80 protein-coding genes and 1 pseudogene (1 of these 81 cut by a window edge) are annotated in these 54,964 nt (G+C 31.1%); 8 read left to right on the top strand and 73 right to left on the bottom strand.

Going from position 1 to position 54,964, the window contains the following annotated elements; all coding sequences use genetic code 11:
* The 12 genes from LQK79_RS03925 to LQK79_RS03870 form a co-directional block, all read right to left on the bottom strand.
* A protein-coding gene (locus LQK79_RS03925) for a hypothetical protein (protein ID WP_231015629.1) crosses the window boundary here: on the bottom strand, window positions 1-118 show its 5' portion. 464 nt of this gene lie to the left of the window's left edge; the window shows 118 of its 582 coding nt (coding positions 1-118); it begins with the start codon at window positions 116-118; the stop codon falls past the left edge of the window.
* Window positions 119-166: 48 nt separating this feature from the next.
* A complete protein-coding gene (locus tag LQK79_RS03920) occupies window positions 167-1,147 on the bottom strand; it encodes a GH25 family lysozyme (RefSeq protein WP_231015628.1) in 981 nt (326 codons plus the stop codon).
* 7 nt (window positions 1,148-1,154) lie between these two features.
* A complete protein-coding gene (locus LQK79_RS03915) occupies window positions 1,155-1,436 on the bottom strand; it encodes a hypothetical protein (protein WP_231015627.1) in 282 nt (93 codons plus the stop codon).
* A gap of 10 nt (window positions 1,437-1,446) precedes the next feature.
* Entirely contained in the window at window positions 1,447-3,306 is a 1,860-nt protein-coding gene (locus LQK79_RS03910) for a phage tail protein (protein WP_231015626.1), read from the bottom strand.
* A gap of 93 nt (window positions 3,307-3,399) precedes the next feature.
* The gene (locus tag LQK79_RS03905; RefSeq protein WP_231015625.1) at window positions 3,400-5,328 is read right to left on the bottom strand and encodes a hypothetical protein; all 1,929 of its coding nucleotides are present in this window, start codon (window positions 5,326-5,328) and stop codon (window positions 3,400-3,402) included.
* A complete protein-coding gene (locus LQK79_RS03900) occupies window positions 5,329-6,033 on the bottom strand; it encodes a phage tail domain-containing protein (RefSeq protein ID WP_231015624.1) in 705 nt (234 codons plus the stop codon).
* Entirely contained in the window at window positions 6,033-8,204 is a 2,172-nt protein-coding gene (locus LQK79_RS03895) for a phage tail protein (RefSeq protein ID WP_231015623.1), read from the bottom strand. The genes LQK79_RS03900 and LQK79_RS03895 overlap by 1 nt, the downstream gene beginning before the upstream one ends.
* Window positions 8,201-8,491, bottom strand: a complete 291-nt coding sequence (locus LQK79_RS03890) for a hypothetical protein (protein WP_231015622.1) — start codon at window positions 8,489-8,491, stop codon at window positions 8,201-8,203. Before LQK79_RS03890 ends, LQK79_RS03895 begins: the two co-directional genes overlap by 4 nt.
* Window positions 8,492-8,514: 23 nt before the next feature.
* Complete coding sequence (locus LQK79_RS03885; RefSeq protein WP_231015621.1) at window positions 8,515-8,874, bottom strand: hypothetical protein; 360 nt, start codon at window positions 8,872-8,874, stop codon at window positions 8,515-8,517.
* A 45-nt stretch (window positions 8,875-8,919) separates the two neighbouring features.
* Window positions 8,920-9,798, bottom strand: coding sequence for a SwmB domain-containing protein (locus tag LQK79_RS03880; RefSeq protein WP_231015620.1), 879 nt, complete (start codon window positions 9,796-9,798; stop codon window positions 8,920-8,922).
* A 5-nt stretch (window positions 9,799-9,803) separates the two neighbouring features.
* Window positions 9,804-10,097, bottom strand: coding sequence for a hypothetical protein (locus LQK79_RS03875; protein ID WP_231015619.1), 294 nt, complete (start codon window positions 10,095-10,097; stop codon window positions 9,804-9,806).
* Window positions 10,098-10,204: 107 nt separating this feature from the next.
* Entirely contained in the window at window positions 10,205-10,918 is a 714-nt protein-coding gene (locus tag LQK79_RS03870; protein ID WP_231015618.1) for an NUMOD3 domain-containing DNA-binding protein, read from the bottom strand.
* 105 nt (window positions 10,919-11,023) lie between these two features.
* On the opposite strand from LQK79_RS03870, the gene LQK79_RS03865 reads away from it, so the two are divergent.
* Window positions 11,024-11,170 (top strand): hypothetical protein, encoded by a 147-nt coding sequence (locus LQK79_RS03865; RefSeq protein ID WP_231015617.1) that lies wholly within the window; start codon window positions 11,024-11,026, stop codon window positions 11,168-11,170.
* A gap of 2 nt (window positions 11,171-11,172) precedes the next feature.
* Here the strand turns inward: LQK79_RS03865 and LQK79_RS03860 are convergent, their stop codons facing one another.
* The 10 genes from LQK79_RS03860 to LQK79_RS03820 all read right to left on the bottom strand — a co-directional run bounded on the left by LQK79_RS03860 (window position 11,173) and on the right by LQK79_RS03820 (window position 17,045).
* Complete coding sequence (locus tag LQK79_RS03860; RefSeq protein ID WP_231015616.1) at window positions 11,173-11,550, bottom strand: HK97-gp10 family putative phage morphogenesis protein; 378 nt, start codon at window positions 11,548-11,550, stop codon at window positions 11,173-11,175.
* Window positions 11,540-11,860: a hypothetical protein gene (locus LQK79_RS03855; protein ID WP_231015615.1), complete on the bottom strand. Its 321-nt coding sequence runs from the start codon at window positions 11,858-11,860 to the stop codon at window positions 11,540-11,542. The genes LQK79_RS03860 and LQK79_RS03855 overlap by 11 nt, the downstream gene beginning before the upstream one ends.
* The gene (locus LQK79_RS03850) at window positions 11,860-12,171 is read right to left on the bottom strand and encodes a phage head-tail connector protein (protein ID WP_231015614.1); all 312 of its coding nucleotides are present in this window, start codon (window positions 12,169-12,171) and stop codon (window positions 11,860-11,862) included. The genes LQK79_RS03855 and LQK79_RS03850 overlap by 1 nt, the downstream gene beginning before the upstream one ends.
* Window positions 12,171-12,362, bottom strand: coding sequence for a Rho termination factor N-terminal domain-containing protein (locus tag LQK79_RS03845; RefSeq protein ID WP_231015613.1), 192 nt, complete (start codon window positions 12,360-12,362; stop codon window positions 12,171-12,173). Before LQK79_RS03845 ends, LQK79_RS03850 begins: the two co-directional genes overlap by 1 nt.
* A 39-nt stretch (window positions 12,363-12,401) precedes the next feature.
* Window positions 12,402-13,364, bottom strand: coding sequence for a major capsid protein (locus tag LQK79_RS03840; RefSeq protein ID WP_231015612.1), 963 nt, complete (start codon window positions 13,362-13,364; stop codon window positions 12,402-12,404).
* Between the two features lie 16 nt (window positions 13,365-13,380).
* Complete coding sequence (locus LQK79_RS03835) at window positions 13,381-14,040, bottom strand: DUF4355 domain-containing protein (protein WP_231015611.1); 660 nt, start codon at window positions 14,038-14,040, stop codon at window positions 13,381-13,383.
* 140 nt (window positions 14,041-14,180) lie between these two features.
* On the bottom strand, window positions 14,181-14,312 hold the full coding sequence (locus LQK79_RS20820; protein ID WP_269144047.1) for a hypothetical protein: 132 nt from the start codon (window positions 14,310-14,312) through the stop codon (window positions 14,181-14,183).
* Between the two features lie 10 nt (window positions 14,313-14,322).
* Entirely contained in the window at window positions 14,323-15,435 is a 1,113-nt protein-coding gene (locus tag LQK79_RS03830; RefSeq protein ID WP_231015610.1) for a minor capsid protein, read from the bottom strand.
* Window positions 15,428-15,784 (bottom strand): hypothetical protein, encoded by a 357-nt coding sequence (locus LQK79_RS03825; protein WP_231015609.1) that lies wholly within the window; start codon window positions 15,782-15,784, stop codon window positions 15,428-15,430. Before LQK79_RS03825 ends, LQK79_RS03830 begins: the two co-directional genes overlap by 8 nt.
* Window positions 15,768-17,045: a phage portal protein gene (locus LQK79_RS03820; RefSeq protein WP_231015681.1), complete on the bottom strand. Its 1,278-nt coding sequence runs from the start codon at window positions 17,043-17,045 to the stop codon at window positions 15,768-15,770. Before LQK79_RS03820 ends, LQK79_RS03825 begins: the two co-directional genes overlap by 17 nt.
* 92 nt (window positions 17,046-17,137) lie before the next feature.
* Here LQK79_RS03820 and LQK79_RS03815 point away from each other — a divergent pair, with 92 nt between their 5' ends.
* Window positions 17,138-17,350 (top strand): hypothetical protein, encoded by a 213-nt coding sequence (locus LQK79_RS03815; protein ID WP_231015608.1) that lies wholly within the window; start codon window positions 17,138-17,140, stop codon window positions 17,348-17,350.
* Here LQK79_RS03815 and LQK79_RS03810 read toward each other — a convergent pair.
* From LQK79_RS03810 to LQK79_RS03630, 37 genes are all read right to left on the bottom strand, one after another.
* Window positions 17,347-17,490, bottom strand: coding sequence for a hypothetical protein (locus tag LQK79_RS03810; RefSeq protein ID WP_231015607.1), 144 nt, complete (start codon window positions 17,488-17,490; stop codon window positions 17,347-17,349). The genes LQK79_RS03815 and LQK79_RS03810 overlap by 4 nt on opposite strands.
* A gap of 13 nt (window positions 17,491-17,503) precedes the next feature.
* Window positions 17,504-19,228, bottom strand: a complete 1,725-nt coding sequence (locus tag LQK79_RS03805; protein WP_231015606.1) for a hypothetical protein — start codon at window positions 19,226-19,228, stop codon at window positions 17,504-17,506.
* Entirely contained in the window at window positions 19,212-19,430 is a 219-nt protein-coding gene (locus LQK79_RS03800) for a hypothetical protein (RefSeq protein WP_231015605.1), read from the bottom strand. The genes LQK79_RS03805 and LQK79_RS03800 overlap by 17 nt, the downstream gene beginning before the upstream one ends.
* A gap of 43 nt (window positions 19,431-19,473) precedes the next feature.
* Window positions 19,474-20,097 (bottom strand): hypothetical protein, encoded by a 624-nt coding sequence (locus tag LQK79_RS03795; protein ID WP_231015604.1) that lies wholly within the window; start codon window positions 20,095-20,097, stop codon window positions 19,474-19,476.
* Window positions 20,098-20,105: 8 nt separating this feature from the next.
* A complete protein-coding gene (locus LQK79_RS03790; RefSeq protein ID WP_231015603.1) occupies window positions 20,106-20,243 on the bottom strand; it encodes a hypothetical protein in 138 nt (45 codons plus the stop codon).
* A gap of 90 nt (window positions 20,244-20,333) precedes the next feature.
* Complete coding sequence (locus LQK79_RS03785; protein ID WP_231015602.1) at window positions 20,334-20,777, bottom strand: hypothetical protein; 444 nt, start codon at window positions 20,775-20,777, stop codon at window positions 20,334-20,336.
* A gap of 321 nt (window positions 20,778-21,098) precedes the next feature.
* Entirely contained in the window at window positions 21,099-21,512 is a 414-nt protein-coding gene (locus tag LQK79_RS03780; protein WP_231015601.1) for a helix-turn-helix domain-containing protein, read from the bottom strand.
* Between the two features lie 170 nt (window positions 21,513-21,682).
* A complete protein-coding gene (locus tag LQK79_RS03775; protein WP_231015600.1) occupies window positions 21,683-22,123 on the bottom strand; it encodes a hypothetical protein in 441 nt (146 codons plus the stop codon).
* A 14-nt stretch (window positions 22,124-22,137) separates the two neighbouring features.
* Entirely contained in the window at window positions 22,138-22,299 is a 162-nt protein-coding gene (locus tag LQK79_RS03770; protein ID WP_231015599.1) for a hypothetical protein, read from the bottom strand.
* Window positions 22,300-22,684: 385 nt separating this feature from the next.
* On the bottom strand, window positions 22,685-22,882 hold the full coding sequence (locus tag LQK79_RS03765; RefSeq protein ID WP_231015598.1) for a helix-turn-helix domain-containing protein: 198 nt from the start codon (window positions 22,880-22,882) through the stop codon (window positions 22,685-22,687).
* A gap of 25 nt (window positions 22,883-22,907) precedes the next feature.
* Entirely contained in the window at window positions 22,908-23,396 is a 489-nt protein-coding gene (locus tag LQK79_RS03760) for a hypothetical protein (protein WP_231015597.1), read from the bottom strand.
* 22 nt (window positions 23,397-23,418) lie between these two features.
* Window positions 23,419-25,980, bottom strand: a complete 2,562-nt coding sequence (locus tag LQK79_RS03755; protein ID WP_231015596.1) for a CHC2 zinc finger domain-containing protein — start codon at window positions 25,978-25,980, stop codon at window positions 23,419-23,421.
* Window positions 25,981-26,024: 44 nt separating this feature from the next.
* On the bottom strand, window positions 26,025-26,339 hold the full coding sequence (locus tag LQK79_RS03750; protein ID WP_231015595.1) for a hypothetical protein: 315 nt from the start codon (window positions 26,337-26,339) through the stop codon (window positions 26,025-26,027).
* Window positions 26,340-26,374: 35 nt separating this feature from the next.
* Complete coding sequence (locus LQK79_RS03745; protein ID WP_231015594.1) at window positions 26,375-26,956, bottom strand: ERCC4 domain-containing protein; 582 nt, start codon at window positions 26,954-26,956, stop codon at window positions 26,375-26,377.
* Window positions 26,946-27,512 (bottom strand): NUMOD4 domain-containing protein, encoded by a 567-nt coding sequence (locus LQK79_RS03740; RefSeq protein WP_231015593.1) that lies wholly within the window; start codon window positions 27,510-27,512, stop codon window positions 26,946-26,948. Before LQK79_RS03740 ends, LQK79_RS03745 begins: the two co-directional genes overlap by 11 nt.
* Window positions 27,502-27,687 carry a hypothetical protein gene (locus LQK79_RS03735; RefSeq protein ID WP_231015592.1) on the bottom strand — a complete coding sequence of 62 codons (186 nt, stop codon included), beginning with the start codon at window positions 27,685-27,687 and terminating at the stop codon, window positions 27,502-27,504. Before LQK79_RS03735 ends, LQK79_RS03740 begins: the two co-directional genes overlap by 11 nt.
* Before the next feature lie 30 nt (window positions 27,688-27,717).
* Window positions 27,718-27,912 (bottom strand): hypothetical protein, encoded by a 195-nt coding sequence (locus LQK79_RS03730; protein WP_231015591.1) that lies wholly within the window; start codon window positions 27,910-27,912, stop codon window positions 27,718-27,720.
* Window positions 27,913-27,963: 51 nt separating this feature from the next.
* Entirely contained in the window at window positions 27,964-28,119 is a 156-nt protein-coding gene (locus LQK79_RS03725; protein WP_231015590.1) for a hypothetical protein, read from the bottom strand.
* A gap of 39 nt (window positions 28,120-28,158) precedes the next feature.
* Complete coding sequence (locus LQK79_RS03720; RefSeq protein ID WP_231015589.1) at window positions 28,159-28,587, bottom strand: single-stranded DNA-binding protein; 429 nt, start codon at window positions 28,585-28,587, stop codon at window positions 28,159-28,161.
* Complete coding sequence (locus LQK79_RS03715; RefSeq protein ID WP_231015588.1) at window positions 28,584-29,015, bottom strand: hypothetical protein; 432 nt, start codon at window positions 29,013-29,015, stop codon at window positions 28,584-28,586. The genes LQK79_RS03720 and LQK79_RS03715 overlap by 4 nt, the downstream gene beginning before the upstream one ends.
* 10 nt (window positions 29,016-29,025) lie before the next feature.
* Complete coding sequence (locus LQK79_RS03710) at window positions 29,026-29,634, bottom strand: HD domain-containing protein (RefSeq protein WP_231015587.1); 609 nt, start codon at window positions 29,632-29,634, stop codon at window positions 29,026-29,028.
* A complete protein-coding gene (locus tag LQK79_RS03705; protein WP_231015586.1) occupies window positions 29,631-29,777 on the bottom strand; it encodes a hypothetical protein in 147 nt (48 codons plus the stop codon). Before LQK79_RS03705 ends, LQK79_RS03710 begins: the two co-directional genes overlap by 4 nt.
* Window positions 29,777-30,685 carry a DUF1351 domain-containing protein gene (locus LQK79_RS03700; RefSeq protein WP_231015585.1) on the bottom strand — a complete coding sequence of 303 codons (909 nt, stop codon included), beginning with the start codon at window positions 30,683-30,685 and terminating at the stop codon, window positions 29,777-29,779. Before LQK79_RS03700 ends, LQK79_RS03705 begins: the two co-directional genes overlap by 1 nt.
* A gap of 11 nt (window positions 30,686-30,696) precedes the next feature.
* On the bottom strand, window positions 30,697-31,326 hold the full coding sequence (locus tag LQK79_RS03695; protein ID WP_231015584.1) for an ERF family protein: 630 nt from the start codon (window positions 31,324-31,326) through the stop codon (window positions 30,697-30,699).
* A complete protein-coding gene (locus LQK79_RS03690; RefSeq protein WP_231015583.1) occupies window positions 31,319-31,561 on the bottom strand; it encodes a hypothetical protein in 243 nt (80 codons plus the stop codon). The genes LQK79_RS03695 and LQK79_RS03690 overlap by 8 nt, the downstream gene beginning before the upstream one ends.
* 92 nt (window positions 31,562-31,653) lie before the next feature.
* The gene (locus tag LQK79_RS03685; protein ID WP_231015582.1) at window positions 31,654-31,902 is read right to left on the bottom strand and encodes a hypothetical protein; all 249 of its coding nucleotides are present in this window, start codon (window positions 31,900-31,902) and stop codon (window positions 31,654-31,656) included.
* Window positions 31,903-31,904: 2 nt separating this feature from the next.
* Window positions 31,905-32,090: a hypothetical protein gene (locus LQK79_RS03680; protein ID WP_231015581.1), complete on the bottom strand. Its 186-nt coding sequence runs from the start codon at window positions 32,088-32,090 to the stop codon at window positions 31,905-31,907.
* 12 nt (window positions 32,091-32,102) lie between these two features.
* On the bottom strand, window positions 32,103-32,273 hold the full coding sequence (locus LQK79_RS03675; protein WP_231015580.1) for a hypothetical protein: 171 nt from the start codon (window positions 32,271-32,273) through the stop codon (window positions 32,103-32,105).
* Window positions 32,254-32,478 (bottom strand): hypothetical protein, encoded by a 225-nt coding sequence (locus LQK79_RS03670; RefSeq protein WP_231015579.1) that lies wholly within the window; start codon window positions 32,476-32,478, stop codon window positions 32,254-32,256. The genes LQK79_RS03675 and LQK79_RS03670 overlap by 20 nt, the downstream gene beginning before the upstream one ends.
* Complete coding sequence (locus LQK79_RS03665; RefSeq protein WP_231015578.1) at window positions 32,475-32,618, bottom strand: hypothetical protein; 144 nt, start codon at window positions 32,616-32,618, stop codon at window positions 32,475-32,477. The genes LQK79_RS03670 and LQK79_RS03665 overlap by 4 nt, the downstream gene beginning before the upstream one ends.
* The gene (locus tag LQK79_RS03660) at window positions 32,615-32,875 is read right to left on the bottom strand and encodes a hypothetical protein (protein ID WP_231015577.1); all 261 of its coding nucleotides are present in this window, start codon (window positions 32,873-32,875) and stop codon (window positions 32,615-32,617) included. Before LQK79_RS03660 ends, LQK79_RS03665 begins: the two co-directional genes overlap by 4 nt.
* Entirely contained in the window at window positions 32,850-33,017 is a 168-nt protein-coding gene (locus LQK79_RS03655) for a hypothetical protein (protein ID WP_231015576.1), read from the bottom strand. Before LQK79_RS03655 ends, LQK79_RS03660 begins: the two co-directional genes overlap by 26 nt.
* Window positions 33,018-33,027: 10 nt before the next feature.
* Window positions 33,028-33,270 (bottom strand): hypothetical protein, encoded by a 243-nt coding sequence (locus tag LQK79_RS03650; RefSeq protein WP_231015575.1) that lies wholly within the window; start codon window positions 33,268-33,270, stop codon window positions 33,028-33,030.
* A gap of 13 nt (window positions 33,271-33,283) precedes the next feature.
* Window positions 33,284-33,523, bottom strand: a complete 240-nt coding sequence (locus tag LQK79_RS03645; protein WP_231015574.1) for a hypothetical protein — start codon at window positions 33,521-33,523, stop codon at window positions 33,284-33,286.
* Window positions 33,524-33,745 carry a helix-turn-helix domain-containing protein gene (locus LQK79_RS03640; RefSeq protein WP_231015573.1) on the bottom strand — a complete coding sequence of 74 codons (222 nt, stop codon included), beginning with the start codon at window positions 33,743-33,745 and terminating at the stop codon, window positions 33,524-33,526.
* Entirely contained in the window at window positions 33,745-34,470 is a 726-nt protein-coding gene (locus LQK79_RS03635; protein ID WP_231015572.1) for a primase-like DNA-binding domain-containing protein, read from the bottom strand. The genes LQK79_RS03640 and LQK79_RS03635 overlap by 1 nt, the downstream gene beginning before the upstream one ends.
* Window positions 34,471-34,689: a helix-turn-helix domain-containing protein gene (locus tag LQK79_RS03630; RefSeq protein ID WP_231015571.1), complete on the bottom strand. Its 219-nt coding sequence runs from the start codon at window positions 34,687-34,689 to the stop codon at window positions 34,471-34,473. It abuts the gene before it with no gap.
* Between the two features lie 205 nt (window positions 34,690-34,894).
* Between LQK79_RS03630 and LQK79_RS03625 the strand changes: the two genes are divergently transcribed.
* The 4 genes and pseudogenes from LQK79_RS03625 to LQK79_RS03610 all read left to right on the top strand — a co-directional run bounded on the left by LQK79_RS03625 (window position 34,895) and on the right by LQK79_RS03610 (window position 37,185).
* Window positions 34,895-35,341, top strand: coding sequence for a helix-turn-helix domain-containing protein (locus LQK79_RS03625; protein ID WP_231015570.1), 447 nt, complete (start codon window positions 34,895-34,897; stop codon window positions 35,339-35,341).
* Between the two features lie 23 nt (window positions 35,342-35,364).
* Window positions 35,365-35,802: an ImmA/IrrE family metallo-endopeptidase gene (locus LQK79_RS03620; protein ID WP_231015569.1), complete on the top strand. Its 438-nt coding sequence runs from the start codon at window positions 35,365-35,367 to the stop codon at window positions 35,800-35,802.
* Between the two features lie 24 nt (window positions 35,803-35,826).
* Window positions 35,827-36,021: a helix-turn-helix domain-containing protein gene (locus tag LQK79_RS03615; RefSeq protein WP_231015568.1), complete on the top strand. Its 195-nt coding sequence runs from the start codon at window positions 35,827-35,829 to the stop codon at window positions 36,019-36,021.
* A gap of 19 nt (window positions 36,022-36,040) precedes the next feature.
* Window positions 36,041-37,185 (top strand): annotated as a pseudogene (locus tag LQK79_RS03610) (site-specific integrase).
* A 69-nt stretch (window positions 37,186-37,254) separates the two neighbouring features.
* Here LQK79_RS03610 and hydE read toward each other — a convergent pair.
* The 10 genes from hydE to LQK79_RS03560 all read right to left on the bottom strand — a co-directional run bounded on the left by hydE (window position 37,255) and on the right by LQK79_RS03560 (window position 49,431).
* Window positions 37,255-38,298 carry a [FeFe] hydrogenase H-cluster radical SAM maturase HydE gene (hydE, locus tag LQK79_RS03605; RefSeq protein ID WP_231015567.1) on the bottom strand — a complete coding sequence of 348 codons (1,044 nt, stop codon included), beginning with the start codon at window positions 38,296-38,298 and terminating at the stop codon, window positions 37,255-37,257.
* 13 nt (window positions 38,299-38,311) lie between these two features.
* The gene (locus LQK79_RS03600) at window positions 38,312-39,523 is read right to left on the bottom strand and encodes a M16 family metallopeptidase (protein WP_053241574.1); all 1,212 of its coding nucleotides are present in this window, start codon (window positions 39,521-39,523) and stop codon (window positions 38,312-38,314) included.
* A 180-nt stretch (window positions 39,524-39,703) separates the two neighbouring features.
* A complete protein-coding gene (locus LQK79_RS03595) occupies window positions 39,704-40,273 on the bottom strand; it encodes a DJ-1 family glyoxalase III (protein ID WP_053241575.1) in 570 nt (189 codons plus the stop codon).
* A 42-nt stretch (window positions 40,274-40,315) separates the two neighbouring features.
* Window positions 40,316-43,171: a DNA topoisomerase IV subunit A gene (locus tag LQK79_RS03590; RefSeq protein WP_053241576.1), complete on the bottom strand. Its 2,856-nt coding sequence runs from the start codon at window positions 43,169-43,171 to the stop codon at window positions 40,316-40,318.
* 79 nt (window positions 43,172-43,250) lie between these two features.
* Window positions 43,251-45,197: a DNA gyrase/topoisomerase IV subunit B gene (locus LQK79_RS03585; RefSeq protein WP_207642166.1), complete on the bottom strand. Its 1,947-nt coding sequence runs from the start codon at window positions 45,195-45,197 to the stop codon at window positions 43,251-43,253.
* Window positions 45,198-45,328: 131 nt separating this feature from the next.
* Window positions 45,329-45,715, bottom strand: a complete 387-nt coding sequence (locus LQK79_RS03580; protein ID WP_053241578.1) for a hypothetical protein — start codon at window positions 45,713-45,715, stop codon at window positions 45,329-45,331.
* Window positions 45,716-45,854: 139 nt separating this feature from the next.
* Window positions 45,855-46,916, bottom strand: a complete 1,062-nt coding sequence (locus LQK79_RS03575) for an iron-containing alcohol dehydrogenase family protein (protein WP_231015566.1) — start codon at window positions 46,914-46,916, stop codon at window positions 45,855-45,857.
* Window positions 46,917-46,921: 5 nt separating this feature from the next.
* Complete coding sequence (locus tag LQK79_RS03570; RefSeq protein ID WP_231015565.1) at window positions 46,922-47,572, bottom strand: MtnX-like HAD-IB family phosphatase; 651 nt, start codon at window positions 47,570-47,572, stop codon at window positions 46,922-46,924.
* Window positions 47,573-47,632: 60 nt separating this feature from the next.
* The gene (locus tag LQK79_RS03565) at window positions 47,633-48,787 is read right to left on the bottom strand and encodes a DUF116 domain-containing protein (RefSeq protein ID WP_231015564.1); all 1,155 of its coding nucleotides are present in this window, start codon (window positions 48,785-48,787) and stop codon (window positions 47,633-47,635) included.
* Between the two features lie 2 nt (window positions 48,788-48,789).
* Window positions 48,790-49,431 (bottom strand): lactate utilization protein, encoded by a 642-nt coding sequence (locus LQK79_RS03560; protein WP_231015563.1) that lies wholly within the window; start codon window positions 49,429-49,431, stop codon window positions 48,790-48,792.
* 185 nt (window positions 49,432-49,616) lie between these two features.
* On the opposite strand from LQK79_RS03560, the gene LQK79_RS03555 reads away from it, so the two are divergent.
* A complete protein-coding gene (locus LQK79_RS03555; RefSeq protein ID WP_053241579.1) occupies window positions 49,617-49,883 on the top strand; it encodes a hypothetical protein in 267 nt (88 codons plus the stop codon).
* Window positions 49,884-50,013: 130 nt separating this feature from the next.
* Here LQK79_RS03555 and LQK79_RS03550 read toward each other — a convergent pair whose 3' ends face one another.
* From LQK79_RS03550 to LQK79_RS03540, 3 genes are all read right to left on the bottom strand, one after another.
* Window positions 50,014-51,378: a hypothetical protein gene (locus tag LQK79_RS03550; RefSeq protein ID WP_053241580.1), complete on the bottom strand. Its 1,365-nt coding sequence runs from the start codon at window positions 51,376-51,378 to the stop codon at window positions 50,014-50,016.
* Window positions 51,356-52,321 carry a glycosyltransferase family 2 protein gene (locus LQK79_RS03545; RefSeq protein ID WP_231015562.1) on the bottom strand — a complete coding sequence of 322 codons (966 nt, stop codon included), beginning with the start codon at window positions 52,319-52,321 and terminating at the stop codon, window positions 51,356-51,358. Before LQK79_RS03545 ends, LQK79_RS03550 begins: the two co-directional genes overlap by 23 nt.
* A 196-nt stretch (window positions 52,322-52,517) precedes the next feature.
* Entirely contained in the window at window positions 52,518-52,718 is a 201-nt protein-coding gene (locus LQK79_RS03540; RefSeq protein ID WP_053241581.1) for an alpha/beta-type small acid-soluble spore protein, read from the bottom strand.
* A gap of 304 nt (window positions 52,719-53,022) precedes the next feature.
* On the opposite strand from LQK79_RS03540, the gene LQK79_RS03535 reads away from it, so the two are divergent.
* A complete protein-coding gene (locus LQK79_RS03535) occupies window positions 53,023-53,991 on the top strand; it encodes a polysaccharide deacetylase family protein (RefSeq protein WP_231015561.1) in 969 nt (322 codons plus the stop codon).
* 162 nt (window positions 53,992-54,153) lie between these two features.
* On the opposite strand, the gene LQK79_RS03530 is transcribed toward LQK79_RS03535, so the two are convergent.
* The gene (locus tag LQK79_RS03530) at window positions 54,154-54,603 is read right to left on the bottom strand and encodes a methylglyoxal synthase (protein WP_231015560.1); all 450 of its coding nucleotides are present in this window, start codon (window positions 54,601-54,603) and stop codon (window positions 54,154-54,156) included.
* Window positions 54,604-54,964 lie beyond the last annotated feature (361 nt).

Raw genomic sequence — 54,964 nt, 5'->3', positions numbered from 1 at the left:
ATTTTTGTACAAATCCCAATATATTCACTCCCTTATATTTTAAGTACCCAGCTAATATAATTATTGCTATTACTCCAACTGAACCACCTATTGTAAGATATAAAGTATTATTTGACATTTTTCATTCCTCCAAAATTTTATTTTTTTATTAAAAAGAGTTATATCCCTATAGCCCCAATAGTGCTCTCCATGTGTTATGTCCGACAATTCCGTCTGCATGCAACCCATGAGCTCTTTGAAATGATTTAATAACTCTTTGAGTTTGATAACCATTTATTCCATCTGCATACATCCCTAACCTCTGTTGAATCCACTTTGTAATATTGCCTCTTGAACCTCTGTGAATAGTTGGACAAGCTGATAATGTTCTTCTTCCTGCAATATTGTCAACCTTAAGATTGCCATAACCTTGACTGTTTAATTCGCTTTGTAAGGTTGAAACAGATGTATCTGCATTTGACTGCGTAGTTGAGTTGCTTGTCTGCTGCGGTGCTTGTCCAGCAAAAACACTATCATTAAAATAGTCTCCATCAACATAACCGACAATTCCACTCATAGTCTCAGTTTCTGCATACTGCCAACTAACACCATTAGGATACTGTTGTGGTCGCCTTCCATAAGAAGCAAGCCATACTGGTATATCATTTGAAATACTTCCATGTAAATATTCATAGAAAAAGCTTAAGCCAGTATAAATCCCTATAGAATAGCCTCTTGACTTCACATAAGAAGTAAACTCATTAGTAAAGTTAATTGCGTCTCCCTTTGTCCAATCACTCTCATTCTCTATATCTAAGAATAGAACAGTATCTGAATGTAATCCTTGGACTCTATTTAAAAAATGCTCCGCTTGTTGTGATGCACTTCCTGTATGATCCGCATAATGATAATATCCTATTTTTAGCCCTGCTTGTAATATCCTTGGATACCTATAATTAAGTAAGCTATCATTATGGGCAATTCCTTGTGTGGCCTTTTGGATTACCACAGAGACACCATTGTTTTTAACAGTATTCCAGTTTTCAATATCATCATACTCATAAATATCTATACCCTTATATGTCTGTGCTCGTGCATTTACAGGCATAAAAAAGGCAGTAGATAAAACTACTGCTGTTAGCAAAGCTATTATTTTATTTTTTAACATTTTATTATTACTTCCCTTCCTCTAAATTATCTATTCTGTGATGTGCTGATTTTATGCTTTCCTCAACTCTAGTAACTCTTTCAACAATAGCATCAATTTTATTTGCTTGAGCCTTTATGTCTAATCTAATATCATCAACCCCTTTACTTATGTAATTTAGTTGTGTTTTTAATTCTGTAGACACCTCAGTATCTTTTTTTGTATCTTGCTTATATAATCTAGTAATAGTGAAAGCACTTACTATTACCCCTAGCACGGAGCATATAACACCTATTGTCACATTATCCATGTTGCACCTCCTAATAGTTGCCACTCTTTATGAGAAGCCCATTTTTGAAATCCATTTTAAAGCCATCACTTAAAGTTATAGTTACATTTTCCCCTTGGTCGCTGTCACTATTGAACAGGTTTCCTTGTACATGTATATCATTATACAAATTTAGCTTTGCAGCGCTCCCTGTATAATCAACTTCAACGAGTGGATTAAATGTATAAGTTCCGTCTGTATTCATTGTCATGGTACCGATATTGAGTAAACATCCGTTTTTAACTCCTACACTTACGCCACTTTTACTAGTAATATTATTATGGGTGCTAGAAATGCTCCCAATAACGTCTCCATCATTTGACCAATCATGAAAGTCTACGCTATTGTTATATAAATCAAGAGCTTTAAGCGTATTATTTAAAAATGTGAAATGCCCACTATCTAAATTAATCTTTAATGAACCATCTTTTGATGACAAAGTCCCACCAGCTATTCTGTCAGCTAGCAAAGTTCCAGCAATAATCAAATCCGCTGTAAATCCTGCACCTGTACCAAATGTTTTCCAATCCCAATCACCATTTTTTATTTCACTTGCAATCATGAATCCTTGCGTTCCTAGTGCCATAGCTCCGTATGTTGGTGAGTTTGGAACTCTATCCTCGAATAATATCGCTTTGGCTTGCTGTTTTTCTGCTGTATCTGCCATAGCTTTCATTTGGCACTTAAGCAAATCCACTACATTGGCAAGGTACAGGCCGTTAATATTATTATCTGAGGTTAACATATCATTTAAAATGTTAGCTGTCCTCTGTAGAGCTATCTGCCTGTCTGTATCTGCACCAAATTTATCGTTTATAGTTAATTTTGCATTTTGAGGGCTTAATAAATCCGTTACCTTTTCAATTATTGTAAAGGATTCATCAAACCCCAATACAGGACACATAATCCTTGTATCTGTCCCACAATAAAAGCTTTGTGCATCCAAACCTATAAGGGAAGTATCTAAAACTGTAGTTGATAATTTATAAGTTGGCCTTGCAATATCATCTAATTTAGCTTTAGCAGAGTTTAAGAGCTCTGTTGTATCTGTGATATCTTTAAATTCTAAAGTCTGCGATATTACTCCATACTGTTGTTGTGCCTCTATGTTATCTATATAATCAATGTCATTATTAACGGAAGTAATATCCAAGCTGTCCTTGCCTATAGGAAAAACCCTTGTCGCTATGTTAGTAACATCCTTGGAAAAAGTTACACCCTTCATATTCTTTGTAATGGCTATGTCGGCACTTGTACCATTTAAGTTTTTAAGATAATCAATATACCTTATTCCGTTTTCCTTCCTGCAACTTATATAACCACCGAAAACGTTAGAACAATTATTTATAAGCGTATTAAGAGAATTTTCTCTATTAGTTTTAACCGTTATAGAGCCAGTTACTTCTATTCTTCCTAATTGAAATTGCTTGTCCCCGAGTGTTCCAACTTGGCTGTTATGGTTATCTATAACTTTCTGAAAGAAGTCAGAAACACTCATGCTTTGGATATCCCACACACCTACTAAGCTGTCATTTAAGTATATAAGTTCACTTTCCGCCTGTACCTCTATATAGACTTGACCATCTTCATTTAAATCTTTAATACTGTTAAATACTCTACCCTCAAAAATCACTTCCTGTGTATCTATTTTAGTTACCTTGACAAGAGTAATTAAATCATAAATTTCATCATAACCTGGATTGCCCCAAGGAATAGTAAATTTAAAGTTTGTAACTTCCCCAGCTTTTTCGTCTAGCTCTGCTTTTAACAAGTGTGGAGCCGTGTTGTTTTGACTTGGTACATGCACTATAATAGGTTCTTCCGTACCGTTTTGAATAGTTACAATATACAAAATTTATCACATCCTTTCTTGAATATTAAAAAAGAGCTTTAGGATTGTCCTAAAACTCTTTTAAGTTAGTTCGTATTATATTTCTATTGTAAATTAAGCATTTAATATAGTTACATTATTACCATATGAAATAGGTTTTAAATGTATATTCCCGCCAAATGGAGTTGTAACTCCTCGCCAATTAATATTATCAGTCAGTCCATTTGCTTCACTAAATATAGCACTATTAATAAATTCAACGTCCATATCTGCTCCAGATATTTGTTGGTCAAAAAGACATAATGCATTTTTAAGTGTTGATTTTATAACACAATTATGAACTATTAAATTTTGATTAACTGCACCACCTGCTGCATCATGAACATATAATGCTCCCAGTCCTCCTGTAGTTGCATATCCTCCACGAGTTGCGGGTTGATTAGATATTACTTCAGTGTCATCTAATATTAAATTGAAATTTTCTCTTAATCCTGACCCAAGGGCTGGAAAGAAATCAGAAATTAATTTACAATGATGGAACTCCAATTCTTTTCCTAGCGAATAATCTGCATCACAATGAAAAGCATAAGCACCTGTTGTATTTGTATCAATTTCATTGCTTACTCCATTTACATATTTAGAATATACAGTTAGATTTTCTAAATAACCACATGCACCATTAATAACAGGATTAGAATATCTTCCATCTGTAGAAAGCAAAATACATTTATTTTTATCCATTCCAATTAATACAATACGTTTTGTTTGACATTGAATAGTTGCAGAGCAATCATATTCACCAGGCATTATGAATATTGGTGTTCCTTCTGATTCAGCGTTTACGGCATCAATTGGATTTACATAATCACCATTACCATTTATATCAACTATTGCATATCCTTTTTTTATACTTATATTAGTATTTTTATATTTATATAGTAATAAATTTGCACTTAGATCAAATGTAGCTGATGCAGTTAATGATGTTAACAATAAACTTGCACTAGAAACATCAGCTATATATAATCCACCTGTTGTTGCAGTATCTAAAAATGCTTTTGTTATTGAACCAACCACTGAAGTTAAACACATTGACATATAAGTTATTTTGTTTGCTCTATATGAAATTTTTGCTTTTAATTTTAACTTTACAGTTGTTCCAGTTGAATCACTACCACTAAAATTGCTACTATATACTTTAGTTAACGTTCCATTATCTAATTCCCATAATTCAATTACTCCAGCAATTGAGCCTGTATTAATTTGGACAGGTATTTCAACATAACCATCTATAATACTTCCACTTGGTATTGTATTTTTTCCAAAATATCTACTTGTAGTAGAAGTTGTTCCTGTTGTACTTGTTGTGTCTGCATTATTATATACCATACTTTTTGCATACAAATCATCAGTTATTAATTGATTTAAATTTTTAGGAGTAATACTATCATCTGCTACCCCTGTTGCTTGATAAACACCACCTGAAATCCATGCTGTTCCATTCCAATAATACCAATTTCCAGAAGTATATCCACTTTCTGAACCAGTATATACATAATTTTTAGTATGGTCTGTCATATTAGCAACTAATGATACCGCTTGAGGTGCTCCACTTGCTAAACTTGCTACTTGTGTTTGTAATGAAGATACCGTTGAGTTTTCTGCTTTATTATTTTGTAAACTTGTTATATTCTCTGTGTTCGTACGAACATTTGCATTAGTTGTATTTAAATCTGCTTGGTTAACCTTTTCTGCCAATTGCGAACCTAATTCTCTAACACGATCTCCTGCCGTAGTTGCTACTGTACCGTCACCACGATTTCTAATATCAACAAGTTCTTCGAGTGATCCATCAGCACCATGTGCTATAATTTCATCTACTCTTTCGTTAACTATATTAACTGTATTATTTGCGTTTTCAGCTGTATTTACTGCATTACTTGCATCATTTTGTGATTGTTCAATTCCATTTGCTATTTCTTCTCTCATTATTGCTGCGTTAGGCTCTGTTCTTATTAAGCTTGCATAATCTGTATCTGCCATCTAAAGCACTTCCTTTCTGAATTGAAATTCTATATTCCCGTTGCCAGTTATTGTTATATTGTTTGCTCCTGGCTTTAATTTAAATAGCCAGTCTGTTGTTTTTGAAGTTGTAAATGTTACTGTGTAGTTATTGAGAGTACAAGATGTATCGTTATTCACAACTACGCTTGGTATAATACTGTGGTTTCCAGGAATATATATAGTAACTGTTTTACTGCTGTTAACTGAAAAAGTTGTTTCTTGTATATAATCCGGAAGAGAAAAATCTATATTATCCCATAACAAATCACCATAATTAGTAATGGAATATTTGTATGGTTGAGCTGTAAATTTTACTTCTAAGTCTCCATTATCTACAAACTCATCCCATGTTGGAGCGTCTTCAATTTCTGCTAGAAAATAATAACCAGGCATAAAATCAAAAATCAATTGGCTCTGCCCAGCTCCTAGCCATTCTAAAACTCTGGTATAAAGATTGTATAAATCCTCCCTATTATCTTTACTTAAAAATAACTTTGCTGTTATGGGTCTTGTATCATATACCTGTTCACCACCGCTTATTACAGTTGAAAAATCCAGGTACCCACTCATACCTGGAATAGTTTCTTTCACTTTTCGTTTACTAGGAGATTGAATTTTAATTTCTTCTGCAATAAGTCCAAAATCACTATAACTATTTTTACCATCAAACGTAAATGTAGCCATTACAGAACACCTCCTTGCCTTCTAGTGGTTAATACAAATTTTTGATTTTTAAGTTCATCCAAATCATCTAAAACAGCTTCAGCAATAACTCTCATATTCTGCAATACGAGTTGAATTACTATAGGTTGCTTTGGTGTATTAGCTTGGGAACTATCAATATTGTTGTTAGATTTACTACCATTAGCATTTGCAGTTATATTGGCAGTTGCGTTAACTTTCATATCTCCAGCTAAAGATTTTATAGAATCAACTACTTTAAACTTATTATCCGCAATACCTCCAGCTATAAGATCCATAAAATCGCTTCCGTAAGTATCTGCATCGGAAAGTGGGCCCTCATCTGGTACACTAAAATGAAGAAAACTTCTAATCTTATCAGCCACTCCACTCACTGCATTCGCAACTCCGCCAATCATGGATTTTATACCATTAATTAAACCATTTATAAAATCCTTACCCCAGCCAATAGCTTTACTTGGCAATGAAGTTATAAAGCTTATTGCACCATTGAAACCACTTCGTACTACTGAGGTTATTGTTCCAAGCACATTAGAAATACCACTTTTCATGGAATTAAACATACTAGAACCTAAACTGTATAAACGTGATGGTAAACTGCCAAACCAACTTAGCAATCCGTTCCATATATTTTTTATGCCATTTCCAATAGAATTTAGGATATTTCCTACAGCACTCCAAAAAGAGTTCCACCCAGCAATCGCCGTTATAGTTATATTGCTCCAAAGATTACTAAAAAAAGTTTTTATCTGCTCCCAATGTTGGGCTATAAGCAACGGAATACCAATAAACGGAGCTATAACTGTTAATATTACAGGACCCCATTGTGCCATAAACGGCTTTAACCAATTCCAAAACTCATTAAATTTTTGTTTAACTCCAGTCCATAGGTTTGTAAAAAATGTTTTTACTTGTGTCCAATGGGTAACAATAAGATATGCACCCGCAGCTAATAAAGCAATTCCAGCAACTATTGCCAAAATCATAGGATTAACTGCAAATATGGCAGTAAAAGCCCCTTTAATTCCGGTTAATATAGTCGGAGCTGTTCTCAATTCCATAAAGGCAGTGCCTAAACGACTTACTATTCCAGTAGCTCCAGAAATTAAATTCATGCCATTACGAAAATCAGTCATAGCTTTATTTATTGTACTTATTGTTTTTAGTGTCGCAAATGCAGTGCCTATGCCAATAATAGCGGCTTTCGTAAGTTCACTGTGTTGCACAATCCAGTCCATTATTCCCTTAAAGCTACCAAATCCAGCACTTACTATTGGAGCCAATGTCTTTATCACGCTTCCAGCTCCACTAATCATATTAGCTATGGCATTTTTAATTTCTGGCATATGACTATTAAACCAGCTTGAAGCGCTCATAAAAGCTGGTAAAAGCATAGTTCCAACACTTCTACCTAAGTCGGCTAAATTCATTTGTGCAACTCTCATTTGGTTAGCAAAAGAAGTACCTAAGGTTCTTCCAAAATCGCCCTGCGCATCTTTTGTAACACTCATAAGGTAGTTATATCTAAGCTGTGTCTGTTCGCCTTGACTCATCTGTGCATATGGCTTTTTAATACCCTCAGCTAATGCATAAGCTTGCAAATTTGCCACAGACATATTAATACCAATTTCCTTTAATGGCTCTGTCTCTCCACTTATTCCACTTCTTATCTTCTCCCACATATCAGATGTACTAACATTATAAAAAGAAGACATATCTCCTGTGAGTTGTACAAGATTTTTAGACATGCTGGCGGATGCACTTTCTGAAACTCCGGAGCTTTTAAGCATAGCACCCATAAAACCGCTCCATTGCATAGAAGCAGTTTGACTTATTCCTGCCGATTTTTCCGTTGTTGTGGTCCATGTTTCAATGCTCTTTGCAGACTTGCCAAATGTTTGTTCAACCACGTTTTGTGCTTCGTTCAAATCGGATGCACTTTCAGCGAGTTTGTAGCTTTGTCCTATAGCTTCTTTAAAGCCAAAGCCAATTCCGACCATAGCACCAACTTTAAGTGCTGCACTTCCTATTTTCCCAAAAGCTCCAGTAAGTCCACTGCTTGTTTTTTCACCAGCACTATTTACATCTTCAAGTGTCTTTTTTGCTCCATTGTCCTTTATAAGTATTTCACCTAGCAATGTAAATATAGTCATTTGCAACCGCCTCCTTTCTTCCAAGCGGCAACAATCTTTTCAGAATCAGCTATTATCTGCTGCTTTGTTTTAGTCGGTTTTTTAGGTTCTTCAACTTTCTTTAAAATATTATTTTTAAAATCATTAAAACTAACAAAGTTGTCTTTATCCATCCAAGGATATTTTACAAGCCACATATCCCATAGAATAGAATCGTTTTGCTTTTCATTAGCCTTTTTAAGCATTTCAAAACCTTCATCTATATCTAAATGCATTATAAAATCAATATTGCTGTATTGGCTTAACAAAAGATCGTAGCACTCAACAGCTCCTATTTCTTCAAGTTGAGCGCTGTAGAAAAAACTTTTTTCATATCCTCATTAGTAAACCAATTTTTAACCATTTCAAAAATTTCCGTTGCCTTCATTTTTTTAACTTCTTCAGTTTTCTTTTCTGTCAAATTACTAAATAAGCTATATACTTCTTTTTCAGCACTTGGAATATTTTCAACAAATAATAATGCCATATCAATTCCCAAGCTCTCAACAAGTTCCTCATGATCTTCTTTGTTTTCATCACCACTAAGTGCTGGTTTAATATCATTGATACATCCTTTGATTTCTTTTCTGATATTCATCTTTTTAATTATCTTTGATATAGTAAATACATCCTCAAAACTTAATTCTTTCATTCAAATTCCTCCTAAAAATAAAAAGCACCCTTTCGAGTGCTTAAATTAATTATTTGCTACTGCTGTAGCTGCAAAAGTATCTAATGCAGTACCGCTTGCCGATTGTACTTGCTTTGACGTGTCGGTAGGTTTATTGTAAGCCAATGTTACAGCTTGACCACTTGTCGGTGCTGTAGTTGGTGTAAGCTCTATTGTCTTTGTGTCAGTTCCTATTGCAATAGATGTAATAACATCAGAGCTACCAGCAACCATAAGGGTAAATCCATCTAACGGAACTGTAGCAGCCACGGTGTCAGACATTGTAAGAATTATTTTTCCACTAGAAACCGCTGCACTAACCAAATTAAATGGCTCTTTAGGATAATAAATAGCATAAGGTAAATCTTGTGGTTTCGTTGGATCCGCGTGAGCCGTAAATGTAACTGGAAGTGTAATATCCTTAGAATCTTCTGTTTTTAGCTGCAATCCATCAAGACTAAGGGCATTATATAGAAATATTATTACAGGTTTTCCACTACCGCTAATAGTCCCCACCCAAGCAATATTATCTATATAGTCACTTTCATCTATTTTGCTTTTACCCTTAATTATGTGGTAATTACTATCACTCGTACTATCTATTGTTGCGACAAGCGCATCCGCAATTATTTCTGGTGTAGCCTCTATAAAATTACATTTCAAAGTAGTTTCCACGCTATCCACACGTTCCATGCCTTTAACATTAGCCGCTTTTATGCCGTCAATTTTAATAGCACTTATTTTCTGTTTTACTTGAAATTCATTGCCTCCGCTAGTTGCACCAATTAAACCCTGTGTTGGTAATGTTAAATTTTTATATAGCGATCCAGCATCCAACAATAGATGCTCCATGGTCTTTTCGTTAAATCCTGTAGTTTGTAAGCCATCTGTATTTATGTCAGACATTCATATCACCCTTTCTCATAAAGTTTTATTAAAAATTTAAGCTCCCGACGTTGGATATTAATATCACTGTCTGGGAGCTTTAATCTAAATGGATTATCTTTATAAATTTGTATCAACATATTTTCTGTTTTAATTATCCTGGTATTTTTACCTTGTAAAATTGCTATCACAAGATTATCTGTAATAGTTTCTATTTCTTCAACCTGTCCGCTCTTATTGCTCCATATATCAATAACAAGTTGATTAAGATCACTGTACTCGTTGTTTTGATTTATGCTAGGGAAAATTAAATTCTGCATAAGGGTATACTTTTGTTTTTTCGGTTGGGTAGTGCTCTGCATAGCTTGGCACTACAGGATTAATCAAACTAAATACCACATCATACAAACTTAACATTGCTCATCACCTACCTATTCTTATATGCACCTTTACAATTTACAATGTAACTAACTGTTGTACCGCCAATGTTGTATTCTTCTGCTAATTTTTTATGATTATATTCACCTGTGGCATATTTTTCTCTAATTTCTGATATCTGGTTTTGATTTAATTTCATGTTTTTCCCTAAGTGTGCCAATTTATCTTTTAATTTAAACTCTTCCGACATACTTTTGCCCTTGTTAGTAGGAATATTGCCTTTTAGAGATTTTGATATTTTATCTCTGATTTCCTTAGGTAGTTTCACTCCATAACGAGGATTGTTTTTTCCACCATATTTGCCTTTCCTTGATTGTGATATTTTGTCTCTTGTTTCTTTTGACCTTTTTCTACCTTTGTTTATTTCTGATACTTTACGGCGAGTTTCTTCTGAAATAGTTTTATTTTTATTTCCACCACCATCTAAATTGTAGCCAAATTTTCTATTATTTGAACTATAATATTTTATCCATTTTATTTCAGCCTCATTTAGATTACCCGTTTCCTCTAATATTGAAAATTTAAAATTAATTTCACCATATTTATTCCATGCACTTTGCAAATAAATATTAGGATGTATGTTTTTATTTAATTCCAATACATGTTGATTCCATCTTTTTCTTATGTTCACACTTTGTTCTATATAAACTTTATTATTTACTAAATTTGTTATTTTGTATATTCCACTTATTCTATGTACCATAAACATCATCCCCTTACCTATAATTATATACGTATATACGTATTAAATCAAGTGTATTTACTTATTTACGTATATACACTATAATGATTTTAGGAGGTGCTATTTATGACACGTAAAAAATTCACAACAACTTTAGATGAAAAAGTTATAAAAGATATTAAAATTAAAGCAATTCAAGAAAATACAGATGTAAGCACAATAATTGAAAAACTATTAATTGAATATTTAAATAAAAATAATTCTCAAAAATAATTTTATTTGTTCATATTTATTGATAATTTCTGGCCTGCTATTTCCTCTAATTTATTTATATTATCTAAACAAGCTGGCTCCAAAAAAGGTTGTGCTGCCATTTTAGAGGTACCTTTTTCAACAAAAACCGCATAAGGTTGACCTTTGCTATTAACAGCCTCTTGAGTAGTGCCTACTTTAACCCCGCTATTATCGGGATTTACTTCATGTGTAATACTTCGTCTCATTAATCCTGGATGAGTATCACCGTCAGCTCTATCTCCTACTGGTGCCCTTAATTTAGCTTCACCCTCAACAAAGGTTCCTATTGTTTCACAAATTTCTTTTTTACTTCTTTCCAATGCATTTAATACTTCCGGAATATTGCTTTTAAACTCCAAGACAAACCACCTCCATATGTCCTTTATTCCAAGGAATAGCTTTAACCTCATAATTTTCAGTTACTCCTTGCTGGTTTATACAACTTAACGTAGTACCAATTTTAATATCATCATCAATGTGGTCTATAAAAATTCTTTTATTAACCTCAATGTTATAGCCATATTGTTTTAATAAGAGCTCCTGAGAATATGGTTGCACATCACAATAAATATCCTTTAGTGGTTCATTAGTACCTGGAACCCAACTTCCGTGAGAATCTTGGTGTCCTTCTGTTTTTTTATATAAAGTTATAACATCATCTTGTTTCATTATCCCATCATCCTTGCATATGGCACTGGTAATAATGCTTTTACATTTTCACTTAACTCACTTCCATAAGTACCACTTTCAGATCCTTGGCTATATTGTTTTATACCTTCATTACCCTTTTTGCTCAGTTGTTCCATTACATAAGCTATACAAGCGTCTTGGTATGTGTTTTCTATATCAGTGGCATTACTATCTAAATTTAAATAGTTTCCTATAAGTGTTGTGGCACGTCTAATATATATATTAATTTCGTTATCCCTATTAGTGTCAGCAATGTTTTTTAATATTTTCACATCATCTAAGACAGCCATCACCTAGCACCTTCAATTTTCCTAAGTTCAGCTATCAGATCATCCTTTTTCATATTAGAATAATTATTAACATTCTTTTCTTTTGCAATTTGCTTCAAATCATTTAAAGTCAAACTATCATAATCAACCTTTGCTTCTTTTTCTTTTTTAGTCTGTTCCCTTCTTCTAAGATTAAAACCAGCCAATCCCATGTAAATTCCTCCTTATAAAAAATAGCCTAAGAAATATTCCTAAGCTATTTTATGTTTAAATTCTACAATTCTTATTGCCTTATTTTCATAAACTCTACTCCAATTTGCAGCTGTAGCAAGTTCTGTATTAGTAGGAGAAGCTCCTGCTACACTTGAATTCGTAAATTTGATACCTCTTGGATGTAATATATAATGTTTTCTATTAATTAAAATATCATTTCCAGCAAGTGTATCTCTGTCTGTTTCTGTAGGTACTGGTGCATTACCATTTCCAAGTCCAACAGCTCCTTGCCCAAATAAGTAAGTTGTATAAATTCCATTGGTAGTATCTACAGGACAGCCATCATCTTCAATAACAGTCTTACCCATATAGGATTTAAGTACGACATTACCCTCGCTATCTCTTATTGTTTCAATTAAATCTTTCTTAGCTAAATATGAAACAGTCATTGAATGCATTCCTACAGCTGTAAGATTTTCTTTTGCATCTCCCAACTTTTGTGTAGCATCAATAAATGTCTCACCAGTAATAAGTGCTGCATCTCCTGTTGCAGCTGAAATATCAAGTACATTCCCTGCCATTGTAGCCGAAGCAAAAACTCCATTTAATATTGAAATCAGAGTTTTTTGCATTTGTCTAGCCCAATATCCAGCAACCAAATTTCCTACTGCTGCCATTGGGTCAGCACCACTTAATGCCTTTGCCAAATCATTTACTGACCATGCCTTACCTCTCATTAAAAGAATGGCTTGATCTTGTCCAGCAGTAATTTTTTGAGGTGTTAATGCTCCACTATCAGAAAGTACTTCATCATCACCAGTTAAATCACTAAAATACGGCATATTTAAAATTTTTCCTCCACTTGAAGCCAGTGCATCAAGTTCAGCGTCGTTTGTTACTATACCGCTATTGTAAAGTGCTGAAAGTTCCATTGTTTTTTGTACTACATAAGGATTAAAAACCTCTGGTACTATAATATCGCTTATTTGTGTTGTTGCCATTTAAAATCATTCCTCTCTATTTCTTGGCTTCTGCCATATATTTTTTTGCAAGTTCTGGATTTTCTCTTAAAAGTTTTCCTTGCATTGTTAAATTATAATGTTCTTTACTCCATGGATTTTGCGTTGTGTCTGCTCCACCCCCTGTTGGTGGAATGTATGTGTTATCTTTAAGTATTTGTGCTTTCAATGTTTCATCATGCTTGCTAAATATAGCTACAAGAGTATCAAGATTTTGTTTTGTTGTTTCTTCATCAGTTCCAATTACAAAATCAATCAAATCTACAGGCAAATTCTTTTCAGTCGCAATTTTTAAAGCTTTATTAGTTAATGTTTCCTTAAGTTTTTCTTTTTTCATTTGTTCAATTTCAGCTTTCATGTTTGCAAGTTCGGTGTCTTTAGGATCAGCTTCAGGATGCTGTTTTTTATATTCTTCCAAGACTAGCTCTTGAAGATGATTTGTTTTCCAAGTTTCAAAAGATTTTTTAGAGTGTTTGTCTTTTTCAGAATCCATGTAAGCCTTAAAATCCTTGTCATTTTCAACTTTACTTTTAAAAGCATCTAAAGTTAAACCACTTGAAGCAAGTGCCTTACCTAAATCACTTTTAGAAACTGCTTCGTCAATATCATCATCATCTTTCAATGTTTCAATTAATTTTATTAATTCACTTTTTTTCATAATATTTTTACCTCCTGTGCCCTCTTAACTCTTGCAAACTAAGAACGCAATTAATTTTTTATAAAATAAAAAAGCCTTATTTCTAAGACTTTAATTTTAGACATAATAAAAGCACCTACTATTTCACTTAGCAAGTGCTCTTATTGATTTTCTTTTTTATTTTTATCATTTTTTAGTTGCCTTTGATATTCTTCCTCTAATTGCTTTTCCAAAAGATCTATATTTTCCTTAGAATTATCATCTAATTTTGGAAGTTTATAATCATTATCCAATATAACCACCTCACTTTATATATTTAACTCCATACTTAGTAATCATCTTTAATATATCATTAACTATTAAATCGTGATTTTCGTTTGTAACTGTCCCACCATATTTATTCTTTATTTCTTTAATTTTAGCATATATACCAGCAAAATTAAAGCTATCTTTTTTATCCAGTACAAAAACTTTGCCTTGATTAGTTACTATAGTAATAAATTTAAGCTGAGGCTTTAAAAATTGTCCTATATCTGTATAAGAAAAAGTACTTCCTCCCGGATGATTATGTATCCATCCAACACTATTTTCTGTAGCAGTTCTCATTAACGCAACAGCCTGAGGGTTGCCCCCTGGATCGACACCATTTTGACTCCCTAATGTCATAGCTTCATTATAAAAATCGGTAGTAAGAACATTTAATACTTCATTACTATCGTTATCACCTTGTGCTATTTTTAATAATTTCTGATGCTTTTGCTGTAATAACTTATTTTGATTATCATCAAATCCTATTATATCTACGATAGGAACTTTATCTATTGCAATATCTGTAATATCTATCTTTGATCCATGATTTTTACTTTCAACATCTCCAATATCACTTAACCAATTATTATAATCTTGATAATCAATAATATCCTTAGTCATATTATCTTTTCTTACAGAAGGTTGCCAACCATCAAACGGTACATTAATCCAGCAACATCTATCTAACGGATGTAATGGCATTTCAGGAGAACTATCATCATCTATATCAAATATTTTACCATCTAACTCAGCACATTCCTCACACGTATGAGTATCTAATGTAGCTGACCACATATGTTTTGTTAATCCTGTATTAGTAGCAATATCTTGACTCGCCTGTGCTTGTACCCTTGTAAGTTCCGTTGTGGCTAATCTCTGACTTTCATAAGCTGATACATTAAAAGTCTGCTGAATATCTTTTCCTACTTTATCAATGGTTGTATTCCCCTGCATTGCATCAAGAATTGAACCTTGAAGCTTATCAATCATGTTAGCCTTGTTCTGCCAAATACGATTACTAAATGTTTGTCCATCCAATTTATTATTTACAGCCGCATCTATATATTCAGGCTTTAATATAGAAAAATCCAAATCAATATCAGCCATTATCATCACCGCCAGAACTTAAGACATATGCTTGCTTATAATAGCAATCCTTATATGCTTCACCTAAAGCGGAAGTTACTGTTTTTATTTCATTTTGTCCAAGCTCCTTAGCCATGGATTCTAATTTTTGACTAACCTGCTGCTTAATATTTCTCTTCTGCGTATCTGTAAGTTGTAATAATCCATCTTTACCGTATTTAATAAAAAGCTTACCTATATAGTTGTGTAAATCATCAAGTGCAGCCTTTTGTTGCTCATAAACCGGCTTCATAGAATTATTCACTATACTTTCACCATCTTTATGAACTTGCTCTATCATTTTTCTATACTGATCATTTACTTTGTTCATCTCCCACACCACCATTATTCAATAAATCGGCTCCAATACTATTAGCCTCCTGGTCCTGCTTTATTTTTTCTATTTCATTTTTGGGATTATCTACAAAACTAAATAAACTTAATGCAGTTTCAAGGCTTAATTTATCCCCAAGTTGACTAACTATTTGTGCACTGTTAAGATCATCTTGTGGAATATTAGGTGTAAATTTAGCTTTTATATCTCTATAATCATAATCAAGATTTTTAAGCCATTTTAAGAATATAAATAACATTTTCAACCTTGTTTTTATACAATCGGTTATGGATTTTTGATTTAACTTGCATTTCTCCTCCAAAGAAATAAGTCTACTCCTAAGCGCTACACCACTCAAATTACTTTGCATCTTCTCATTATGATTAATATGAGAAGTTAGTTGATACATTTTATCTTCTTGAGTGGTCAATGTATTTTGTATAAAACTATCATTTATATTTTTTATAAGCCAAACAGCTTTGCCATCAGCTGCTGGTATTTCAATTATTCCTTTTTCCTTCATAGTGTCAGTATCTTCATCTTTTATCTTGAAACCACTAATAGCTAAATAAGCATTACGAAAATCAGATATTTCATTGCTTATGTCACTTAAATTAGTTTCATAAGCGTCTTGTAGTCCCTTAATATCCTTGTAAATTGTATCATCTTCAAGCTCCTCAGAAACTTTCGCAATTCCAACAGGTACAACTCCGAAAATATGTGGGGTTGGATTACTTATTTGACTAAAATCATTATCATAATGATATATAAATTCGCTGTCATATACATCAACATAAGTATTCAAATCAAATTTCTTAGTAAAAATATGCATAAAAAAAAGAACATTACCAAAATCATCAGTATAGGCATATCCTTTCCTCGGTGATATTATTCTACTTGAAAATTGGTTTTCTTTATCTATATAATAAAGTTCAAAAGCGTACCCATAGATCAGCATCTTTTTAGCTAAATCACTATCATGCTTTTCGCTCCAATGTGCAAGATAATATTTCATGTCATTTATTATATTAGCATCACCAGATTTACTTGTATAAGTTATATCATTGCCAACACTGTACGACACTTCTTCCTTAGTAAACTTCTTAATAAAATTACATGGAGTTTTATTATTGGACCTCTCAGTAACCATCTTATAATTTGCCATTGCATCAGTATCGCCTTTATAATAAGCATACATTTTATCGTAAATAACTTTCTTAGCTGAAAATTCTCCGTAACATTCCTGTACTAAATTCATATCTAAAGCCAATTTTTCAACCTCCTTACAGTTTGTCCTATTTAGTGGTAAAATTTAACTAGATTCTGTGCCATTATTAATGAGGTGATCTTATGTCAAGAAAACGAGTTACAGTAACAAGTGAAACTCCTACAGGAAGAAATACAAATTTTCATGATAACTATACAAATGTTGATATGACTAGACAACAATTTGTAAATGAAATCAATAAAGGAAATTACAATAATTATCACGTAAGCAAAATAAACGGTGTAGATACACCAGTATCAAATCCTGATAAAAGTACAAATAATAATTTAGGCTAACTATTTTTACAAGGTGCAGAATCTAATATAACTTTATAATTTTCATGTTGTATAATTTCAGAATCCGATATTACTGCTATAACCTCATTATCTTTTCCAACAACAATAATCTGCTCAACTTCTTTATCACCAATTTTCAAGTTCTATACCTCCTTAAATTCCTAATTTTCTGCGATCAACGAAACTTGCATACTGCACAACTTTTATATTTTCAATTCTATTTGAGAACTCCGCTGTAATGTCTGGAGCATCATCATGAACACTAAACTTTTGTCCCCTGAAGTCGAGAATCTGATCTGTAAATTCCTTATCTTCCTCACAAAATACAATCTGTCCTTTATTCATGTAAGGAATTATTGTACTGATCTTATCATCTTTATTTTTCCTCTGACTTTCATTAATAATTTCAATACCTCTGAACCTTAAAGCACCATCTTTATTAATTTTAAGCTCCAATTGGTTCGCATCAGCTCCATTGAAGGTATTTTTTTCAATATACACATGAGTTGTTTCTGGATATTTCTTCAAAAGCTCAATCATATGATCCACATATTTATCAAAATCAGTCCTTGCATTTATTTTTGCAAGTTCCGCTTTACGTGCATACTTCAAGTTATTATCCGCTTGAGAACCAACAAGATAGGCAGAATAATCGGATTTAGTTTTTGCAGTTGAAGCAGGATCCACGAGAAGCATTGTTTTTATGAAATTATGTGTTTCAATTTCCTGCCGATTTTCTGTAGCAACTGTTTTGAACCACTTTTCGCCTATAGAATCAACATCACCCTGAACCTCTTGTTTAAAACTACTTGGATTTTCATAATATGAAAGAGCCATGTCGAGACAGTCCCAAAATTCAGCCCACAACAAAGGAAACTGCATTTCCTTCTCGTGACTATAATAAAATTCTTTGGCATCCTCAAGGTGAGTTTCATTCTTAAAATTAAAAAGGATGTCTTTAAATTGTTTCCATAAGCCACTATTGAAATATGTGTCTATATCATCAATCAAAACACCCTTCTCTTTTTTAAATTTCCATGTCGGCTGCTTAAGAAGTCGGCTATAAAAACATTCTTTATGTTGCAAAGTTCCAAGAGCTATAAGTGTGGTACCTTTTTTTATTACTATTCCAGCTCTTTTAACTTCTTTTTGTACCGCATACTTAACATCATCCGAAAACCTCTTCCACTTTTTCTCCCTTGCATCCTCAGTTCGTACATCATCTTCACTCTGATAATCATCAAGGAGTATTAAGTCTGGTCTACAATTCCCATATTTACGGCCACGCATTGGAGAACTGGAGGAAATAGCTTCTATAAATGTCTTATTGGTAAACTCTAGCTGAGTTGAGTTACATACATATCGCTTATCTCTATCATCAAGCAACTTTCCAAAAGCTTTTTCAATATACTTATTCTCCAGAAAAGTGTTCTTGATATCCTTGATAAACTTTTCAGCAGTACTTCCTATGTCTGAACAAATCAAGGTATATTTTTTAATTGCATATGCATGACACCAGCAAGCAGCGGAATACGTTCCGAACACAGACTTTCCTGTACCTCTTGGAAGTATTCTTCCTATTTGATTTGGACCATCACCAATAATACTATGTTCTAAGTCACTCCAAATCTCTCTATGAACATCAGCTATAGGAGCAGCAGTGTTATTTTCTTTGGGTAGAAAAGTGTCCTGAAGAAAATACATACAAAAAAACTCGAGAGAAATTCTCCCGAGCTCGTAAGCAAGTCCGTGATAACCAAAGAGGTTAGAACTACGCTTAAGGATCATACTGGCTGCTGCATCTTCTGAAAAGCCTACTTTCTGCAAGTATTTAAAGAGCAAGTAGTTGTTTTGTTCGTCTTCATTCTGAAAGTCCATGTCCGTCATTCCTTAAATCGAGATAAAAATAATAAAAATAAACTTCATTTTCATTTGAGCCCAAATTCCTTTTAATGATAGTGAATGGTAATTTAAGTATGTCAGCAGCTTCTATACATTCCTGCAATTCCTCAATGCTTTCTTTATGTGTTATTTCTAATTGCTTTGTTTTCTTATTGTCACTAACATTCCAAACAAACATATAGTTCACCTCACTTAATTTTGTATATTAAAAAAGAGCCCTATTATGAGCTCTTTTTATTTTCTTTCGGATAATATTCAATTTCCATTCTACTTATACCATTAGCTTTAATTGCTACCCAATATTTATCATTATCAGTAAAATCCTCTACTGTTTCTAAATTATAGGTACACATTCGATATTTTTTTAGAAATATATAATAATCTTTTTCCTTTTGTTGTTCTTGACACTTTTTTAAAATACCTTGATAATACACCTTTTCATTATCAATATATATAGTTATCCAATAACCATTATATTCTTTATTTATTCTTTCAATATCATCCCATACATCTATGGTGTAAGTCTTTTTAATTGATAATTTTTGTAAAAACCTATCAAACTTATCACATCTAATACCTTTAGAATATATAAATGCAAATAAAATTGACATTAGCAAAGTTACAATAATAAATATTGGGGAATTTATATCAACCCATATAAACAATTTCACTATATTAACTATAACATAACTCATTAACACATACTTAATAATAGCTTCTTTATCATTAATTAATTCTTTTGACAAAATAAAACTACTAACTTTAAAGAATGAATATCCCGGTACAATATATATAAATATATTAGGTATAAATTTAATTAATTCCACTATTTCTTTATTACTCATTTCGGTTTTTAACCTTGTTTTTTAGGACTTTTAGGTTTTGTACCAGCTGGTGGCTCTGAATTAATGTCACGAGTAAAATTTTTCTTTTCATTAGATTTATTATCATTTTGCCTTATCTCTTTATTCTTATTATCCTCATTATTCATAATAACATCTCCTTTTTATAGATTAATCTGTCATAAATAATATAAAATACTTGGCATAAAACTACAATATTAGCATAATAATTTCTATCATCAATCTAAATTAATTTTTTCTTTTTCATTTTTAATACATTTATCTTTGAACTTCAAAGCCTCATACTTAATTTTTATGGCCTTTTCTATATTTTTTATTATATACTCAGCCTTATACGAATCTTCAGACCCCACATACCATAGAAGCAATTCCCCATAATTAAAGTTATCTTCATCATTAAAGTTAAACAACCCAATAGGTATAATTTCTTTTTCTTTAATAACTTCATTATCATTCTCAATGTAATCAATATTTTTTTGCTTTAGAAATTCTTTATCATTTAGATTTTTAATATTAATCCATCTTGTCCCTTTGTCAACTAAATCGTCTGTTTTTCTTAAAAATGGGATACTAGTTTGAGAATTCGTTATAACTCTAATTTTAACACAAAAATAATCAATAAAATCCTTTCTATTATGTGAATACTTCTTTTCGATATACATACTAACATCTCCTTTATTTAACATAATTCTACAAAATAAAGGATTATCCTTCCTGACTTTTAAAAATATCACAGAAAATGTAGAGTCCCTCACCGGGCATCTGAGCCGTCGTCGATTTAGAATGTACCCGGCTCTATGCAATTTAAAAATTCTAATTTCGTCAAATAAAGTTTTATCGAAATAAGGAAATAGCTTATAAATCGCACAGTTAAGCCATTCTTATACATATGTAACTTACAATGTTTAGTTTTATGCATAAAGTTTTTAATATTTATACAATTTAAAAATAATTATACATTGTTTATGCAATAGTTTATACATTTACTTATACTTAACTTTAAACTTCTTTAACTCTGCTTCAAGTTCTAATATATCAGTGCCGTTACTATTATCATCTTGTGTACCATCACCTATAGAGGCAGTAGGCACACCCATAACTCTATTGAGTAAGTACTGATTAGCAGCCAAACAAACTCTTTTATCGCTCTTGTCGTTTGCTAGAACCTTTATATTATCTATATATATAGCCATATCCTTCATTATTAAGCGGTTACCTTGGCGTGATAACTCTTGCTTGCGCTTGTCAAGCTCAGCCTTAACAATATCCTTATTCATCCAACTATATATAGTGTTTCGTGTTACTTTTAATTGCTTTGCTATATCTGTTATATTTAAGCCCTCTATAAGGAGCGACACCAGCGTACTTTCTTTTGTGGTTAATATATCATCTTTCATTTACTACCTCCTTTCTAGCGCTGTACACACTACACATTTTCTAATATAAAAAAGACACCCTAGGGCTAAATTCCTAAGGCATCGTTTTTAAACTTTCTATGATATTATTATATAACACTTCAATACTAAGAAAATGTTAACTTACAGTTTTAAAACAGCTCTTAAACAGTTTAATAACTGTAAATCAACTCTGCTAGTTTATTTATTATCTCACATCTCTTTTTACAACAATAATCTTTGTCCATTTTTATCTCATTTCCTATTGCAACCCATGTTTTTTTAGGTTGAGTAAAATACCTTAATTCTACTAATTTATAAGACTCACTTGTTAAGCACTTCAATGCATTATCTATTTTCCTTTTTAAATTAAGATTATATTCTTTAACTCCTTCAAGTTGCTTTATTAATTTTTCTTTTTTTACAACTTCATTTTCTACAGAGCTATTGAATTTGAATGTAGGACTTGATTTTTCTTCATAGCTTATTGCGGTTATTCCAGTGTAATCATTTTTTAAATTTTCTATATCTATCTCAATATTTTTTATCTTAATCTCTAAATTTTTATAATTATATAGAGCATATTCAGTTTTTTTAAATATATTTTCTTTCATTTTATCACCTTGCTTTAATTTTTATGTTCAATTTCTTCAATTTTATGCTTAAAATCTTCCCTTTTAGCACTTAATCTTGCTAATTCAGTCCACTTTTTGCTCAAAATCGCTTGTTTTTCTTGTTGTTCGATTTTTTGTATCTCTTGCTTGTAAAGCCTTATGTTGTCTATATCCACAGCAATTTTACTCCTTCCAATGTAACGTTTTTTGTAACGTTTGTAACATTGCAATGTTACAGCTACAAGCCTTATATGCCAATGCTTTCAGAGATTTTCTTATGTGTAACGTTTTTTGAAAAATACATAGTATATATACATATATGTTATATTATATTTACTCATGTGTAATATATATATTTATATATTATGTTACATTAATATATTATATATATAATATATACTGTAAAGCCTTGCGTAGTGCGGTTTTTGAGGTGTAACATTTTTGTAACATTACCAGCTTTTTTACGTTACAAATCGCCATTTTATGTTACACTTTTTGTTATTACCACCTTTAAACCCGCTATTTTCAACACTTTACGTACTTTCTGAAAAATGTTACAAACTAAAATCCATAGAAATATTCCAATGATTCATTTAATGCATCTGCAATTTTCTTTAAATTTTCTCTCCCTGGAGTTCTTTCACCACTTTCATATTTGCTTATAGTAATTACTGCAAGTCCAGTCAAATCTGATAACTTTTTTAGTGTCATTCCTTTAGTTGACATTCGTATATCGTGAATTTTCCTTCCAATAAACAAACTTATCTCCTCCTAATTAATAAAATTAAGTAATGTTATCTTCGTCTTTACTTTCTAAGGGAATAGCTCTAAATTCGTCTCTACGACTTGTAATGCTCCCATATAGTTTCTTTTCTTCTTCCTGTTCTGCTGAATATGCTTTATGGTAGACTTCTTTTAATCTTTCATATAGCATGTCAAAATACTTATCAGTTTTCCAGTAAGAACTAATACCTTTCCTGAACTTCCCAATAAATTCAAGATTCATAAGAAATGATCCAAGATTATAGTAATTATAGCTTTCATCAAAAATTGAAATTCTTGTTTCTAATTCACTTCTCAAATAGTTGATTTCATTAATGTATTTATATTTTTCATGTATACTCATTTCACTGTCTGCCATTTTTATATTTCTGTCAGACATGGCTGTTTTTATAACAGTTTCAAGCTTTTCCGTAAAATTTTTACCTTCTTGGTCTGAAACAAATTTGAATAAATTATCATCAATTCGTGCTGCTATTTTTGTAGTAGCCATTTAATCGCCTTCTTTTAATATACTAACAAAATGGAATAACGTTATCCTCATTCGTAACGTCATAAGCATCTGGTGGGGCTATTGCATCAACTTTAAGTTTCCTTAGCTTTTCCATGTTATAGGTATCAAATCTAACAATTTTACCATCAACCCTTATAAGCTTATTGGCTGTCCCTGTTAAGTATCCAGCCTTCATTGCTTGCTTTTTAAAATCCCTGTTTTCTAAAATATGCATATTCAATCCTGTATTTTTCATGTAAACTCTTATTTGATTCAACATTTCAGAGGTTTTTATAAATATCCCATCAGCTCTACGCACAATAACATTCATGCCTTCACATCTTTTATCATCTATCATATCATTGTATATTGTAATCATTTGCTCTACTATGGAGTGAGCTTCTTCGCCGCCCTCAAGTACTTCCAGTTTTATATTTTTAACTATATGGTCCGTATATCCTGTAATTGTCTTAATTTTGTATTTCTTAAGAAGTAAATTAAGAATTTCCATGCCTACGCATATATTAATAGCAGTGTTAAGGGGTCGGTCTTTTAAATCTTGGATGCTTTCTGAAACCTTGTTTCTTATTTGAATATACTTATCAACTGATAAATTTAATATTATTTCAATTAAGCTTTTACCTAATTTATTTAATAAATTTTCATTTTCCATAAGCCATTTTATCTCTTTGCCGCTCTCAGAAGTCCTTTCGTTCTTAGATGTATATATTATGCAACTTCTATCCATAAGGGCCTTTTCATTGTTGTAATATCCTTCTTCTCCAGCTATAATCACCGGACGACCTAAATAAAAGTTTTTAGATTTTAAAGATTTATCACCTCTAGCTACTGTTGAGCCATCATATAGATTTCTTAGCACTTCAGATATTTTTGATATTTTATACCTGTCCCATCTTGAAGGCTTATGCTCCTCATAGATCATGCTGTAGTTGCCATCACTAAGGTCTTTTATTAAACTGAAATTCGTGGCCAAACCTAATGATTTAATTTCATTGGTGGCATAATTCAATATCGGAGCTATTACATTCTCCAGTATGGTACTTTTACCGCTGCCACTCTCACCAATTATTAAAAGGTGATGTAGTTTAATTTTTGCCGCTCTGCATTGTGCTACAGCTAAATTATTTATAATAGTACCTATGATGGAAATTGTTTTTTCTGGGGATGCGAACCTAAAAAGATGCTTTTTAATTTCCTTTAGCTCTGCGGCTGTCAACTTTTCTATTTCCATTACATCAACATTGTTACGTCCATCACTTTTAATATTTGGATAAATTTTATCTTTCCCCACAGCTCCATCATTAGTTATAAAAAGCACTTGGTTGTCCTTCTCCTTGAATTGTATACCGTTGAATAGTTCCTCTGTTTCCAGTGCAAAAAACTTATTTATCCAAGTTTTTAAGTCTGTTAAATCATCTACCCTACCCTTAAAGGCTAAATCCAAGGTACCGAGAAAATTTTTAAAGCTCTTAACATCATCAAATACAGTTGCCGCACCTTGCTTGCTTATTGTTTCTCCTGTAGAAGATTTAAGAATTAACTTAACACCTTCTTGATCCTCGTCAACAAATTTAACCCTAGTTGCTTCAAGCAACCTAAAATCAGTTAAATATTTCTTTTTATAAGTTATTTCATCATCCTTTTCTTTTGGAACCTGCTTATAAATTCCTCTGTTGTCCTGCTGTAACTCAAATTTACTTTTTAAATCTAAGCTTCTATTAAATGCATTAATTAAATCTTTCTTAGTATGTCCGACATCTAACCAGTCAGTAATGTCTTTATTGTCTCCTAAACTTTTTATGCCTGGAAGATTTATAAATTTAAACTCTTGAGAATTTTTATAAAGCTCTTTATAAATATGCCACTTGTATTGCTCCCCGGCTTCTCCAGTATCAGAACATACATAAATTCTTGCACCTTCTAAGACAGAAATATTTTTGCAACCTTTAATGCTTGTCGCAACATAATCGCTATTTTTAAGTTGTGAGTTAAGCGTGTTGGCATCTTTTTCACCTTCACATATAATTATTACTTTTTTATCCTTAATGCCTTCTATGACCTTATACAGATTATATGGAAGTTCATCGCAACCACGTTTATTTATTACTTTGTCATTTTCTATGTGATAGTAAGAGAGTTCTTTTTTACCTTCTGCGTTCTTAAATTTAGCCTTAAAATAAGCAATTTCACCCTTATCGTTCACGAAATTAAATATTCCTAAGAGTTGTTGACCCTTTCTAAACTTGGTTAATTCCCATTCAATATAGCCTTTAACTTTTTCCCTTAATTCCTCCTGGGGACTTTTTTCTACTGAAAGCCCTAAGTATTCTCTTGCCTTTATATAATCAATTCCCTTAAGCTCCATAATAAAGTCGATGGCATCACCTTGTTTATCACAGCCCCAACATCTAAATTTTTCTTTGTTTTTATCCGGGAAAAACTTAACTGACAGGGAAGGTGTTTTTTCGTTATGAAAAGGGCACTTAATGTACCCTTGTTTATTAAAATGTTGTCCTGTTTCTCTTTCTATGAGCGTTTTTAAATCTATGTCTTGAAGTTCCACCTTCTCACCTCTTTTCTAATGTGAAATTTTATTTGAAGGATTAATCAATTATTTACAGTATGGTTTAAAAACCCAACATCTAATTTTTTGTATAGTCCACATTTCCGAGTATCTTCTTTCATTTGCTGATATTTTGCCATACCTATACTTTCATGTTCAAGTACTCTAATAAACGCTTTAAATGGATTCCTATGACAAAATGACATATTTGCAACACTAACAGTAAATCTTAATCCTTCTCTAAAATCGAAGCAAAGTATAACTTTTATATAAGTCTTAACTCTATGTTCTTTCTTATATCCATAAGCAATAGGTGACTCATATTCTTTGCAAAATAAAACCTTCTTTATAGTTTTCATGTTTATCTCCTTTTCTTGCCAATATATTCATACTACTAGCCTTCTGCCTCCGGGCTTATATCAGCATCCAATTCCTTTAAAAAATTCCTAACACTATAGTAGAGCTTTCTATATATCTCAAAACCGGTATTTTTATTTTCAGTAAATATGGTGTCATACAAATACAAATCCTGTATGCTGCTCAATCTTCCTAAAAACGCTTTAGGTCTGTACAAACTTCTATAATTACCTTTCTTTATGTTCTCCATTCCATTTTTGTCCTCGATAATGAGATACATTTTAATACCTTTAGTCTTGGCTCTCTGAAGTTCTCTTATAAGTCTTATATCATCATGTGTGTCGGTTTCTTCTGCTAAGTTTCCGGCAAGTTCATCAACTGAATTTTTCCTTTCAACTGCTACAGGGAAATAAATATCCCTGTATATGCCCCTTTCTGGACACTTTGTAATAATTGCAGTGTAATCGCCTTCGTCAAGCTTTTTTGTTTTATGCAAGATTTTATTTCTATCAAAGTAATCTAAAATATGCTGATTTTGCTGTTCCCGTGTATCAATTATTATTTGAAAGTTTTCCTTTAACAATTTTTTTATTTCGCTTTCACTAAATCTATAAAACATTATCATACCTCCATACATACCCGCCGCAATGTTTTGTCCTGCCGTGTATATTTTCTCCTATCCCTTTAAATCCGTTTCTTTTAGCTTCTCTTACGCTGTTAAAATGAACAGTATCACCATTGCATATATTTATGCCTCTTACAGGTATCTTTTGTTTATCTATGTTATTTTTAATCTTCATTTGCGTTATAGGATTAGCCATATTGCCTTTCCTGTTTGTCCACCTTAAATTACTTGCATTGTTGTTTGTAGTGATGGTATCTATATGATCTATCTCTGCACCATCAAAGTACCCACTTACAAAAGCTCTTGCTACTAAATCATGAACCCGACATACTTTACATTTTCCATTCTTTGATAAATTAACTTGTAGATATCTCTTTTTAGTATCTAGCCCAGGTTTCAAGACTCGCCCTATTTTTCTTCTCTTTGTACCCTTTTTCATTATTGATATCCTGTCCAAACTTTTTACCTTACCATAATTACTAACTTGGTAATACCCTTCATATCCCTTAATATCTTTCCAAATCTCTACTTTTGTAAGATTATGCTCCACTATTTCTCACCTCTTTTGTCCTTCTTTCCATATATAAAAATCCTCTAACACTTTCCATTTGAGATATATCTTCAATATGATATTTACTTTCAAATTGTTTTACTTTTTTAATCTTGTCTTTAAAATTTTTATATGGTAGCATGATTACTTTTATTTGAGACACCACTTTACCCACACTCCCTTCGTACACTTCTTGAATTGCAAACTATTTTACAAATTCAAACAATTTTCCTTCGTAAGATTTAGGAAGTCTTGTACACCAATTTTGCCCTTTAGGACATCCTTCTTGCCTTACATAATAATTGTCTTTATCGGATGTAATACACTCATATGCCTTATCTGCTTTGTAAATTAACTTATTTTTGCAAAATTGGTCTGTTTTAAATTTTACATTATCCATTTTTATATTTTCCTTTCTTTATATTGAAATGCGAATTAATTCCGCTTGTTTTTACATATTTTCCTCGTTTCCAGATAACCATATTTGAGTATCTGAATCTAAAAAGGTACATCTATCATTCTTAAAATAAAAGCATGTATTATCATCACATTCTTCGCATGTTTTAAAATCAACTGGTATTTCACAATTTGCAGTAGGCGTTTTCATCACTCCTTTTGCGACGTAATATATTCAAACTGTGATGTATCAGAAAGGAATATCTCCGTCGTCGATAGGGGTAACAGGCATATCATTATAATTTGAAGCTGGTGGCTTGTCTGTTGCTGGACTGCTTTGATTTGGTGCTGAATTATTTCCTTTGTCCTGCAAAAAGTCAAAATCCTCAACCAATACGTCCGTGCTCCATCTATTATTACCTTCTTTGTCAACATATTTGTTAATTCGCAATCTGCCACAAATTCCAAATCTATGTCCTTTTGCAACATTATTTGCTATTACTTCAGCTCTTTTTCCAAAGCATACACAATTTATAAAATCCGCCTCCTGGGGCTTATTTTTATCAAACCTCGGTCTATTAACTGCTAATGTAAATTTTGTTATTGCCAGTCCGTTTCCCGGAGTAAAACTTAACTCCGGATCTTTTGTTAATCTTCCAACAAGTTCTATTTTGTTCATTCTTTCACCTCACTTTCAGATACATAATTAACTTTAAATCCATCTATCTGCTCCATGAGCTTGTCAACCTTATCAACTACCGCCATAAAATCCTTTAATCCTGTCCCATTGATTTCTCTTTTTACTAATGTCTTTAAGGCCTCTTTTACATTCGGTTCATAAGATATTGGAACCCAAGCAATCTCACCTTCGTTTTTGCCTTTTTCAATAACTTTTCTTTTAAATAAAGTTACGTTCAAAACATCAACGGCTTCTATCTTGTAATCATCATTTATGTTATTATCTGTTTTAACTGCTATAGGTGAACTTTTAAGCGCTTTATTCTCTTTTAACAACTCCAAATAAGCTTGTTTTCTTTCCCTGTCTGGCAAAGCTATATACGCTCTCATTGATTCGTTGAATTCACCATAATCAATTTTTAAAAACATCCACTTCACCTCACTTAATTCTCATTTGGTTTGGATCCTGTCCAGGTTCTATATGTTCCTCTAGTAAGTAGCTTGCTTCCATGTCTGCCGTATGAAGTGCAGCAGCCGCAGGAAATAAATTATATGCATTACTTAAATTCATCATCATTTCTTTCGGTTCAGTGTTGCCCATATGCCACCTAATCATTATTATTTCTTGTTTGGTAAGTCCAATAAGATATTGAAGCATAATAACTGACTTTTCTCCATGACCTATAGGAAAATCATCTTGGACCTTATAACCGTCATAGCTCTCCCATCTGTTAGCATCATTCTTTCGCCAACATTGCTGCTTATTATAAAAATTAATCTTACAGAAGTCATGCAATAATGCTGCTATAATTACGGTTTCTTCAGATAATCCCAGGTTAAATCTCTTATTTTTTTCTGAAAACAAACTATATACATTCAGACTGTGCTCTGCTAGTCCACCATCATAATTTCCATGATATTTAGTGCTGGCGGGAGCGACAAAGAAGTCGCTTTCCTCCATGTATTTTATTACTTTATCAATGCCTTTCCTTCCGGTGCTGTTAAGCAGTTCTATAATTGTCTTTTTAACTTCTTGAATATCCTTCATTCTTTATCATCATCCTTTTCATATCCAGAACATTCAATGACATTATCATTTCCGTATCCATCACCAAACTCTGATTCAACAGGTTCACATTCTGGAAAAATCTTTTTACATGAATCACATAAATGAATTTTAGTATTTTTCATTATTTAACAGCTCCTTTATCTAAAACTTCATATTTAATTTTGTTATCTCTTAAGAATTGTCCAATAGCTGCTGTTTGGTGCACATTACCTGTAATTTTAAAGCTTACAAAATATAAAGGTTCATCTACCTTTACAGGGTTTTGAACTGCTTCTGTATGAAATTGAGCGGGTGGAGCTTGTGGAACTTCCACTGGTTCTGGCACTGCTGTTGGTTGTGGTGCTTCTTTTGGTGGATTTTCCGCAAGTTTAATTTTTTCAGCCATTTGGTTAATTCTGTTTATTATCTCCGGAACTGAATAACCTCTTTCAACAAGATTCTTGAAATCTTCGTATTTGATTGGTGTATTTATTTCCTTATTAACATTTTCTATTGTTGTCTTAACTATTTGTATAATTTCCTGCTCTTTAGCCTGCTCTTGAACTAAAGCATAAACTCTTTGTTCTATATCTTCTTTAACGCTTTTTACGGAGGCTGAGAGATTCATGTACTTATCAAGTACAGTTAACTTACTTGCATACTTTTCGTTAAGCTCATGAGCTTGTACGCTCTCCTGTATAAGTTCTAAGGCTTTTTGTCTTTTCTCTTCTCTCTTTTTATCATCAAAAACCTTTATGCCTTCTTTGATTGGTTTTTCTGCCTTTTCTACTAAAGAAATTAATTCCTTACATTGGCTCTCGAACTGTGTTATAGGCTCTGACATTTCCTTTTTCTTGTCTTTCCTAAAAGTATCTATCTTGTTTCTAAGTCCTGCTAACTGCTTTTGGTCAGCCTTACAAGTGCTTAAACCTTCCTCGGTAACAATTATTCCTTTGTACTGCTCCATCTTCTCTGAAAGAGCTGCTTTCATTTCATCAAAATTTATCGCTATTACTGGAAGTACTTCTCTTTTTATCTCAAAATCTAACATCTAAATTCCTCCTAAATCCCTAAGTCCGGGACTTTATTTTCTTTTTTCATGTCCTCTGATTTTTTCTGCAATGTCTGAATGATTGCTGGGAAATTACCGTTTGTAATATCTTCAACCTTTTTAATTTTAAAGAACTCTAAAAACTTCTTTTCGTTTGAGTTGGTTTTTTCAAGTAGTTCCTTTATAGTTGCAACTTTGGCTATATCTATTTTTTTATGCTTAAGCATTGCTTCCTCGTCCGGTTCTGCTCCATCAAGTGCGTCACCCTCAGCTATTTCAAAAGCCATAACATAAAGATATCTTCTTGCATATGTCTGAGTGGCTCCTATATTCTGTATAGCGTGACATCCCTTAAGCTCTGCTAATGCTATAGGAGTTGAAAAATATATTTCTTCCTCTGTGTTTTCAGTATTTATTATGGTTAGCTTAGCTTCCTCCAATGTAAAGGTAAACAATGCTACAAGACCATACTTGTCCATTAGTTCATTGATTTTGGGTAAGAAGTCACTTAATTCAAAATAGGTGTAATGAGAAAACTTATTTTCTCCTGTCTTTTTTAAGTCTGCCTTTTGGAGCTCTACCCTGCATCTTTGTAATTTTTGGTGGATGTTCATTGTCTTAGTTTCCCTTGCTTCACTCATTAGCATTTTCCTCACTTTCTTCTTGATCCTTTACATTACCATCCACCAAAATAGTTATCCCTTCATTTCCTAAAGGTGTTATTTTCACTTCTAATTTCACAGGCTGTTTTTTATAATCTTCCAAACCTTCTATGTTATGTGCAATTATTTTTCCTAAGTCTCTTCCATCAATTTCAGTGCCATATTCACTTTTTGTTAATAAACAATTTTCTGATTCTATTACTAATGACTTCATTTATTTATACCTCCATTTGATTTTTGTTCCATTCTGTATTAGAATGAAAATATCGAATTTTTATTTTTGGCTCTTTTTCTAAGAGCTCTTTTTTATTTCTGTGGCATTTGAAACACAAATTGTTTTGAATATCTTGTACCATTTACAATTACGTCCTTTGAAGCTCCAGCAATTAGCTTTTGTTGCATTGTATCTAATACTCTTAGAGCTCTTTCATCTGTGTCATATTTCCCTAATAATGTACTATCACCATTCACTGCATAACCATATACTCCATTACATATAATCACTAATTCTTTGTAGTCTCCCAGATAATGTTTGCTTTGGCTTCTAACCCACATATTTATGCCTCCATTCTTTTTAAAATTTGATAATAAATAATTGCAGTTCTAACCAAGTAGTCTTTATTACTTTTTACACCTAACTTAAGCCTGTTCCCCTTGATATCACTAGTAGTTTCCTCCATGACCTCCGAAAACTCATCATCAGTCATTTTGATGCCTTTGCTTTCAAGCTCCTTTCTTATCATAATTTTTCCTCCTTACTGTTCCTCAGTATCAAATTTGATTGTGTCGTCCTCGCTGTCATATCTAACCCTTTGTATAAAAAATTCTGGGTTTTCTGCATCAAAAATTTTATAACCATTTTGACCTAGAACTGAAAGTTGATTGTTTATAAGATCAATAATTGTTTCAAACGCTTTGTTCTTCAAATTTTATCTCCTCCGTTTCATCTAAATTTCCACCATGTAGCCATCTAAGACATTTATTCAAGTCTGTAAATTCTTCTGTCCATGCCTCGCCTGTAGAGTTATCAATTCCAACAAACATATCATCTTCAATTACTAAAAACAGTCCCACAGGCTCACATTTATCGATTATTTCATTAGCTCTTTTTATGCTAACAACTGCTATCATCTGCAAGCCTCCAAATCCAAAATCTTTTCATTAAGGCTGTCATTTTCTGCTTTCAATGCTTCATTCCTATTCTTTAAATCATGATTTTCATTTTGTAATTCATCTATACGCTGGCTTAAAGCCTTAACAAGTTCACTCATTGCTTATTCACCTTCTTTCGAATGTGACATGTAACTTTTGGCATAACTCCTTGTTTTCTAAGCATATTTACCTTTTGTCGGACAACATTTATTGTTCTGCCAAGTGCTAGGCTCATTTCCTCGCCATCAATTTTGTTATACCAATGTAATAGATAATCAATTTCGTCAGAACTCCATGGTTTGTTTTGCCTATCATGAAAGTTTGGATTATATTTCATTAATCCGTGGCAGTCATACTCTATTTTCTCTCCTTCCATAATTCTCACCACCTAGCTCCTTAATTTCTTGGTCAACAGTCTCTTTTCTTTCTTGGTATTGTTTTTCTGAAATCATAGGTTTTATTTGTTCAAGTCCCTGCTGCAAGTATGCTATCTTAGTTCTTTTCTCTTCATCAGTCATAGACAACCCCCTAATACCAAGTATGTGGAGATAGAACTCTAAACCACTCACCATTTTTAGTAGTAGCTTTTATGAATTGTGTTGTATGTTTTCCTCGGCCTTCCTTTGCGATAGCAACTTTTGCAACTTCATGATCCTGTGGGAATTCAAATGCTGCATAAAAGTTTTTAAGAAATCCTGTAAAAATCTTTTGAGCTTCTAAGGGTAATTTGTTAAATCCCTTAATTTTTTCTGCTACTGGTAAACTATTCATTGAAATTCCTCCCTTAAAATTCAACTAAATAAACTATCTTGTCATCCTCTGTACAGTACAGCATTTCGAAACAACTACTTTTGTATTTGAATTGAACTTTGTATAAATTTAGATTGCCAAGTTTCTGACCACTAAGAATAAATGCACGAGATGGAACGTGTCCCTCAATTACAGTGCTTATATCAAAACCATAGTTTGCTAAAATATACTTACACCCTTCCTTTATGCCTTGTCTATCGCTAATATTTTTCATTTAATTCAACTCCTTAACGTTATTTAAATCAGTTAAATCTTTGCCTTGTGACCACTGCAAAAACCTTTCAATTTCAACTTTTCTTATTTTTACTCTGCCAAGCTTTAAAGCTTGTAAAAATCCTTTTGCAATTAAGTTTCTAACTGTCTTTTGTTCTACTTTTAAAATTTTTGAAGCCTCCGGTACTGTGAAAAGTAAGTCATCATAATTTATCTTGTTCATTAACTCACTCCCCTTCCTTTTAACAACTCTATTCCTATCCAAATCCGTCCTATATGTTTTAATTCCTGCTCAATTCCTAAAAGTTTTATGTTTCTTCCAAAATTGATTTTGCTTAAGCCCTTAATTTTGTTAAGTTTGCACCACGAAATATAACTTTCATACAGGATTGATACTTTTATAGAAACACTTTCAGTACATCTACATTGAGTGTTTATAAATTCAACAACTGTATTATCAGCTTCGTTTTGAGCTACATTTAAGGTTGGTATATCAATTCCATACATTTTCTCGAGTAGCTGCTTGGCTATACTGTCTTTTGCATTTTTACTCTGAATAAATTTAAGCGTTTTATTCGTCTCTCTCATAAGTTGGAGCTGTATTGGCTCAATTTTGAAAGTTCCTTTTCTTATCTCCTCCATGACATTCCAAACAAAATCAATAAATTCATCTGCTATGGGTTGTCTACTCCAACGGTAAATTTCATATACACCTTTCATGGAATAAAAATAAACATTTCTTCCGTTCGTCATTTTGACGAATGAAAATTTATCAAGCCTTTCTTTGTGCCTTTCATGTATTTTGGCTATTTGTTTCATTGGCTCTGAATATTGAAGAGCTTTTCCAATCTGTTCTCTTGTCATAAAAATTTCTTTGTTGCTATTTTGATAAAAATCACATAATGTTGAATTAAAATTTTGACTTTTGATTAATACTAAATCTTTCAATTAGCCTACCTCTCTTTCTACTTCTTCTGGGAAAAACACATTTACAACTTTTTGATTTAAGGCATTTGCTATACTAATCATTACTGATTTGCTTGGATTTTTAATTCCTTCTTTATCATTTTCTAAATCACTAATATATCCAATAGCAACTCCTGAAACTTTTGAAAGTTTTGTAATAGTAATATTTTGTTTCTGCCTGTAGAATTTTATCTTGTTCAATTTGTTTGCCTCCTTTTTCTCTATGAGAGAATAATATCATTTTCTCTGTCAACGTACAAATGACATATTTTACTATATTTCGCCATTAAAGAAAGTCTTCTTTCTCTTATAGAGAAAAGCTAAGTTTTTCTTTTATTTTCATTGACAGAGAAAAAAATAAGGGTTATAATTTCTTTGACAGCGAAATTATAAGGAGTTGTTTATATTGATAGGCGATAATATTAAAAAATTTAGAGAATTAAACCAGTTGAGCCTCAGCTCTTTGGCAAAAAAATGTAATATGTCAGTTGGTTATCTTAGCGATATTGAAAAAAATAAAAAGGATAATCCAAGCTATGATATATTAAATAAAATTGCAGATGCACTTAACATTTATGTTAGTGACCTTTACAAAGAGGACAGTGAACCCATGACTGAGGAAATAGTTAAAGAATATAACAAATCAGAACAAGAAAGATATTTAAACTCTTCATTATCAGATGAAATACAATTTAAGACACCTGAGGCAGCTATGAAATTTATTTTAAAACAACCAGCCATAGCAGCATATGGTGGCTTTGATGTGAACAAAATGTCTGATGAAGAAATTATGGAGTTTGCAAATGAACTCTTACACCAACTACACATATTAGGGTTTAAATATAAAAAGTAATATTTGTACTGGGGATGAGACTTATGGAATGGATCGATAACATTATTCTTGGATTAATAGATAAATACAATACTCGAAATGTATATGAACTTTGTGATTATTTGGGTATAAAAATTAAAAAATTAGATTCAAACAATCTAATTTTAAGAAAAAAAGATGCTTTTTATTATAGAGATTTTCAAAATAACGAGGCTATATTTATAAAAAACAATTTGCCTTTATCATTAGAAAAATTCATTTTAAGCCATGAACTTGGTCACGCTTTGTGTAACCCTGATTTATTATGTGCAGCATTTACCTTTTCTAACAAAGGTAAATTTGAAAAACAGGCAAATTATTTTGCATTTAAACTAAACAATACTAAATTTGATGAAGTTGAATTGGAAGGCATGACAATAGAGCAGATAGCTAGTTGTTTAGAGCTCCCATATGAGCCACTTAAGCAGCTAGTTAATATATAAAAATCATATAAGGAGGTATTAAACTTGACAGAAGAAGAATTTAACAAGTTACCTATGTTATTGACTGTAATGGATGTTAAAAATATTCTAAGGATAGGTAAAAATTCAGCTTATGAGCTTATTAATCAAAAAAGTTTCCCTATCCTTAGAATTAGCGAAAGAAAAATAAGAATACCAAAAGATGAATTTGTTAAGTGGATTAAAACAAATACAAAATAGCTAAAAGGAGTGATTTATTTTGAAAGGTGGAACTAGAAAACGTGGTGATACTTGGTCGTATTATTTTGATATGGGCAAAGTAGATGGTAAGCGTAAAAGAAAAGAAAAAGGAGGTTTTAGAACTAAAAAAGAAGCTGAGGATGCACTTACTAAAGCTCTTAATGAATTTAATAATTGTGGCTCTGTTATTGACGAAAGTAATATAAGTGTAGCTGATTATTTCGATTATTGGTACAAAGAATATGTAATGATTAATTTAAAATATACTACTCAACAATTCTATTTAACAGTTATAAACAATCATATAAAACCATCATTTGGAGCTTACAAGCTAAAAGCTTTGACGCCTTCAGTATTGCAAAACTTTTTAAATAAAAAATCTATAGATGGTTTTGCTAAAAGTTCAGTTAAAAATTTTTATGCTGTACTTTCAGGAGCACTAAAAGCCGCTGTATATCCTTATCAATTTATAAAAGATAATCCTATGCAATATGTAAAAATGCCCCGTTTTGATAATATACCAAATAATAAAGACGATTTAAAGATAATTACAATGGAACAATTTAACCAAATCATTGAAAGATTCCCTCAAGGAAGTAGTTTTTATGTACCCTTGCAGGTAGCTTTTAATACTGGAATGAGAATTGCTGAGGTATGTGGTCTTACTTGGGATTGTGTAGATTTAGATAATAAAACTATAAAAGTTGAAAAGATATTAATTGATAAAGGTAAAGGCGTATGGGAATTTGGCACTCCAAAAACTAAAAGCTCTAATAGAATTATATATATATAGGTGATTCTTTAGTTAAAGTTTTAAAGCACAACCAAATATGGCAAAAACAAAATCAATTAAAATATGGTAAGTATTATAAGAAATCTAATTTTGTATGTACTAAAGAAAATGGAGAAAATATCACAATGAACTCATTGAAATATTTAAGCAGAATTGTAAACTATGAATTGGGTATAAATTTTCATTTCCATTCTTTAAGACACACACATGCAACTATGTTGCTCGAAGCTGGCGCTAATATAAAGGATATCCAAATGCGTCTTGGGCATGGCAATCTAGCTACTACAATGGACACATATTCACATGTAACTAAAAAAATGAAAGATGATACTGTTAATATTCTTGAAAATATAATTGCCACCCAAAAATAAAAGTCAGTGGCAAATGGGTGGCAAATTACACTTATTCAATTCTTAAAAGCCTATTAAACCGCTTATTTCCTATAAAGTTTTGCTACAGTTTCTAAAACCTTTAGTGTTAGATACATATCTACCAATCTTATTTATTTTAAGTGTAATGCACTTTCTGCAGTGTCCTGGAGTATCATTTACACAAATTTTACCTGGATAAAGCGCATACAGCTTTCTATATTCACCTTCAGTTACATTAGGCATAACTACATTTGCGCCAGCCATTAAAGCTTTTGATCTTCCATCTGGCTCTAATGATTCCATGGCAGTTGTCGCCGGTATGTTTATATCAACCATTAGAAGACGCATTATAGCCATGACTTTTACACTTAAGTGAAAATCACCCTTTTGGGCTTTTCCAAGAGGAGTATCTTCATTTGGGATAAATGGCCCAACACCAAGCATATCCGCATCTATTTCCTTAAAGAACAAAATATCATCTGCCAAAGATTCTATTGTTTGATTTGGGAGACCAACTAAGCAGCCGGAGCCAACTTCATATCCTAATTTTCTAAGATTATACAAACATTCCTTTCTATTCTCATGGCTCATACCAGGATCTAACTCTTCATAAAGCTTTTTATCAGTAGTTTCTATTCTTATAAGATATCTATCCGCACCTACTTCTTTATATGCCTTATATTCCTCATAGGTTTTTTCGCCTAAACTCAAAGTTATTGCAAGATCAAATTTTTTTATCTCTTTAACAATGTGTTTTAATTTATCTACAGTATAATAGTCATCTTCTCCTGATTGTAAAACTACTGTTTGATATCCATATGCTTTTGCCTTTTTAGCAAGCTCTATTAATTCATCTTCCTTCAGCCTATACCTCTTTAATTTTTTATTATCACGTCTAAGACCGCAGTACATGCAATTTCTTTTGCATATATTAGAAAATTCAATAAGACCTCTAAGGTGCACTTCATCGCCAAGATATTTTTTCCTAACTCTATCTGCTGCCGCATAAAGTTCATCCCTATTTTTGTCATCTTTTAAAAGAGTGATTATTTCTTCTTTAGTAAGTTCATGAGTATACTCAGCTTTTTTTATTATATCTAATATATTATTCATCTTATCTCCTTTGCTATGGCTCTACAACCTGAATAGAAGGATTTTGCAAAACTTTATTTACTGTCTTTAGAATAAAGTTCTCATTTATATTAAAATCTAAATCATAATAAACATCTATTGAAGTGCCATACATAATATAGTGAGTACATAACTGTGCAGCAAGTTGAATAGATCTTTCAAGTTCCAGTGCCCTTTTAAGTTTTATGCTTTTCTCCAAAGATTTTATTTTTAAATTTGTAAAATATCCACTAAGCTGCTTTGCTTCATTTATAGTATTGTCAATTATTTCAATGCTTTTAGCTATATTTTCCTTTGAAGTACCCATATTTATAGTATATAGCTTTATTCCGCCTTCATTTTTTATTTTACTATATATTTCGTATGCAAGTCCATACTTTGTTCTTATTTCATCGTAGATAAAGCTGCTAGTCCCTTCACCAAAAATGTTATTAAATATCCTTAAAGCCTTTATTTCCTTATTAGTTAAACTATGAATTGGAAATATATACTGAATTCTCGCTCCTTCTATCTCTCTTTTACTATAAAATAATCCGCTTTTATTATTTTCATATTTATAATCATGATTTACCTTTCCAGTTTTCTTAAAAGCAAGCATGTATCTTTCTATTATCTCCATTACAGTTTCTTCTGATAATGACGAAACTACACTTATGACACAATTTGATGGTATATAATACTTATTGTAAAATTCTTTTATATCATCTAAGGTGAATTTTTTTATATTTCTATGATTTCCTATAATACATTCTTTTATCCTTATATTGTTGAACGCATTTTTTAAAAGTTCATCTTCACAAAACTGTTCTTTATCATCTTTCCATTCATTAAGTTCCTCACAAATTATATTTTTTTCCTCTTCAAACCCTTCCTCTGGAAAACTTGGATTGATTATTATATCACTATACAATTCAAATCCCGCTTCAAAATCCTTAGAAAGCGTAGTTCCATAATATACGACATAAGGAAAGTTTGTCATAGCATTATTAAAACCAAAAATTTCATCACATAAATCATTTATTTCTTTTTCAGTTCTATTCTTCGTTCCCTTAAATATACAGTGTTCTACAGCATGTGCAATTCCATATTTATCTTGTAATTTTTCTTCTGACGCCCCTGCTTTAAATCCAATGCAAAAAGAGGTTATTTCTCCTATCCTCTGTTCATATATAACTTTAACTCCATTGATAAGTATATTTTCTTTCATTTATATATCTCTCCATGTCTTAAAAAAATTAGTATAAAGCCTTCAGTTGAATGTAGGATTTATTAACTACATTCACTTGAAGGCTTTATTATTCTTGTATTATATAAGGTATAGTAGTTACTACTATGTTTCTTCTCTTAAGAAGCACACTTTTCACAAGCAAAGCGGTTTTATCTATAATTACGCTTTTATTTTACTTTCAAGAAAATTTACTAGCATACCTTCCTTAAGCTTTTCTACAGTTTCTATTCCCTTAAGTTTTTCTACAAGCTTTAAGGCAAAATAAATTGCTGTAGCAGGTCCTCTGCTTGTTATAATGTTATCATCCATTACAGCAATATCTTCCAAGTAATTGCACTTTCCAAGTTCATTTTCATATCCAGGATATGAAGTAACTTTTTTATCGTCTGTTACTTTTGCTTTTCCTAAAACAATTGGACCTGCGCAAATAGCCGAAACAACTTTTCCTTCATCATTAAAATCCTTTACTATTCTTACTACCTTATCACTGTTTTTTAAATTTTCTGCCCCTGGCATGCCTCCCGGAATAACAACAGCATCATAATTCTTTGCATTTATGTTTTCAATTGTTTTATCTGCAAAAACCTTTATGCCATGTGCTCCTATTACATTTTCTTCATTTAAAGAACATGTATCACATACTATTTCTGCTCTTCTAAGAACATCAACCACAGTAAGTGCTTCTATTTCCTCAAAACCTTCTGCTAAAAACAATAAAACTTTGCTCATCTTTTCCTCCTATAAAAAAACATTTTAAACTTAGTCTTTGCTTTATTCAATCTTCATTGTGGAAAGTGCATCAACCATTAAGCTTTTTCCTTTTCCACCCCTGTTTTGTTCTTTTATATTTTCAAATAGTATTTCTTTTTCTTCGCCTAATTTAGATTTAATACTCATCTTAATAAACTCCTTTTTAAGTATAAAACCATATTTTACAAAATCATCTTCGTTTAAACTTATTCCAGTAACACCAGATGCAATTCTGCCCATAGGATTTACTGAATTATTTTGAAATCTTATGCACATTGATTTTTCCGTAACCAAAATAATATCACTTTCAGTTTCCTCTCCAAGCTCAGCATTTATAAGTTCATCACTTTCATTTCTAAATTTATAGCATGGAGTTGTTAGATAATCCCCATCGAATTCACTTAATGCAGTCTTCTTTACAAAACCATTCTTGCTAAAGAAATAAATATATTTACCTTCATCAAACTTTTTTACTGAAATAATGCCAACTACTTTAGAGTCTTCTGTAAACTCATCGCAAATAGTTGATATGCTTATGCCTTCCTTAGAAATATTTTCAATTATAAAAGCTGGCACTCTTATAACTGCTCCTTTGTTCGTGAAAATAAGAATTTTTTCTGTCGTTGATGTAATTATAGCTGATTTACTATTTTTTATCAAATTTGTTTTTATAATTCCTTTTGAACTTATCTTTACTTCAAATGCTTTACATTCACTGTTTTCTATAAAATTTATATTTACAACTCTATCCTTAGAACTTAAATTAAACATAGTATATGACATTACGTTTCTATCTGCCTCTTCAATTGATGGTTCTTCTAACTTAAAACTAAGTCCAAGTTCTGTTGTTATCTCGATATATTTTTCTTTCCTCTCGTCTTCATCAAATATGACTTTCACAAGCTTTTCATCTTTTCTAAGCTTTAAGGCCATTATCTTAGAATAATTAGTTAAAAACTTATCTATGCCAGTCTTCTTAATGCCGCCTTTATCTGTAAACATAATAAAGTTCTTATCTTCCTGCATATCTTGTATAGAAAATATATTTATTACTTTTTCTTTATTTAAATCCAAGCCTTTTATTATATTATCTAATTTTTCGCCTTTTTCTTTCCATTTGCACTCTGGAATACTATCTCCCTTTATTTTATACATATTCCCGTTATCTGTAAAAAACAATATATTATGAACGGTATTAGACTCAAATAAATACTTATTAAAATCTCCCTCTCTATATTCAATATCAGAAGTATTTGCATTAGATCTTGAATAAGCTTTTTGAGATACTCTTTTTATGTAGCCTTCGTTTGACATAGTTACAACGATATCTTCTATTACTGCAAATTCTTCAACATCTATTCTTGCCACATCATCGTTTTCAATTATTTCAGTTCTTCTTTCTTCTCCATACTTATTCTTTATATCTATGAGTTCTTTTTTTATTACCTTAAAAAGTTCTTTTTCATTTTTAAGTATGTTATTAAGTTTTTTTATAATTTTTTCAAGTTCCTTGTATTCTTTTTCAAAAGTTTTTATTTCAAGTCCTGTAAGCCTATAAAGCATCAGTTCTACAATAGCCTGAGCCTGATCTTCTGTAAATCCAAACTCTTTAACTAAATTTTCTTCAGAATCTTTTTTAGATTTTGAAGCTCTTATAGTCTTTATGATATCATCCATAATTCCTATTGCTTTTATAAAGCCTTCAACTATATGAAATCTTTTTTGAGCAATTTCAAGTTCTTTTTGGGTTCTTCTTGTTACAACATCTTTTCTATGATTTACGTAATGCATTAAAATGGTCTTTAAGCTCATAGTTTCGGGTTTACCATCTGCTATTGCAACCATATTAAATATTATATTGCATTGGAGCTCAGTCTTCTTAAATAGATATTTTAGTATTTTATCAGCAGTTTTTTCATCAGCTGATTTTTTTAATTCTATTACCCCTCTTATACCATTTCTATCAGATTCATCACGTATATCTGATATACTTTCAAGAACTTTAGAATGCTTTTTATCTGCCGTCATCTCTGAAATTGTTTGAAGTAGCTTAGCTTTATTTCTTTTATAAGGAAATTCAGTTATAACTATGGCAAATCTTCCGTTTTCAAGCTTTTCAACTTTTGTCTTTGCTCTTAAAGTAACTCTGCCCTCTCCAGTTTCATAAGCTGCTCTAAGTGAATTTTTGCCTATTAATATTCCTCCTGTCGGAAGATCCGGCCCTTTTATGTAATTCATAAGTTCTTTTATTGTTATGTCGTTATTATCAATATACGCAAGAGAAGCATCTATAGTTTCATTTAAATTATGTGGCGGTATATTAGTTGAAAGTCCAACTGCTATACCGAAAGTTCCATTTACAAGTAAATTAGGATAGCCTCCTGGAAGCACCTCAGGTTCAAGTTCAGAACCTGAATAGTTGTCAACCATATTAACTACACCTTTATCTATATCCTTTAGCATTTCAAGCGCTATAGGTGTAAGCCTTGCCTCTGTATAACGCATGGCAGCTGCACTATCTCCATCTATGCTTCCCCAATTTCCGTGTCCATCAATAAGAGGATGCCTTGTTGTAAAATTCTGTGCTAAGATAACCATAGCCTCATAAACAGAACTGTCACCGTGTGGATGATACTTCCCTAGTATATCTCCAACTATTCTTGCTGATTTATAATAAGGCTTATCAGGAAAAGCCTTAAGCATATAAGCCCCATATAATATTCTTCTATGAACTGGTTTAAGTCCATCTCTTACATCAGGAAGTGCCCTTTCTTTTGCCACTTCTACTGCATAAGGTAAATAATTTTCGGGCATTGCTTCTTCTATTGGAATCCTTACTATATTATTATCCTTTGGTATATTTATTTTCTTTGCCATATTTTCATTCCTTCCAGATATAAGGTCACCTCATATGCTAATTTATAATAAATTAATTTTCAGCATGGTAACCCTTTAATTAAAATTCAGCATATTTGTACATGTAATTCTTTCTAGGCTCAACCACGTCACCCATTAAAAGTGAAACCATTTTTTCGGCTTTAGCCGCATCTTCTATAGTAACCTGCTGAAGCGTTCTTGTTTCCGGATTTAGTGTAGTCTCCCAGAGCTGATCTGGATTCATTTCGCCAAGTCCTTTGTATCTCTGTATAAGACTTCCTTTTCCAATTTTTCTTTTTGCCTCATCAAGATCATCATCACTATAAGCATATTTAACAATCTCTTTGCCTTTTGAATTTTTATATACCTTGTATAAAGGCGGCAGTGCTATATACAAATGATTATTTGATATAATATGTCTCATATATCTATATATATATGTCATCCATAATGTCCTTATATGATATCCATCTACATCAGCATCACTCATTATTATTATCTTATGATATCTTAAATCTTCTTCCTTATAATTCTCAAGTATTCCTGTCCCTATGGCCGCATTAAATATTTTAAGTTCTTCACTTCCAAGCACATTTTCAAGCTTTTGCTTTTCTGTATTCATTATTTTTCCTTTTGATGGCATTACACTTTGAAATCTTCTGTCTCTTGCTTGCTTTGCACTTCCTCCTGCTGAATCTCCTTCGACAATTATAAACTCACAAAGCTCTGGATCTTTTATTGTGCAAACAGCAATCTTTCCAGCAAGGGGTGCTGCGCCTTTGCCTATTTTTTTCTTTTCTGCATCATTTATTTTCTTTATTCTGTCTCTTCTTGCTGCAGCTTCTACGGCATTTTTCATTATCATTGATGCCAAGTCCTTATTATCCTCTACCCACTCACAGAGTTTAGTATAGGAAAGGTCATTCATCATGGTATAAGCTTCACTATTTCCAAGCTTTGTCTTAGTTTGTCCTTCAAAAATAGGATTTGTAAGCTTGATTTTTATTATTGCTGTCATCCCTTCTCTTATATCATCGCCTTCAAATTCCTTATCTTTTTCTTTTAAAATATTTAGTTTTTTTGCCCATTCTTTAAATGCCCTTGTCATTCCAGTTTTAAATCCAGATTCATGAGTACCCGCCTCTGTGGTTGGTATATTATTTACATAGCTCGCAATATATTCTGTAGTCGAATCCGTAAATTGCATACATACTTCTGCATAAAGCTTTACCCCAGCAATTTCCCTTTCGCCCTCAAATAAAATAGGCTCTTTATGAATAGGAGTTTTACTTTCATTTAAGTATTCTATAAAATCTAAAAGACCATTTTCAGAATGATACTCTTTCCTTACTTCCTCTTCATTTCTCCTATCTATAAAAACTAAAGTTATTCCCTTATTTTGAAAAGCAAGCTCTTTGAGTCTTTCATCTATAGTTTCAAATTTAAAATCTATAGTGCTAAAAATTTCTCTATCCGGTTTAAAGGTAACCTTTGTTCCAGTCTCATCTGTTTTTCCCACTTTCTCAAGTTTTGTAACAGGAGTTCCTGGCATTTTCTTCTTTAAGGATTTATCATAAGCATATTCAAATCTTTGCTTATACACAAAACCTCCTTGCATTACTTCAACCTCTACCCATTCAGATAATGCATTTACAACTGCTGCTCCAACACCATGTAGCCCTCCTGATGTTTTATAGTTTTTATTATCAAATTTTCCTCCAGTATGAAGTTCTGTATAAACCATTTCCACACCGGACTTTTTCTTTACAGGATGAATACCTGTAGGTATACCTCTACCATTATCTACAATAGTAACACTTCTATCTTCATTCAATATTACATAAGCCGTATCCCCAAAGCCATTAGTAAGCTCATCTATAGCATTATCTAATATTTCCCATATACAATGATGCAACCCCTTGCTTCCAGTAGAGCCTATATACATTCCAGGCCTAACTCTCACAGGTTCAAGCTTTTCAAGAGATGTGAGTGATGTTACATCATAAGTATTTTCATTATTCATCATGTTCTCCTCCAATATCTAAACTGCTTCAACTATCAAAATCAATAACATAAATAGCAAAAATAAAGTAATGAAATTAATTCCATTACTCTTGTTTATTTTATATGTTTATTATAAAATCGTAAAGTGTTTTTTTATTTTTTATCTGAAAGCATAAATGCACAACCAATTCTTATAATGATTCTTACGCTCTCATCATCTATTTTACTTTTAAGATTTAATTTACTTATTTCATCCTTTGAAATTTTAAGAGCAATGTTTTCTTTTCTTAAGTTAATGTCAAACTTATGATTTTCTTCAACATAAATTATGCTATTTTTTATTATTTTAAGTATAGCTTTTATATTTTCTTTACTATACTCTTCATTTTTTATGGTATTAAATACATTAAAATTAAGTCCGTAGTAATCTTCTCTTATCTCTATATCCTTTTCCTTCCATAGATAAAATATATACCCTAGTCCTATAACGAGCATCACAAGCAATATATAAAAAAATATAAGAACTACGCTGCTATCCATATAACTATCTCCTAAAAATACTTATAATTATATTATATGCAGCTCATGATAAACTTTCTAATAATGTATTTATAAGCAAGCAATTCTTAGATTCCATTAATGACATAGATCTTTATCATCATTTTTTAACCGTAGACTTTTATTTTAACACTTTCACTAAAATTTCATCTTCATCTATGATTTTTTTAGCTAAATCACGATTTCCTCTTACATGAAGGTAAGTATATCTTCCTGGTTTTATACTTGGTGCCATATCAACTGCTTTTTTATAATCTTCTTTTTTAAGCTCAAGGGTTTTAGTATAATCAAAAAAGCCAGTTTCTAAGAGAACTTTTTTTATTCTCTCAAATCTATGCTCTTGAACTCTTGCCATTATATATGTTGCAATTCCTACTTGAATTCCATGAAGCTGCGGTTTCTCCAAAAACTTATCTAAAGCATGTGATATTAAATGTTCTGAGCCACTCGCTGGTGAGCTATTTCCTGCAATCTCCATAGCTATTCCATTCATGGTAAGGGAATCCACAAGCTCCTTTAAAAATAAATCATCTTTAATATCTTTAAAATCTGTTCTCACAAAGCTATTCACAGATTTTTTTGATATCATAGCTGCAAAATCATCCACATAGCTTTTGCCATTTTCTTCTTCAAATTTCCAGTCATAAAGAGCTGTTATATTTGAAACTAGATCGCCTATTCCAGAATATATAAACTTTTCTGGTGCTCCTTTTAAAACATCTATATCAACTATTATTCCATAAGGAGTTTTTGCTGGAAAAGAAGTTCTTTTGCCCTTTAAAGTAAGAGAAGCTACAGTACTTGAAAAACCATCATTTGATGTGGACGTTGGAACACTTATAAAAGGCATCCTTTTCAAAAAGCTCATGTATTTAACTACATCTATAGCCTTACCTCCACCTATAGCTATAAGAGCATCAACTTCTTTGGGTATTTCAAAAGCTTCTACACCAATTTCTTCAAAATCTATATTTTTAACTTCTCCCATATTTTGAAACCTTATATTAGCTTCAGCTATAGAATTTTCAATTTCTTTTCCAAACAACTCATGTATTCCATCTCCATAATAAATGGCTACATTTTCGAATTCACCTTTCTTTATTATGTTTCCTATATTTTTTAAGTTACCCTTTCCAACTTCAAGTATAGATGGTATTGAAATTCTATGATCAGATTTTTTCAACGCCTTCACCCTTTCAAATAAATTTTAACTTTATCCCATATTTCTTTAAAATTTTCAAATTTAAAATACTCTCTATTCTCACTTTGAAGAAGCTCTGCAAGACTATTTTTTGCAAAAACCACGTCGGATATAAGAGCAGCACTTAAATCTGGTTCACTATCTCCTGCATAAAACACAAAATCATATTCTTCTTTTAATTTCTTCACTACTTTTCCCTTATCTATTCCATAAATATCGGAATAAAATTCATTTGTTTTATCCAATTCAAAATATATTCCATTATTTTTAAATACACCCTTATTTGAATAGACTTTTACATCTTTAATTCCTTTACTCATAAAAACCCTATCTATATAATAACTTGTGCCTGCACTTACAACAGCAAATTCCCCTCCATTTGCTTTTACATTATCTATGAGCTCCTTAGCAAATGGATCTAGCGATATCTTCATTATATCTTCGAATATTTGCTTTTCATTTCTACCTATATTTCTAAATACATAACCTAAATAATCGATATCCTTAATTTTTTTGTTTTTCCAATCTTTATATAGCTTTTTGCAATCTTCTTTTAAATATTCCTCCATAATAATTTTATAAAAATCCTTTTCTGTAAGAGTACCATCAAAATCAGACACAAATATAAATTTTTTCATAGTTATTGCTCCTTACTATTCTACTCACCTTTTAATATTTACTAATTTTATTAATATTATTTATAAACATATATTAAAAACCTTCTTAAGTTGATTTAAATTTACATCCGTAACTATGCCCTTATCGTCCCAATGATTTTTACAGCCACAATAATCCAAGATTACACATTGTGGAACCATATTAAGTCTGCGTGCCTTATAGCCACCCTCTAAAAGGTTAAGAATACATGCAACTCCAACTATACCTATTTTTCCGTATTCAATATTGGCATTCTTAAAGGCTGAGGATGCATGAGGAATTATAAGAACCTGAAAACCATACTGATTTCCAAGTTTAGTAAGCTTATTAACTCTGCACAAATTTGAGCAATATCTACAAACATATCCTTCATCTGTAGCTTTAGCCTTGCATTCATTTTGACCTTTATATCTCATGCATGCTGGAAGTATAAGTTTTTTCTCTTTAGTTTTCAAAAAATCTCCACTAAAAACGCAATTAAGTATTTCAGCCCCTACCATATTTAAATGATATTCTACTCTTTGTCTACCACAAAGAATTACATCTTCCTTCCACTTATGCTTTGGATATTCATTTTTTAAAAATTCATCTATTTTAACTGTATACTTTCCTAAAACTGCTTCACTTCTTGCACTAAAATATAGAGCTAAAGTAACTGCAATAGTAAAAAACTCCTTTGTTTTTTCCTCACCGATATAACATATATATTGTCCCCAATTTAAAAATCTTTTAACTTCTTCATTAAACTCACCTGAAGCTTTCAGCCAGCTTATAAGTTTGTTAAAATTCTCATAAGTTAAAGCAGCGTTTGAATTATAATTATCATTTGGCATTAAAAATATCGTAGATAATATTCCCCTTATAATATCTATCTTTCCCTTAATGTCTTTTCCTTTTTGCCTTAAGTCATTAAGTTCATTAAGAATCTTTTGAGGAAGTTTTGATAGCTTTATAGCATCATCACTATAAAGCTGCCAAAGTACACCTATAATTAAAAATTCAAGCATATATTCTTCTGTACTTCGCAGTTTTTCAATTTTATTTTGTTCAATATATTTTTTAAAGCTTTCAATTATTTTTTTTGAAAGATCACTGCTATTATTTATAACTTCATCTGTAAATTTAGATATATCTTTATAATAATCATCAGAATTTACATTTCCACTTTTTAATGAATAAGTAATTATTTTTTCCATAATTAATATCCTAATTCTTTTCCAACTATAATTACCTTTATTCTTCCCTTTGAGCCCTGTCTCCTTATCAAGGTGTACTCATTGCATATCCTATAGCTACTTTTACAATCCATACACTGCCCTATCTTAGTGCATGGTGTTAGCTTATTAAGCCTTTTGGCATTTGTAGGTGCTGAAATTTCTCTATTTCTTTTTATTGCTGCATCTACATCCTTTACAATTTTATTAATACCTGCAATTACAATAACCTTATCAGGGCCATAAAGCATAGCTGCAACTCTGTTACCATTTCCATCAACATTATAAAGTTCACCATTTTGTGTTAAAGCATTTGTACTTACGAAATATGAATCTGCAAAAAAACTTTTCCTAAATATTTCTTTAATTTCATCTGAAGTAAGATCTTTTTTGTACCTATCAAGGAAATTAAATTTTCCATTTCTCAAGTAATCTATAATCCCTGTTTCAAAAAGTGTCATAGATCCGCCAACCGCAACAGTTTCACCTTCGGTTACAATTTCTTTTACCTTGTCCATCATTTCTTCTTCATCTTTTACAAAATAGGCTTCCATATTATTTTTTTCTAAGTTTTCCATAGTTATTTTAACTCTTTGTTCCATATTCCACAGCATATTTTTATCCATAATATCTCTCCTATCCATATATTAAACTTAACCGCCTGGCATTGTATAATCTTTTGCCATTAATTATATCATATTTTAATTGATATAAAATAATAATCCATATGTATATTTTAATATTTTTAAGTAACATTTCTTTATATATTGAATATTATAATTATCGTAAATAAAATTTTCGGAGGAATCACATGTCAATCTATAGAGATAGTTCTGAAACTTCTAATGAAACCACTGATGAAAAGGAAGATTACGAAGAAACTTCCAATCCTTATTTTTATTGTCCATTTCTAGATAGTACTGAATCTCAATCTAGACAATATTATAGTCGTCCTAGGAGAAGGAGAAGAAGAAGAAGGAGAAGAAGACCTTATTATCCTTACTACTTTTCACCTTATTACTACTATGATGATTATTATGACGACTACTATGACGATTATGATGACTATTATGATTAAATCCACATAAACAAAAATTACATTAAAATTTAAATAGTTACCTATAAACAAAAATTCTATACCTGAATATGAATGCTAGCATCTGTATTCAGATATAGAATTTTTAATATTATGCAGTTAATCTTCAAATCTAGTTATCTTTATAGCATTTATTGTAATTATAAACTAATCCATTATAAACCACATCCCAAAAGGTTAATGCAATTACTACAAATAACATTATAGAACCTATTTTTAATGAAATTGAACTTAATTTTTCCAAAAATAAATAATTCCTGTATCCTAAAAGTGAAGCTATAACAGTCATAGGCAATATATACCATCTTTTATTGTTAAGACATACATACAACAAAGAAAATATTTCTGCCAAATAAAAATACCTTTCATGCATTTTAGGCAGCAAATATGGTATTATAAGCGTTAGCACAAAGCAAATTTCTATATATTTTCTGTTTTCTATTGCATCTTTAAAAAAATATGTTAAACAAATAAATAACAACATAACAACAGCAGCAAATAATAATGAAGGTAAATATAAAGCTTCATAATTACTACTTGTATTATCAACAAAAGAATACAAACTTGGACTATTTGCTGAAAGAAATTTAACATAGTCCGCTTGATTAAAATAAATCATAAAAATTTCATTTAAAGGTCTTCCACAAAATATAGCTGGAAGCAGCTCTATAAAAAAAATTATAGGAAATAAAATTAGATGTTTAATGTTATACTCTTCTTTAAATATAAACACTAATATTATTGGTAATATAAAAATACTTTGAAGCTTAAAACAAAAGGCTGTAGAAAATAATATAATTCCAAGATACTTTTTATTATTCAAAGTATAGTATAGCCCCATTAGGCAAAATAAAGCATATATACTATCACATTGCCCCCACATCGAGCTATTTAAAATAACCGTTGGTAAAAGTAAAAATACAAAAAATGAAATGAATGGTAAAAATGACTTTTGCGTTTTAAACTTATAAACCATTTTAAATATGTATACTGCAATTAAACAATCAAAAACAACAGAAATATATTTAATCAAATACAAAGAATCTAACTTAAATTTAGATATAATAAATAATATATACATATATGGTGGATTATAATTTCCAATATTTTTTGATAGTGCCTCCATTCCTCGATATTGCCTCATTTTGTCTATCCAAACTTTTAAATAATCCGTATAGTCTCCAGACACATATTTAAACATACTCATTCTAACATAAATAGCTAATCCTAAAAGAATCATAAATATAATTCTCATATTAGTTTTTTTACACACATTTCCATACCATTGCACTATAAAGTAGAAGAGTATAACAAATAAAATTAATAAGGCTAGTTTTCCTCGCCTTCCTACAGAATATATTTTCATAACCTTAATTAATTCTATTTCTCCTAAGCCAAATATAAGTGCTCCTATAATATTTAATAAATTTACCTTTAAAAAATTTATTAATTTATCAATAAATACATTTACATTCATTGCTGTTATCTCCTATATTTATTTCTTCATTTATAATATACAAAGGTCTTTTTTTGCTTTCATCATATATTCTACTTATATATTCTCCTAATAAACACACAGCACCAAGTTGAATTCCATTAAAAAATGTAATAATCATAACAATAGGTAAATATGCTTGTATTTTATTATTAAATATAAATTTCATTATAATTAGATATAAAAATATAAAAATTGAAATTTCAATACATAAAAATCCTAAAAATCCAATTAACTTCAATGGTTTAGAAGAAAATGAAATTACTCCATCCTCTGCAAACTTAATCATTTTTTTTAAAGGATATTTTGTTTTTCCTGCAAACCTTTCTTGCCTCTCGTACTCTATAGGAATTTGTCTAAAACCTATCCAGCTTATCATTCCTCTTATAAATCTATTATTTTCGTTCATAGTGCTAAAAATATTAGCAACTTTTCTATCTATAAGTCTAAAATCACCTACATCTAAAGGTATATCTATGCTTGTCATATTATTTAAAAATCTGTAAAAAAGCTTTGCTGTTAAAAGTTTAAATATTGATTCTCCTTTTCTTTTGATTCGCTTTCCATAAACAACCTCATATCCTTTTTCCCATAACTCAATCATCCTAGGAATTAATTCTGGTGGATCCTGCAAATCTGCATCAATTATAACAACAGCATCACCTTTAGCTTTATTTATCCCCGCAGTTACAGCTATCTGATGACCAAAATTTCTGGAAAAACTAATTACTTTAACTCTATTATTAAAAGCCGCAATATTCTTAAGAATGCTTAAAGTATTATCCCTACTTCCATCATCTACAAAAATCAGCTCGTATTTTATTGAATTATGTTCCATTGTGCTTTTTAACCTTTTGTAACATTCATTTGCAACATCCTCTTCATGGTACATAGGTACTATAATAGATACTAGTTTGTCATTCATTTTACATTCTCCAGTCTTTATAAATTTAATAACCATATTATTACTATATCACTATCTTTTTGCCAAACTTTATAAAGTTATTTCCAAATTGTTTCTAAGGTATATATTTTGCTTGAAATATAAATTTTACAGCTTTCCATTTGTTTTTACATTATTTAAAATAAAAACCCGCAAATAAATGCGGGTTTTTACTAAACTATTTTAAATTATTTTCGTAACTTTCAACCATCTTTTTAACCATTTGACCACCAACAGAGCCATTTTCTCTTGAAGTAAGGTCTCCATTGTAACCGTTCTTCAAGTTTACTCCTACTTCACTAGCAGCCTCCATCTTGAATTTATCTAATCCTTCTTTAGCTTCTGGTACTAATTTTCTATTACTATTGCTTCTTGCCATGGTTAATTCCTCCTATAATTTTATAATATTATAAATTTAAAAATATATTTTAAATTTATAATATAAGTTTTCACAAACTATAGGTTAAATATTCTATAAAATTTATTACATTAATTGAAATTGCAATATTTTTTTACAAATTACGCTAATTTATTTTTTTTAGGCTATGAATATTAGACTTTTTCATATGTATGTAACAATATTGTAATAAAAAATAGTTTTTTTGTAACCAAATATTGTATGGTTAGTGATAAATTATAGCTATAGTCATAAATTAATATATTTCTTAAGGTGGTAATGTTAAATGTTAAACAATATCATAAATAAGCATAATAGTGAGAAAAAAATCATTTCATTATTTATATGCATATTAGTACTAATTTTATTATTTGTTTTTATGCCATCATTGTCATTAAATAACAAATTAAAAACTAAAACCACAAAAAAAGTTAAAGTTTCAACTTCAAAAATAGCTTTATCTAAAAGCAATAATTTTATAAATACAAATACTTCCAAAAGTAAATCAAACAGCTTTATCTCAAATAATGTTGAAGCTGACAGTAACATTTCTAAACCTAACCTTGATTCATCCAAGCAACCTATTCCAAGCTATGGAGTAAAAGTTGAAGATGCTTTCAAGGAAGATGGTAAAAAAACCGCATACTTAACTTTTGATGATGGACCTTCAACCACTGTAACACCAAGCATATTAAATACTCTGAAAAATTACAATACACATGCAACTTTTTTCTTGCTTGGACAAGTTATAGAAGAAAATCAGAATTCTAAATATTTAGTTAAAAGAATTTTTGATGAAGGTAATTCAATAGGAAATCACACTTATTCTCATAATCTTAAGCTATTGTATCCTAATAATATACTAAATATTAATCAATTTATGAGTGAAGTAGATAGAACATCCAATATACTAAAAGGAATTTTGGGACAATCATTTTCTACAAGAGTTATTCGAATGCCCGGTGGATATATGTCAAGAGTTTATTATAAAGATCCAAATTTAGCAAACTTCAAAAATACTCTTTCTCAAAGGAAAATGGTAACTATAGATTGGACTGCCTATGATTTTGATGCAGAAGGAGTAAAAAAGAATGCTTATGAACTGCTTAACAATGTTAAGACATCAGTAGGGAAGAAAAATAAGGTAGTTATTTTAATGCATGATACATATGGTAAGGAGGAGACAGCAAAAGCCTTACCTATGATAATAGACTATTTAAAATCAACTGGCTATGAATTTAAAACACTATACTAATATAGGAAAAGGTACTATCTGAAAAGCGAAGGATGCAATTACCAAAAGCTAATTCAATTTTTTTATTTAATGCAACAGCCATACTCCATATTGCATAAAAAAATAAATGTTCCCAAAATTTTTTAGGAACATTTATTTTTTTATGTAGTCTTTTGACATACTTTAAAAATTATCTTTTCGTATTCTATCATAATAGTCAATTACATGATTATCATATTCCTCATTTATAAGGCATGACTTCATTAAGAAATCTGCTGTAGATTGATTCATTGCAATCGGAATGTCATATAATACAGAAATTCTAAGGAGTGCCTTTACATCTGGATCATGAGGCTGTGCTGTAAGAGGATCCCAGAAAAAAATCATTATATCTATTTTTCCGTCTACAATGCTTGCCCCTATTTGCTCATCACCGCCCATAGGACCACTTTTAAAACCTTTAACAGTTAACCCTGTTTTTTCAGATATAAGTTTAGCTGTAGTTCCAGTTCCGCACAAATCGTGTTTACTTAAAACATCAACATTTTCTTTAGCCCACTCTATCAACGCTTGTTTTCTATTATCATGTGCTATTAACGCAATTGTCTTCTTTGCCCCTGTTTTTTCATTCATAACCTTACCCCCAGTACTTTACTATAAGTCTTTTTATATTTTAATTTTGTGATATTAAATCTTAAAACATGACATTATTATATCATATCTTTCATAATTCATGTTAAAAATAAATGAAAGTCTTTTTATAAATTCCTTATTTTATTGTATAAAGTAATGATAGTAAGAATCATTTATTAATATTTTTATTATATTTGTATTATAAATAGACAAGCCTATGCATAGAATTTATTAATGTATATCTTAAAATTGATGCAAACCTCGTGTCCTCGGTTAGCAATAATTTTAAGTTCTTTTTCTTGCTAAGAGAGTAGTCTTTTTAGCTTCTAGAAGGATAATGGGCAAAGCCCAAACCTCGTGT

The sequence above is a fragment of the Clostridium guangxiense genome (assembly GCF_021043395.1).
In the GTDB taxonomy this organism is placed as follows: domain Bacteria; phylum Bacillota; class Clostridia; order Clostridiales; family Clostridiaceae; genus Clostridium_S; species Clostridium_S guangxiense.
This window is presented reverse-complemented; position numbering and strand designations above follow the sequence as displayed.

Bases quoted from the DNA above. Each gene is read 5' to 3' on its own strand.
- LQK79_RS03920 (WP_231015628.1), bottom strand. From the start codon at position 1,147: ATGTTAAAAAATAAAATAATAGCTTTGCTAACAGCAGTAGTTTTATCT.
- LQK79_RS03915 (WP_231015627.1), bottom strand. From the start codon at position 1,436: ATGGATAATGTGACAATAGGTGTTATATGCTCCGTGCTAGGGGTAATA.
- LQK79_RS03905 (WP_231015625.1), bottom strand. From the start codon at position 5,328: ATGGCAGATACAGATTATGCAAGCTTAATAAGAACAGAGCCTAACGCA.
- LQK79_RS03900 (WP_231015624.1), bottom strand. From the start codon at position 6,033: ATGGCTACATTTACGTTTGATGGTAAAAATAGTTATAGTGATTTTGGA.
- LQK79_RS03895 (WP_231015623.1), bottom strand. From the start codon at position 8,204: ATGACTATATTTACATTGCTAGGTGAAATACTTATAAAGGACAATGGA.
- LQK79_RS03885 (WP_231015621.1), bottom strand. From the start codon at position 8,874: ATGAAAGAATTAAGTTTTGAGGATGTATTTACTATATCAAAGATAATT.
- LQK79_RS03880 (WP_231015620.1), bottom strand. From the start codon at position 9,798: ATGTCTGACATAAATACAGATGGCTTACAAACTACAGGATTTAACGAA.
- LQK79_RS03875 (WP_231015619.1), bottom strand. From the start codon at position 10,097: ATGCAGAATTTAATTTTCCCTAGCATAAATCAAAACAACGAGTACAGT.
- LQK79_RS03870 (WP_231015618.1), bottom strand. From the start codon at position 10,918: ATGGTACATAGAATAAGTGGAATATACAAAATAACAAATTTAGTAAAT.
- LQK79_RS03865 (WP_231015617.1), top strand. From the start codon at position 11,024: ATGACACGTAAAAAATTCACAACAACTTTAGATGAAAAAGTTATAAAA.
- LQK79_RS03855 (WP_231015615.1), bottom strand. From the start codon at position 11,860: ATGAAACAAGATGATGTTATAACTTTATATAAAAAAACAGAAGGACAC.
- LQK79_RS03850 (WP_231015614.1), bottom strand. From the start codon at position 12,171: ATGGCTGTCTTAGATGATGTGAAAATATTAAAAAACATTGCTGACACT.
- LQK79_RS03845 (WP_231015613.1), bottom strand. From the start codon at position 12,362: ATGGGATTGGCTGGTTTTAATCTTAGAAGAAGGGAACAGACTAAAAAA.
- LQK79_RS03840 (WP_231015612.1), bottom strand. From the start codon at position 13,364: ATGGCAACAACACAAATAAGCGATATTATAGTACCAGAGGTTTTTAAT.
- LQK79_RS03835 (WP_231015611.1), bottom strand. From the start codon at position 14,040: ATGAAAAAAAGTGAATTAATAAAATTAATTGAAACATTGAAAGATGAT.
- LQK79_RS03830 (WP_231015610.1), bottom strand. From the start codon at position 15,435: ATGGCTGATATTGATTTGGATTTTTCTATATTAAAGCCTGAATATATA.
- LQK79_RS03825 (WP_231015609.1), bottom strand. From the start codon at position 15,784: ATGAACAAAGTAAATGATCAGTATAGAAAAATGATAGAGCAAGTTCAT.
- LQK79_RS03820 (WP_231015681.1), bottom strand. From the start codon at position 17,045: ATGAATTTAGTACAGGAATGTTACGGAGAATTTTCAGCTAAGAAAGTT.
- LQK79_RS03815 (WP_231015608.1), top strand. From the start codon at position 17,138: ATGTCAAGAAAACGAGTTACAGTAACAAGTGAAACTCCTACAGGAAGA.
- LQK79_RS03805 (WP_231015606.1), bottom strand. From the start codon at position 19,228: ATGGACTTTCAGAATGAAGACGAACAAAACAACTACTTGCTCTTTAAA.
- LQK79_RS03800 (WP_231015605.1), bottom strand. From the start codon at position 19,430: ATGTTTGTTTGGAATGTTAGTGACAATAAGAAAACAAAGCAATTAGAA.
- LQK79_RS03795 (WP_231015604.1), bottom strand. From the start codon at position 20,097: ATGAGTAATAAAGAAATAGTGGAATTAATTAAATTTATACCTAATATA.
- LQK79_RS03790 (WP_231015603.1), bottom strand. From the start codon at position 20,243: ATGAATAATGAGGATAATAAGAATAAAGAGATAAGGCAAAATGATAAT.
- LQK79_RS03785 (WP_231015602.1), bottom strand. From the start codon at position 20,777: ATGTATATCGAAAAGAAGTATTCACATAATAGAAAGGATTTTATTGAT.
- LQK79_RS03780 (WP_231015601.1), bottom strand. From the start codon at position 21,512: ATGAAAGATGATATATTAACCACAAAAGAAAGTACGCTGGTGTCGCTC.
- LQK79_RS03775 (WP_231015600.1), bottom strand. From the start codon at position 22,123: ATGAAAGAAAATATATTTAAAAAAACTGAATATGCTCTATATAATTAT.
- LQK79_RS03760 (WP_231015597.1), bottom strand. From the start codon at position 23,396: ATGGCTACTACAAAAATAGCAGCACGAATTGATGATAATTTATTCAAA.
- LQK79_RS03750 (WP_231015595.1), bottom strand. From the start codon at position 26,339: ATGAAAACTATAAAGAAGGTTTTATTTTGCAAAGAATATGAGTCACCT.
- LQK79_RS03745 (WP_231015594.1), bottom strand. From the start codon at position 26,956: ATGTTTTATAGATTTAGTGAAAGCGAAATAAAAAAATTGTTAAAGGAA.
- LQK79_RS03730 (WP_231015591.1), bottom strand. From the start codon at position 27,912: ATGGATAATGTAAAATTTAAAACAGACCAATTTTGCAAAAATAAGTTA.
- LQK79_RS03725 (WP_231015590.1), bottom strand. From the start codon at position 28,119: ATGAAAACGCCTACTGCAAATTGTGAAATACCAGTTGATTTTAAAACA.
- LQK79_RS03720 (WP_231015589.1), bottom strand. From the start codon at position 28,587: ATGAACAAAATAGAACTTGTTGGAAGATTAACAAAAGATCCGGAGTTA.
- LQK79_RS03715 (WP_231015588.1), bottom strand. From the start codon at position 29,015: ATGTTTTTAAAAATTGATTATGGTGAATTCAACGAATCAATGAGAGCG.
- LQK79_RS03710 (WP_231015587.1), bottom strand. From the start codon at position 29,634: ATGAAGGATATTCAAGAAGTTAAAAAGACAATTATAGAACTGCTTAAC.
- LQK79_RS03705 (WP_231015586.1), bottom strand. From the start codon at position 29,777: ATGAAAAATACTAAAATTCATTTATGTGATTCATGTAAAAAGATTTTT.
- LQK79_RS03700 (WP_231015585.1), bottom strand. From the start codon at position 30,685: ATGTTAGATTTTGAGATAAAAAGAGAAGTACTTCCAGTAATAGCGATA.
- LQK79_RS03695 (WP_231015584.1), bottom strand. From the start codon at position 31,326: ATGAGTGAAGCAAGGGAAACTAAGACAATGAACATCCACCAAAAATTA.
- LQK79_RS03690 (WP_231015583.1), bottom strand. From the start codon at position 31,561: ATGAAGTCATTAGTAATAGAATCAGAAAATTGTTTATTAACAAAAAGT.
- LQK79_RS03685 (WP_231015582.1), bottom strand. From the start codon at position 31,902: ATGTGGGTTAGAAGCCAAAGCAAACATTATCTGGGAGACTACAAAGAA.
- LQK79_RS03680 (WP_231015581.1), bottom strand. From the start codon at position 32,090: ATGATAAGAAAGGAGCTTGAAAGCAAAGGCATCAAAATGACTGATGAT.
- LQK79_RS03670 (WP_231015579.1), bottom strand. From the start codon at position 32,478: ATGATAGCAGTTGTTAGCATAAAAAGAGCTAATGAAATAATCGATAAA.
- LQK79_RS03665 (WP_231015578.1), bottom strand. From the start codon at position 32,618: ATGAGTGAACTTGTTAAGGCTTTAAGCCAGCGTATAGATGAATTACAA.
- LQK79_RS03660 (WP_231015577.1), bottom strand. From the start codon at position 32,875: ATGGAAGGAGAGAAAATAGAGTATGACTGCCACGGATTAATGAAATAT.
- LQK79_RS03655 (WP_231015576.1), bottom strand. From the start codon at position 33,017: ATGACTGATGAAGAGAAAAGAACTAAGATAGCATACTTGCAGCAGGGA.
- LQK79_RS03650 (WP_231015575.1), bottom strand. From the start codon at position 33,270: ATGAATAGTTTACCAGTAGCAGAAAAAATTAAGGGATTTAACAAATTA.
- LQK79_RS03645 (WP_231015574.1), bottom strand. From the start codon at position 33,523: ATGAAAAATATTAGCGATAGACAAGGCATAAAGGAAGGGTGTAAGTAT.
- LQK79_RS03640 (WP_231015573.1), bottom strand. From the start codon at position 33,745: ATGAACAAGATAAATTATGATGACTTACTTTTCACAGTACCGGAGGCT.
- LQK79_RS03620 (WP_231015569.1), top strand. From the start codon at position 35,365: ATGGAATGGATCGATAACATTATTCTTGGATTAATAGATAAATACAAT.
- hydE (WP_231015567.1), bottom strand. From the start codon at position 38,298: ATGAATAATATATTAGATATAATAAAAAAAGCTGAGTATACTCATGAA.
- LQK79_RS03600 (WP_053241574.1), bottom strand. From the start codon at position 39,523: ATGAAAGAAAATATACTTATCAATGGAGTTAAAGTTATATATGAACAG.
- LQK79_RS03595 (WP_053241575.1), bottom strand. From the start codon at position 40,273: ATGAGCAAAGTTTTATTGTTTTTAGCAGAAGGTTTTGAGGAAATAGAA.
- LQK79_RS03590 (WP_053241576.1), bottom strand. From the start codon at position 43,171: ATGGCAAAGAAAATAAATATACCAAAGGATAATAATATAGTAAGGATT.
- LQK79_RS03585 (WP_207642166.1), bottom strand. From the start codon at position 45,197: ATGATGAATAATGAAAATACTTATGATGTAACATCACTCACATCTCTT.
- LQK79_RS03580 (WP_053241578.1), bottom strand. From the start codon at position 45,715: ATGGATAGCAGCGTAGTTCTTATATTTTTTTATATATTGCTTGTGATG.
- LQK79_RS03570 (WP_231015565.1), bottom strand. From the start codon at position 47,572: ATGAAAAAATTTATATTTGTGTCTGATTTTGATGGTACTCTTACAGAA.
- LQK79_RS03565 (WP_231015564.1), bottom strand. From the start codon at position 48,787: ATGGAAAAAATAATTACTTATTCATTAAAAAGTGGAAATGTAAATTCT.
- LQK79_RS03560 (WP_231015563.1), bottom strand. From the start codon at position 49,431: ATGGATAAAAATATGCTGTGGAATATGGAACAAAGAGTTAAAATAACT.
- LQK79_RS03555 (WP_053241579.1), top strand. From the start codon at position 49,617: ATGTCAATCTATAGAGATAGTTCTGAAACTTCTAATGAAACCACTGAT.
- LQK79_RS03550 (WP_053241580.1), bottom strand. From the start codon at position 51,378: ATGAATGTAAATGTATTTATTGATAAATTAATAAATTTTTTAAAGGTA.
- LQK79_RS03545 (WP_231015562.1), bottom strand. From the start codon at position 52,321: ATGAATGACAAACTAGTATCTATTATAGTACCTATGTACCATGAAGAG.
- LQK79_RS03540 (WP_053241581.1), bottom strand. From the start codon at position 52,718: ATGGCAAGAAGCAATAGTAATAGAAAATTAGTACCAGAAGCTAAAGAA.
- LQK79_RS03535 (WP_231015561.1), top strand. From the start codon at position 53,023: ATGTTAAACAATATCATAAATAAGCATAATAGTGAGAAAAAAATCATT.
- LQK79_RS03530 (WP_231015560.1), bottom strand. From the start codon at position 54,603: ATGAATGAAAAAACAGGGGCAAAGAAGACAATTGCGTTAATAGCACAT.